The organism is Corynebacterium cystitidis (assembly GCF_900187295.1).
GTDB classification, from domain to species: Bacteria; Actinomycetota; Actinomycetes; order Mycobacteriales; family Mycobacteriaceae; genus Corynebacterium; species Corynebacterium cystitidis.
In genome coordinates this window covers 346027-402536 of record NZ_LT906473.1, presented here as the reverse complement: position 1 = coordinate 402536, position 56510 = coordinate 346027, and the positions used below count along the sequence as shown (strand labels likewise).

General features: G+C 56.2%; 56 protein-coding genes and 6 tRNA genes (2 of these 62 only partly in view). 30 read left to right on the top strand and 32 right to left on the bottom strand.

All coding sequences use genetic code 11. The features are described from left to right. The 4 genes from tig to CKV99_RS01900 form a co-directional block, all read right to left on the bottom strand. A protein-coding gene (gene tig / locus CKV99_RS01915; protein WP_092257627.1) for a trigger factor crosses the window boundary here: on the bottom strand, positions 1–944 show its 5' portion. It extends 475 nt beyond the left edge of the window; 944 of the gene's 1419 nt are visible here — the first part of the coding sequence; it begins with the start codon at positions 942–944; the stop codon falls past the left edge of the window. 57 nt (positions 945–1001) lie between these two features. Further along, positions 1002–1075 (bottom strand) — tRNA-Pro (locus tag CKV99_RS01910). Between the two features lie 208 nt (positions 1076–1283). After that, positions 1284–1357: transfer RNA gene (locus tag CKV99_RS01905), tRNA-Pro, on the bottom strand. 114 nt (positions 1358–1471) lie between these two features. Further along, positions 1472–1546 (bottom strand) — tRNA-Gly (locus tag CKV99_RS01900). A 169-nt stretch (positions 1547–1715) separates the two neighbouring features. Here CKV99_RS01900 and CKV99_RS01895 point away from each other — a divergent pair. From CKV99_RS01895 to CKV99_RS01885, 3 genes are all read left to right on the top strand, one after another. Further along, complete coding sequence (locus CKV99_RS01895; protein WP_092257624.1) at positions 1716–2501, top strand: hypothetical protein; 786 nt, start codon at positions 1716–1718, stop codon at positions 2499–2501. A gap of 204 nt (positions 2502–2705) precedes the next feature. Further along, a complete protein-coding gene (locus tag CKV99_RS01890) occupies positions 2706–3530 on the top strand; it encodes an aldo/keto reductase (RefSeq protein ID WP_092257621.1) in 825 nt (274 codons plus the stop codon). 97 nt (positions 3531–3627) lie between these two features. Further along, positions 3628–4392, top strand: a complete 765-nt coding sequence (locus tag CKV99_RS01885; RefSeq protein ID WP_092257618.1) for a hypothetical protein — start codon at positions 3628–3630, stop codon at positions 4390–4392. Positions 4393–5050: 658 nt separating this feature from the next. Here CKV99_RS01885 and CKV99_RS14200 read toward each other — a convergent pair. The 6 genes from CKV99_RS14200 to CKV99_RS01855 form a co-directional block, all read right to left on the bottom strand. Continuing rightward, positions 5051–5905 carry a pilin N-terminal domain-containing protein gene (locus CKV99_RS14200; RefSeq protein ID WP_143063415.1) on the bottom strand — a complete coding sequence of 285 codons (855 nt, stop codon included), beginning with the start codon at positions 5903–5905 and terminating at the stop codon, positions 5051–5053. Continuing rightward, positions 5895–6809 carry a class C sortase gene (locus tag CKV99_RS01875; protein WP_231910135.1) on the bottom strand — a complete coding sequence of 305 codons (915 nt, stop codon included), beginning with the start codon at positions 6807–6809 and terminating at the stop codon, positions 5895–5897. Before CKV99_RS01875 ends, CKV99_RS14200 begins: the two co-directional genes overlap by 11 nt. Positions 6810–6972: 163 nt before the next feature. Beyond that, the gene (locus tag CKV99_RS01870; RefSeq protein ID WP_157728339.1) at positions 6973–8544 is read right to left on the bottom strand and encodes a SpaH/EbpB family LPXTG-anchored major pilin; all 1572 of its coding nucleotides are present in this window, start codon (positions 8542–8544) and stop codon (positions 6973–6975) included. Between the two features lie 434 nt (positions 8545–8978). Further along, on the bottom strand, positions 8979–9452 hold the full coding sequence (locus tag CKV99_RS01865) for a ribose-5-phosphate isomerase (protein WP_092257612.1): 474 nt from the start codon (positions 9450–9452) through the stop codon (positions 8979–8981). A 62-nt stretch (positions 9453–9514) separates the two neighbouring features. After that, positions 9515–10798 (bottom strand): O-acetylhomoserine aminocarboxypropyltransferase/cysteine synthase family protein, encoded by a 1284-nt coding sequence (locus CKV99_RS01860; protein ID WP_197697203.1) that lies wholly within the window; start codon positions 10796–10798, stop codon positions 9515–9517. Positions 10799–11019: 221 nt separating this feature from the next. Further along, positions 11020–11646 (bottom strand): mycothiol-dependent nitroreductase Rv2466c family protein, encoded by a 627-nt coding sequence (locus CKV99_RS01855; protein ID WP_092257609.1) that lies wholly within the window; start codon positions 11644–11646, stop codon positions 11020–11022. A 107-nt stretch (positions 11647–11753) separates the two neighbouring features. Between CKV99_RS01855 and pepN the strand changes: the two genes are divergently transcribed. The 5 genes from pepN to CKV99_RS01835 all read left to right on the top strand — a co-directional run bounded on the left by pepN (position 11754) and on the right by CKV99_RS01835 (position 16848). Then, on the top strand, positions 11754–13424 hold the full coding sequence (gene pepN, locus CKV99_RS01850; RefSeq protein WP_331712841.1) for an aminopeptidase N: 1671 nt from the start codon (positions 11754–11756) through the stop codon (positions 13422–13424). Between the two features lie 18 nt (positions 13425–13442). Continuing rightward, positions 13443–14183 (top strand): ERAP1-like C-terminal domain-containing protein, encoded by a 741-nt coding sequence (locus tag CKV99_RS15005; RefSeq protein WP_331712840.1) that lies wholly within the window; start codon positions 13443–13445, stop codon positions 14181–14183. A 107-nt stretch (positions 14184–14290) separates the two neighbouring features. Further along, positions 14291–14761 (top strand): hypothetical protein, encoded by a 471-nt coding sequence (locus CKV99_RS01845; RefSeq protein WP_092257606.1) that lies wholly within the window; start codon positions 14291–14293, stop codon positions 14759–14761. 2 nt (positions 14762–14763) lie between these two features. Beyond that, a complete protein-coding gene (locus CKV99_RS01840; protein WP_092257603.1) occupies positions 14764–16179 on the top strand; it encodes a sensor histidine kinase in 1416 nt (471 codons plus the stop codon). Positions 16180–16191: 12 nt separating this feature from the next. After that, entirely contained in the window at positions 16192–16848 is a 657-nt protein-coding gene (locus CKV99_RS01835) for a response regulator transcription factor (RefSeq protein ID WP_092257600.1), read from the top strand. Here CKV99_RS01835 and CKV99_RS01830 read toward each other — a convergent pair. Beyond that, positions 16845–17561: a GntR family transcriptional regulator gene (locus tag CKV99_RS01830; RefSeq protein WP_092257597.1), complete on the bottom strand. Its 717-nt coding sequence runs from the start codon at positions 17559–17561 to the stop codon at positions 16845–16847. The genes CKV99_RS01835 and CKV99_RS01830 overlap by 4 nt on opposite strands. A 163-nt stretch (positions 17562–17724) precedes the next feature. Further along, a complete protein-coding gene (locus tag CKV99_RS01825; protein WP_092257594.1) occupies positions 17725–18873 on the bottom strand; it encodes a cystathionine gamma-synthase in 1149 nt (382 codons plus the stop codon). A gap of 89 nt (positions 18874–18962) precedes the next feature. Here CKV99_RS01825 and CKV99_RS01820 point away from each other — a divergent pair, with 89 nt between their 5' ends. Further along, on the top strand, positions 18963–19961 hold the full coding sequence (locus CKV99_RS01820; RefSeq protein ID WP_092257904.1) for a mechanosensitive ion channel family protein: 999 nt from the start codon (positions 18963–18965) through the stop codon (positions 19959–19961). A 20-nt stretch (positions 19962–19981) separates the two neighbouring features. Then, entirely contained in the window at positions 19982–20413 is a 432-nt protein-coding gene (locus tag CKV99_RS01815) for a globin domain-containing protein (RefSeq protein ID WP_092257591.1), read from the top strand. A 61-nt stretch (positions 20414–20474) separates the two neighbouring features. On the opposite strand, the gene CKV99_RS01810 is transcribed toward CKV99_RS01815, so the two are convergent. The 5 genes from CKV99_RS01810 to CKV99_RS01790 form a co-directional block, all read right to left on the bottom strand. Further along, positions 20475–21095 (bottom strand): hypothetical protein, encoded by a 621-nt coding sequence (locus CKV99_RS01810; RefSeq protein ID WP_092257588.1) that lies wholly within the window; start codon positions 21093–21095, stop codon positions 20475–20477. Further along, on the bottom strand, positions 21092–21529 hold the full coding sequence (locus CKV99_RS01805) for an acyl-CoA thioesterase (RefSeq protein ID WP_092257585.1): 438 nt from the start codon (positions 21527–21529) through the stop codon (positions 21092–21094). Before CKV99_RS01805 ends, CKV99_RS01810 begins: the two co-directional genes overlap by 4 nt. 26 nt (positions 21530–21555) lie before the next feature. Then, positions 21556–23226, bottom strand: coding sequence for an energy-dependent translational throttle protein EttA (gene ettA / locus CKV99_RS01800; RefSeq protein WP_092257582.1), 1671 nt, complete (start codon positions 23224–23226; stop codon positions 21556–21558). Positions 23227–23301: 75 nt separating this feature from the next. Further along, complete coding sequence (locus CKV99_RS01795) at positions 23302–23895, bottom strand: single-stranded DNA-binding protein (protein WP_092257579.1); 594 nt, start codon at positions 23893–23895, stop codon at positions 23302–23304. 140 nt (positions 23896–24035) lie between these two features. Next, positions 24036–26111 (bottom strand): cytochrome c oxidase assembly protein, encoded by a 2076-nt coding sequence (locus CKV99_RS01790; RefSeq protein ID WP_092257576.1) that lies wholly within the window; start codon positions 26109–26111, stop codon positions 24036–24038. Between the two features lie 129 nt (positions 26112–26240). Here CKV99_RS01790 and CKV99_RS01785 point away from each other — a divergent pair. Next, positions 26241–26314: transfer RNA gene (locus CKV99_RS01785), tRNA-Arg, on the top strand. A gap of 296 nt (positions 26315–26610) precedes the next feature. Here the strand turns inward: CKV99_RS01785 and CKV99_RS01780 are convergent. Next, on the bottom strand, positions 26611–26934 hold the full coding sequence (locus CKV99_RS01780; protein ID WP_092257573.1) for a hypothetical protein: 324 nt from the start codon (positions 26932–26934) through the stop codon (positions 26611–26613). A gap of 665 nt (positions 26935–27599) precedes the next feature. On the opposite strand from CKV99_RS01780, the gene CKV99_RS01770 reads away from it, so the two are divergent. From CKV99_RS01770 to CKV99_RS01745, 6 genes are all read left to right on the top strand, one after another. Then, a complete protein-coding gene (locus tag CKV99_RS01770) occupies positions 27600–28346 on the top strand; it encodes a class I SAM-dependent methyltransferase (protein ID WP_092257567.1) in 747 nt (248 codons plus the stop codon). A gap of 886 nt (positions 28347–29232) precedes the next feature. Next, positions 29233–29676 (top strand): hypothetical protein, encoded by a 444-nt coding sequence (locus CKV99_RS01765; protein ID WP_092257564.1) that lies wholly within the window; start codon positions 29233–29235, stop codon positions 29674–29676. After that, positions 29666–30076, top strand: a complete 411-nt coding sequence (locus tag CKV99_RS01760) for a hypothetical protein (protein ID WP_092257561.1) — start codon at positions 29666–29668, stop codon at positions 30074–30076. The genes CKV99_RS01765 and CKV99_RS01760 overlap by 11 nt, the downstream gene beginning before the upstream one ends. Continuing rightward, positions 30073–30393, top strand: a complete 321-nt coding sequence (locus CKV99_RS01755; RefSeq protein WP_092257558.1) for a transcriptional regulator — start codon at positions 30073–30075, stop codon at positions 30391–30393. Before CKV99_RS01760 ends, CKV99_RS01755 begins: the two co-directional genes overlap by 4 nt. A 10-nt stretch (positions 30394–30403) precedes the next feature. After that, entirely contained in the window at positions 30404–31204 is an 801-nt protein-coding gene (gene cmrA, locus CKV99_RS01750) for a mycolate reductase (protein ID WP_092257555.1), read from the top strand. Between the two features lie 141 nt (positions 31205–31345). Next, positions 31346–32398 (top strand): ATP-binding protein, encoded by a 1053-nt coding sequence (locus CKV99_RS01745; RefSeq protein WP_231910134.1) that lies wholly within the window; start codon positions 31346–31348, stop codon positions 32396–32398. Here the strand turns inward: CKV99_RS01745 and nrdG are convergent. Then, positions 32377–32988: an anaerobic ribonucleoside-triphosphate reductase activating protein gene (gene nrdG / locus CKV99_RS01740; RefSeq protein WP_231910133.1), complete on the bottom strand. Its 612-nt coding sequence runs from the start codon at positions 32986–32988 to the stop codon at positions 32377–32379. The genes CKV99_RS01745 and nrdG overlap by 22 nt on opposite strands. Further along, positions 32972–35104, bottom strand: coding sequence for an anaerobic ribonucleoside-triphosphate reductase (gene nrdD, locus CKV99_RS01735; RefSeq protein WP_092257549.1), 2133 nt, complete (start codon positions 35102–35104; stop codon positions 32972–32974). The genes nrdG and nrdD overlap by 17 nt, the downstream gene beginning before the upstream one ends. Positions 35105–35339: 235 nt before the next feature. Here nrdD and orn point away from each other — a divergent pair, with 235 nt between their 5' ends. The 3 genes from orn (at position 35340) to CKV99_RS01720 (ending at position 36748) form a co-directional block, all read left to right on the top strand. Continuing rightward, entirely contained in the window at positions 35340–36020 is a 681-nt protein-coding gene (gene orn / locus CKV99_RS01730; protein WP_092257546.1) for an oligoribonuclease, read from the top strand. Positions 36021–36071: 51 nt separating this feature from the next. Next, a tRNA-His gene (locus CKV99_RS01725) sits at positions 36072–36147 on the top strand. Between the two features lie 421 nt (positions 36148–36568). Then, positions 36569–36748 (top strand): hypothetical protein, encoded by a 180-nt coding sequence (locus CKV99_RS01720; protein WP_092257544.1) that lies wholly within the window; start codon positions 36569–36571, stop codon positions 36746–36748. A 157-nt stretch (positions 36749–36905) separates the two neighbouring features. On the opposite strand, the gene CKV99_RS01715 is transcribed toward CKV99_RS01720, so the two are convergent. The 8 genes from CKV99_RS01715 to CKV99_RS01680 all read right to left on the bottom strand — a co-directional run bounded on the left by CKV99_RS01715 (position 36906) and on the right by CKV99_RS01680 (position 44012). Continuing rightward, positions 36906–37127: a hypothetical protein gene (locus CKV99_RS01715; protein WP_143063414.1), complete on the bottom strand. Its 222-nt coding sequence runs from the start codon at positions 37125–37127 to the stop codon at positions 36906–36908. 121 nt (positions 37128–37248) lie between these two features. Continuing rightward, complete coding sequence (locus CKV99_RS01710) at positions 37249–38061, bottom strand: nucleotidyl transferase AbiEii/AbiGii toxin family protein (protein ID WP_092257538.1); 813 nt, start codon at positions 38059–38061, stop codon at positions 37249–37251. A gap of 119 nt (positions 38062–38180) precedes the next feature. Continuing rightward, positions 38181–39188 (bottom strand): type IV toxin-antitoxin system AbiEi family antitoxin domain-containing protein, encoded by a 1008-nt coding sequence (locus CKV99_RS14535; protein ID WP_092257535.1) that lies wholly within the window; start codon positions 39186–39188, stop codon positions 38181–38183. Between the two features lie 333 nt (positions 39189–39521). Beyond that, entirely contained in the window at positions 39522–39767 is a 246-nt protein-coding gene (locus CKV99_RS14650) for a restriction endonuclease (protein WP_231910132.1), read from the bottom strand. 63 nt (positions 39768–39830) lie between these two features. Further along, positions 39831–40139 carry an ADP-ribosylglycohydrolase family protein gene (locus CKV99_RS01695; protein ID WP_157728337.1) on the bottom strand — a complete coding sequence of 103 codons (309 nt, stop codon included), beginning with the start codon at positions 40137–40139 and terminating at the stop codon, positions 39831–39833. Beyond that, positions 40114–41808 (bottom strand): hypothetical protein, encoded by a 1695-nt coding sequence (locus CKV99_RS01690; protein ID WP_092257528.1) that lies wholly within the window; start codon positions 41806–41808, stop codon positions 40114–40116. Before CKV99_RS01690 ends, CKV99_RS01695 begins: the two co-directional genes overlap by 26 nt. 14 nt (positions 41809–41822) lie before the next feature. Then, positions 41823–42842 (bottom strand): MsnO8 family LLM class oxidoreductase, encoded by a 1020-nt coding sequence (locus CKV99_RS01685; RefSeq protein ID WP_092257525.1) that lies wholly within the window; start codon positions 42840–42842, stop codon positions 41823–41825. Continuing rightward, a complete protein-coding gene (locus CKV99_RS01680) occupies positions 42843–44012 on the bottom strand; it encodes a L,D-transpeptidase (protein ID WP_092257522.1) in 1170 nt (389 codons plus the stop codon). Between the two features lie 233 nt (positions 44013–44245). Between CKV99_RS01680 and CKV99_RS01675 the strand changes: the two genes are divergently transcribed. Beyond that, positions 44246–44321 (top strand) — tRNA-Lys (locus tag CKV99_RS01675). Between the two features lie 63 nt (positions 44322–44384). On the opposite strand, the gene CKV99_RS01670 is transcribed toward CKV99_RS01675, so the two are convergent. Beyond that, complete coding sequence (locus tag CKV99_RS01670; protein ID WP_092257519.1) at positions 44385–45041, bottom strand: hypothetical protein; 657 nt, start codon at positions 45039–45041, stop codon at positions 44385–44387. A gap of 132 nt (positions 45042–45173) precedes the next feature. Here CKV99_RS01670 and CKV99_RS01665 point away from each other — a divergent pair, with 132 nt between their 5' ends. From CKV99_RS01665 to CKV99_RS01640, 6 genes are all read left to right on the top strand, one after another. Then, positions 45174–46250, top strand: a complete 1077-nt coding sequence (locus CKV99_RS01665; protein WP_092257517.1) for a LacI family DNA-binding transcriptional regulator — start codon at positions 45174–45176, stop codon at positions 46248–46250. A gap of 94 nt (positions 46251–46344) precedes the next feature. After that, a complete protein-coding gene (uxaC, locus tag CKV99_RS01660) occupies positions 46345–47751 on the top strand; it encodes a glucuronate isomerase (protein ID WP_092257897.1) in 1407 nt (468 codons plus the stop codon). Then, a complete protein-coding gene (locus tag CKV99_RS01655) occupies positions 47748–49106 on the top strand; it encodes a mannitol dehydrogenase family protein (protein WP_092257514.1) in 1359 nt (452 codons plus the stop codon). The genes uxaC and CKV99_RS01655 overlap by 4 nt, the downstream gene beginning before the upstream one ends. A 173-nt stretch (positions 49107–49279) precedes the next feature. Beyond that, positions 49280–51445, top strand: coding sequence for a cytidylate kinase family protein (locus CKV99_RS01650; protein ID WP_092257510.1), 2166 nt, complete (start codon positions 49280–49282; stop codon positions 51443–51445). 172 nt (positions 51446–51617) lie between these two features. Continuing rightward, on the top strand, positions 51618–52112 hold the full coding sequence (locus tag CKV99_RS01645) for a gluconokinase (RefSeq protein WP_231910130.1): 495 nt from the start codon (positions 51618–51620) through the stop codon (positions 52110–52112). 38 nt (positions 52113–52150) lie between these two features. Next, positions 52151–52726: an isochorismatase family protein gene (locus CKV99_RS01640; RefSeq protein WP_092257507.1), complete on the top strand. Its 576-nt coding sequence runs from the start codon at positions 52151–52153 to the stop codon at positions 52724–52726. A gap of 6 nt (positions 52727–52732) precedes the next feature. Here the strand turns inward: CKV99_RS01640 and CKV99_RS01635 are convergent, their stop codons facing one another. Next, entirely contained in the window at positions 52733–53017 is a 285-nt protein-coding gene (locus CKV99_RS01635) for a DUF3618 domain-containing protein (RefSeq protein WP_092257504.1), read from the bottom strand. Between the two features lie 91 nt (positions 53018–53108). On the opposite strand from CKV99_RS01635, the gene bcp reads away from it, so the two are divergent. From bcp to CKV99_RS01620, 3 genes are all read left to right on the top strand, one after another. After that, positions 53109–53585, top strand: coding sequence for a thioredoxin-dependent thiol peroxidase (bcp, locus tag CKV99_RS01630; RefSeq protein WP_092257501.1), 477 nt, complete (start codon positions 53109–53111; stop codon positions 53583–53585). After that, positions 53585–54226: a TetR/AcrR family transcriptional regulator gene (locus tag CKV99_RS01625; protein ID WP_092257498.1), complete on the top strand. Its 642-nt coding sequence runs from the start codon at positions 53585–53587 to the stop codon at positions 54224–54226. Before bcp ends, CKV99_RS01625 begins: the two co-directional genes overlap by 1 nt. A gap of 126 nt (positions 54227–54352) precedes the next feature. Further along, positions 54353–55528, top strand: a complete 1176-nt coding sequence (locus CKV99_RS01620) for an HNH endonuclease signature motif containing protein (RefSeq protein WP_092257891.1) — start codon at positions 54353–54355, stop codon at positions 55526–55528. 21 nt (positions 55529–55549) lie between these two features. On the opposite strand, the gene acpS is transcribed toward CKV99_RS01620, so the two are convergent. Both acpS and CKV99_RS01610 read right to left on the bottom strand, forming a co-directional pair. After that, complete coding sequence (gene acpS, locus CKV99_RS01615; RefSeq protein ID WP_092257495.1) at positions 55550–55936, bottom strand: holo-ACP synthase AcpS; 387 nt, start codon at positions 55934–55936, stop codon at positions 55550–55552. Beyond that, positions 55936–56510, bottom strand: partial view of a type I polyketide synthase gene (locus CKV99_RS01610; protein ID WP_092257492.1) — the end only. Its footprint extends 8263 nt past the window's final position; only the last 575 of its 8838 coding nucleotides appear in the window; its start codon lies off the right edge, out of view; it ends in the stop codon at positions 55936–55938. The genes acpS and CKV99_RS01610 overlap by 1 nt, the downstream gene beginning before the upstream one ends.

Sequence of the window (56510 nt, the reverse complement as noted above, 5' to 3'; positions counted from 1 at the left end):
AGCAGCTGGTGCAGCTGGTTGTGGACCTGCTCCTCCACGACCGACTCCGGCAGAGCGAACTCGCACTGCTCCAGTGCCGCCTTAAGAACCTCGTCGCGGATATCTGCTGCCTGCTGCGCCTTCTTGGATTCTTCCAGCTGGGCCTTGGTGTTCTCGCGCAGTTCTTCTGCTGTGTCAAACTCGGATGCCATCTGTGCGAACTCGTCATCAAACTCAGGCAGCTTACGCTCCTTGGTCTGCTGGACATGCACCTTGACGGTGGCTTCTTTGCCCTTGTGCTCGCCGTGCTGCATCTCGGCGGTGAACTCGTTGTCCTCACCGGTTTTCATTCCGCGCAGCGCGGTGTCTAGGCCCTTGATCAGATCGTCGTCGCCGATCTGGTAGCTCAAGCCCTCAGCGGTTGCTTCGTCGATCTTTTCACCGTCAACCTCAGCTTCGATGTCGATGATGGCAAAATCGCCGGTCTTTAACTTGCGCTTGGTGTCCTTGAGCTCACCGAAGCGTTCGCGCAGCTTGTCAATTTCCTCGTCCAAAGCCTCATCGTCAACCTTGATCGCTGGAACCTCGACAGAGATCTTGGAGAAGTCAGGAACCTCGATTTCTGGGCGGACGTCAACCTCAGCGGTGAACTCGACGAATTCGTTATCCTCGATCTTGGTGATCTCGATCTGTGGCTGGTTGATGGCCTTGATATCGTTTTCAACACAGGCTTTTTCGTAACGGGTTGGCAGCATATCGTTGACAACCTGCTCCAGGATCGGGCCGCGACCGAAGCGTGCGTCGATCAGCTGGCGAGGTGCCTTGCCCTTACGGAAGCCGGGAATGGTGACCTGCTGGGCGATCGTTGCGTACGCTTGATCAATTTCTGGCTCGAGCTCCCCGAAGGGAACGTTGACTGTCAGCTTGATACGGGTGTCGCTGAGCTTATTGACGGTAGTCTGCACGAGTTACCCTCCTGGATACTTTGGATACGAATAAAACTTCTGAAGGCGTGCACCTTGTCGGGGCGACAGGATTTGAACCTGCGACCCCCTGCTCCCAAAGCAGGTGCGCTACCAAACTGCGCCACGCCCCGTACATATAAAACGTACTTCGCAGATTCTACCGAACCTCGCTTTCTCGCCATGCACTCGGGGTCGGTCAACACCAACTCACGCTCCGGACTGACTGCTCACTGCTGGTCGGTAGAATCCCAAGCAGCTCAGTGCGATCCCACTTCGTCCGTGGGCCCCAACAGAAAAGAAAGGTCTTGCCGATCGTCGGCAAGACCTTTCTTTCACACGTCGGGGCGACAGGATTTGAACCTGCGACCCCCTGCTCCCAAAGCAGGTGCGCTACCAAACTGCGCCACGCCCCGTGTCCTTGAAGTACCCTACACAAGGTTTGCTCATTTACCAATTCACCAGTTCAACCGGCACAAGCGACATTGAAAAAGCCCGGCTCTCAATCAAGCCGGGCTTTAGATCAATCGTGGAGGGAATGACGGGAATCGAACCCGCGTCTTCAGCTTGGAAGGCTGAGGTATTAGCCACTATACGACATTCCCACTGCATGGATTTAACACAACGTGCCGTTTCGATGCGCATGCCAGCATACCCTACTGCACCGGTGTGCGCCAAAACGGGAACTAGTTCGGATAGGTAGGAGTTGTAGTAAGTAGCAAGACATCAAGAGATACTGTAAGACACACTGTCCCCTTAATAAGGTAGAAAATGATGGAACTCCTCCTTCTCCTCGCCGTTGCCGGCGGCATTATTTGGTTCATTAGCTCACGCAACGACAAGAAGAAGCAGCAAGAATTAGAAGCTGTCCAGTTTGAAGACGCTGTGGCTGATGCGCGCCGCTGGGTCGACCGCCTCGGCTCCCAAGTGCTGAACATTTCTGGCGAAGACGCAGCATCCACTCAGGCGATGGCCGACGCGTCCGAGCGCTACAACGCAGCTGCATCGGCACTGTCCACCGCGTCGACGACGAAACAGGCTCAGCTAGCACGCGAGTCCGCGTTGGAGGGCATGCACTACGTCAATGCTGCCCGCGAGATCATGGGCATGACTCCTGGCCCGCAACTACCTGAGCTTGAGGGCCAGCGTCGCGCAGGAAAGGTGACGGAGCGTCGTACTATCCGTCAAGAAGACGGGACGACTTTGACCGCTTCCCCGGTTGCTTCCGACGAAACCCCAAACTACTACCCGGGCGGCAAGGTGGCTGGTCGCCCAGTCCCTGCTGGTTGGTACTCCGCTGCGTGGTGGGCACCTGCAATGATGACCGGTATGTGGACCGCATCTTCGATGATGATGTTCTCGGCGATGTTTGCGGGAATGGCGGGTACCCCGTCCGCCGAGGAATTTGCTGCCGGCGACATAGGAGGAGGCGACATGGATGACATGGGCGGTGCAGAAGGCGAGATGGGAGACGACCTAGGAGACAGCGACCTAGGAGACGGCGACTTCGGCGGAGGAGACTTTAGCGGCGGCTTCGATTTCGGCGGCTTTGACTTCTAAGGAGATGTGGAGGGACTTCTCAACAGCCCCTCTCCAATCCCCTGATCGAATTCGATAAATGCTTGTGATATCGAGAATCCCTCGCCCGTAGACATCGTAAAGGTTGGAAGGCCGACAGTATTTGCACCCCCGTTGAGTGCCCGATTCGGTTGGAGCGGATGTTTGCCGGGTGGTAGGTGGTGAATTTCAGTAGGATCTGAAACCATGATCCCTTCAATTACTCTCAATGATGGAAATACTATCCCACAGCTGGGTTTTGGCACTTTCTTGGTTGCACCCGAGGATGCCGAACGTGTTGTTTCAGACGCGCTTGAGGTGGGTTACCGCCACATCGACACTGCTGCTTTCTACGGCAATGAGGAAGGTGTTGGGCGTGCCATCGCTGGCTCCGGCATCCCCCGCGAAGAAATCTTTCTGACCACTAAATTGTGGCAAGACCGCCACGAAGACGCAGACCAGGCACTTGCAGAGTCGCTGGAGCGCCTCGGTACCGACTATGTCGACTTGTACCTGATCCACTGGCCTGCGCCGATGCGGGACAAGTACACCACCGCGTGGAAGACCATGGTTCAACAGCGCGATAAAGGCCTGACCAAGTCTATCGGCGTGTGCAATTTCCTACCCGAACACTTAGATAAGCTGGAAAGTTCGTCTGATGTCACTCCGGTGGTTAACCAGATTGAGCTGCACCCATTTTTCCAGCAGTGGAAGGATGTTGACGCAGCCAAAGTGCACTCCATCGCTGTTGAGGCATGGCACCCACTGGCCCAATTCAAGCGCGACTTCACCGAGATCCCTGAGATCGTGGAACCAGCCGAAGCCCACGGGAAGACCCCAGCCCAGGTTGTTTTGCGCTGGCATATCCAGAACGGCACCATCGTATTTCCAAAGACCAACCATGTTGAGCGCATGCGCGAAAATATGGATATCTTTGACTTTGAGCTGACTCAAAAGGAGATGGAAGGCATCATTTCCCTGGATGAAGGTGAAGATGGCCGCATCGGCTTCCACCCGAATGAGCGCGAGTAGAAGACCGCGGTCCACGAAAGTATTTTCATTAAACCCTTGACGCTGCGCGGCAGGTAGGTTAGGTTTACCTTACTTGAATTAAAGGAAAGGGTATGCCATGTGGAATCAGACTTCACCTGCACCGCACAATAATCAAGCCCGCCCCCAGGCCTTTGGCGCAGAAGATATCGCGCGTAGCATTGCGGCGCGCATCGTATCCGGTACCGGTGATATGCAGCTCGTGGACTACTCCAGCGGCTTCCAACGCGTAATCCCGGTAGCGGGGCACTGCCTTGACGAGCAAGATCGGTGGCTGATCTCGTGCTCACGGCATGACTTTGACCACTTTTTGCCGACGCAGGTGCGTCTCGACGTAACTATGTACGCCCCCCATTTTCAGCTGGTGGCCACCGCTGCAAGTGCCCACGCTTTAGGATTTGTGGAATGGGTCGATACAGATGGCCCATGGCTGACCGGGATTGTGGATGTTTCGAAGCTGCACGTGCACTATTTTTCCGGTGTTTGCTCTTTCGATTTTTCTCAACTGGCAGACCAAAGCCGCCATCTTCCCGCCATGGCTACCGATCGGCTAGGCGCCTACGATGTAGCCAGTTCCTTATCTCAGAGTGATCTGGCCAGAATTGTCCACGCCGTAGAAACCGGCGTGGCTCCAGGCACTGTCCTAGCCCCGCAATATCAACCAGTGTGTGAACATTTGCGCCACCGCGTGTTTGTCATTGATATCTGCGAGGTAGGAATCATGATGCTCAAAACCACGGAGAGTTCACGGATCCCCGTATCAGCTACCTTTCCCACTGTGGCGCGCACACTGACTGACTTGTCGAACCTTTTGATGGATTTGGTGAATCTTACATCTGAGTAAAACGTTTTTAACGTGAATGTAACAAAAATCGGGCACCCAGGTCCTGGGGCCCGATTTTTGCATTTCATTGCAACATAGCCGTCCATCGCAGCCAGTAGAGAAGTTTTACGTTGATGGGCTATCCAGGTACAGATAGCTGGATAGCCCACCACACCACTTCAAAACCCCGTTCCTAACACGCATAAGCATCCGTGCAATCAGCGTGGCCTTTGATAACAGTTATCAAAGAATCGTCTATCACTACGCTCAGGCTGGGACTGCTCTACGACAGAACAATTATCGCGTCGAAGGTTCTTATTGGTGGCGAGGTCGACCAGTGAATGAGGCCTTCTACAGTCGATGTGGCTTCCAAATGGCAATAGAAAGTAACCCATCCAAGAGCATTCGCCACTTGCACCTCAACTACTGCCACGCCATCCCCTGGATTAGGGTTGTACCCCACCCATTAAAAGCAATTGCCCGCTTACTGAAACTCAACACAGCTTTACTATAGGAATAGCCCAATGCACAGGCTGAGAACCTAGCTACATGCTTGGGATTTCCTAGCTCTGTTACATCGGGCTATGGCACTGGCCGAAGAAGTTTGTGCGGCCCCTTAGAACCAATGTCCAATCATTTTTACCTCGATTGCACGATTTCCTCTGCTCTGCTTCATTTCTTAAGAGCGTTCGCGCCGATTCCGGAGCATGAGCGCTCCACCGGTAGCGATCAATAGAAGTGCCGCCAGTGCAGTGATAATTACGTTCGCACCGGTTTCAGCCAGTCGTAAGCCTGGGGTCTCTCCTGGTGGGGTCTCTCCAGGTGGCGTGGATGGTGGACCCTCGGGCGGTGTGGTGACCGGCGGGGTTTCTCTTGGCGGGGTTTCTGGTGGAACCGGTGGACGGGTGGTTTTACCAGGGGGGACATTTGGTGGAGTTCCAGGAGGCGGAGTGGGTGTTGGGGTCGGTGTGCTCGGTGGTTTCGGTGGAGTCTGGCTTTTTACCAAAATTAAACCATCGTGCTCAAATTTTGTTCCATCAACAGACCCCAACGGAAGAAGCACCAAGAAAGGCTGTGCGTAGGCATACTTTTCTCTTTGGTCTTCGGGTAGCTTTTCGGTAACCAAGTAGAGACCCGGAGAAAGGTCTGCGAATACTGCTTCACCTTTACCGTTTGTAGCCCTGGAGATCGGGGAGCCTAAACCGATTTCTCGGGCCGAATCAACAGTCATATTCTCAGCTCTTTTACGGCCCGCCGTGGTGGTCACGTCAATATTTTCGACGCGTTGAAGATCGAACGTCACGCCTTCGATTGGTCCGGGTGGCTTGACACCAGCGGTGTCTTCATCATGAGGGTTACGCGGAGTCTTTTTAATCGTCAAGGTGATCGGTTCACTGGTATTGATCATTTCAGCGATCAATCCAGCATCATTACCAGTCACAACCTTCGAATCAGCGAAGGCGGGGAAGTTACCTAGAAGTGTGACTGTTAGCACGCCAGCGGCCAGGCCGCTCATTTGTCGTTTAAACATCATTGCTTTCTTCTTTAACGTTGACGATCTTCGCTGCCAAATACTGCCGATATAGCCATCGCGCGAGCAGCGCTAAAATTATTATGGCGGCAGCAATCAAAACCCACATCCACCACTGAATCACAGGGCCATTGTTTTCAAATGCCTCTTCCGCAGGGTCATAAGCAACCCTATGGGCATGCACCAAGATTCGATGCGTATTAATTCCGTACGGGGTACACGTAATTAAAGTGACTAGATCCTCACCAGGTACGACGTTTAAGGAGTCAGTCTCCGTCGGCAACACGACCTCTACGTCATGAACCTCGTACTTCATTTTCTGCCCAGCAGTATCGATGTAGATGGCGTCGCCTTCTTCAACCTGATCCAAGTTATCGAACAACGTCGCATGAGGTAGTCCGGTATGTGCGGTCAAAACCGAATGAGTATTTGGACCACCCACAGGCATCGAGGTTCCGTAGAGATGCCCCACACCTCTTTCCAAGGTGTGCGACTCCGTGCCGTGGTAAACAGGTAGATCGACTTTCGCTGCCGGTACTACGAGGCGAGCCATAGCTTCCTGATGATTAAGCTGTTCAAGATACCTTTGGTAATCATGATTATCTTTTGCCACTCGGGCCAGCCACGGATCCAAGATCGGTCCGCCAGTGCCTGGGTCTTCGTTATACGCAACAGCTTCGGCGAGTTCACGCTCTAGAGTATCTGGATTTAATGTTTCATTATAGTTCGTGTACTGCTCTGCCGCCTTTTGCTGCATGAAATTATTCCACTGTGAGGACACCACCGGATACAACAGGATGGCAATTCCGGCAAGCACGAGTATTGCTGGAATCAATACCCGACGCAGGAAACTAGCGGGTTTGGTGCTGCTACCGTGATTCGACGCGTTATGGATAGCTGTTGCCAATTGCTGCCTCCTGGGACTACTAACTCGTGGTGTCGCCACACTCGTGGATAAGTTTTGGCGGCGTCGGCCGACTGAATAATAGCAACAGCGGGCGACGCGGCGGCAGTTTCGTACAGATTAATACGTGGTACTGCCGGACCACATTCGCGGGAGATGCTATGGCTTATGCCTGAGCGGTGTTGCGGCGAGCGTATACAGCTCCGCCACCAATCAGCCCCAGAGCAGCCAAGACAAGGAGAGCGATACCCGTACCACCGGTCTGTGGCAGCAGCGGGGTGGTGTCAGCCTTGTTCACAACATTGCCGTCCCTGGTGAGTGTATTAATCTCGTAGACACGGTTTTCCTTGGTGTCAGCACCGGACGTAGCGACGAACTGGAATGGAATTGGCTTAGGCAGCAGCTCCTTACCTTCTGGGGCCTTAACCTCAACTAGGCAGTACCAATCTGCGTCAACCGTCTCGTTATTCGCGAAGTCGTTGACGTGCAGGCCTGCAACCTCTACCAAACCGTTGTCATCAGAGGTGAACTTCTTAGCCGCCTGGGTCTGGCCAGCCTGGATGCCCATTACAGCATTAGCGTTGATGGTAGCCTGATCGGTGACGTTAATGTCCTCGCATCGATCCTTAGAACGAACAATCTGGAACTCGGCACCTTTGAGACCCTTCTTGTCAGCAGAATCGTCAGTCTTGGTGAATTTGATCTTGCCCCAGTAGGTGTGCACCTTTGGAGTTGGCTTACCATCGTCATCTGTAAGCTGATCGACACCAGGACGGTTTTGGTAGACCTTAGCTTCGTTAGGTGCCTTGTAGAAGTTACCAGCATTCACGTCATTTTTGACGGTCGTCTCAACTGTCATGACAACCTTGGCACCGCTAGTGAGCTTGGCAAGTCCAGCCGGGGTGAAGTTCACGTCGATGTTCTGACCAGTACCATCCTGGGTGTAGTCAGTGCCCAACTCAAGGGACTGGCCACCCTTAATAGCAACAGTGATCTTTCCGATCTCTAGTGCCTTATCAATGGTATCTGTGATACGGAACGCCTTGAGTTTTTCGTTATCCACGAGGTTTCGCACAGTACCCGTGACCGTGTAGGTAACCTTTTCGGAAACGTTCTTGTCCTTGTCCGCAACTTCCTTGGTCGGCTTGGTCTCCGAGTAGTTCTTAGGATACGCGTGAACGTCGTAGAACCACTTGACACCCTGGCCTTTATTGTCGTTACCTTCTGTCATCGGCACGAAAGCGATGAATGGTGCTGCCGGGGTGTAACCCTCCTTCGGGGAGGTTTCTACAACCAAGTATGCGCCCAGTGCCAGGCCAGGAAATGTAGTCTGACCGTTAGTTTCAGTTTTACGTTCTTCACCAATCTTCGTTACCTTAGATAGATCAGCCGCACCGTTTTTGATGTAGTTTTCCGGTTTGATTCCAGCTGCGGCTGCAAGACCTTCATTCGTGGTCACATCAATGCCATTGATCTTGTAGATCGTGAAACCTACACCATCCAGAACCTTGCCGCCATCAACAGACTGACCGTCGAGACCAGTCGGATCAGACGTAGAATTTGGGTCCCCATACTTATGAATGGTCAAAGAACCTTGCTTAGTAGGGTTGACCACGGGAGAGTCGTCGCCGTAGGTAGGGGTAGCATCAGCAGTCACGCCAACCGCACCAAGGGAGACCGCCATACCCAAAGCGGCAGCGATGGCGGTAGAACGAACAAGGGTAGTGGCACGTGCCATTTTGAAAACCTTCCAGAGGACGGATATTTGCATTTTTACGGTTCGGAGAACCGCATAGCGACAAGGCCAGACGAATTACTCTCAGCTCACACACCGAACGTTTCAGCGCCGAGGAGGGCTCCTTGTGAAATGCTGGGATATCTCTCAGAGGAGCCCTACAGCCGAGTCACGCCTATAACTTACACCGTAAAGCGTTGATTCTGCAAGTAAAGCGGGGCAAAGGCATTAATTACCGAAATATACCGCCTTTGAACTGCATAAATGCTTTTGGTGCGGCGACCAAGCGGTGGCACTTTACGTGCACTACTCAATGCTTCACTTAACGATGTCCCTAATTCTTCGATCAGTGCCGTGACATCCCCTTATACAATAAGCACGCAGAAACACCCTCCTACACAAATTCGTGAAGAAGGGTGTTTCGTCGTTAAGCGTACCTACGCCCCGGGAACCTCAGGGGCTTCACCGGTACGCTCGTACTCGGCGAGGATGTCAATGCGGCGCTGATGGCGCTCGGCCTTACTCCACTCCTGGTTGAGGAAAGCATCCACAATCGCGAGCGTTTCTTCTTTGGTGTGCATACGCCCACCGATAGCAATCAGCTGGGCGTTATTATGTTCGCGAGCCAAGCGCGCCGTTTCTTCCGACCATGCCAGAGCGCACCGCGCGCCCTTCACCTTATTGGCTGCAATGTTTTCACCGTTGCCGGAACCACCAAGCACGATTCCCAGGGATCCTTCATCAGCAACAGTCTTAGCGGCGGCGTCGATACAGAATGCCGGGTAATCGTCCTCCGCATCATAAACAAAAGCACCGCAATCGATCGGCTCATGTCCATTGGCTTTCAGGTGTTCAGCAATCTCATTTTTCCGCTCGAACCCTGCGTGGTCTGCTCCTAAGTAAACGCGCATACCCAATATCGTACCTAGATATCTTCGTGTCGGTAACCGATTTCAGCCACTGATTCTCAGAGCTAGATCGCGTTGAGAGCCTGATCGATGTCGGCAATGATGTCGTCGACATGCTCCAAGCCCATAGAAAGGCGCACCAGACCCGGGGTAATTCCTACGGATGCGAGCTGATCGTCAGGCACCTGGCGGTGCGTAGTAGACGCTGGGTGCAGCACACAAGAACGCGAATCAGCAACGTGGACCTCGCGCGCGACCATCGTGAGCGCGTCCATGAACTTCACTCCTGCCTCGCGGCCACCCTTCAAGTCAACGGTGACCACGCCCGAAGCCCCTCCCGGCAGATATTTCTGGGCCAAGTCATAATACTTAGAGGACTTCAAACCCGGGTAGCGGACCTCATTAAACACGTCCGTACGCGATTCAAGGTGCTTGGCCACGGCCAACGCATTCTCGCAGTGGCGACGCACGCGAACGTCCAGCGACTCCAAGGACAAATTGAGCATGAAAGCCGAGTGTGCCGCCGGGTAAGCACCGAAATCGCGCATTAGCTGCATGCGCGCTTTAATAATAAACGGTGCCGCCGCATAGTCCTTCGTGTACACAACTCCGTGATAAGACTCATCGGGCTCTGTAAAGTCTGGAAAGTTGCCGTTAGTGTAGTCAAACTTCCCGGCGTCCACGATCATGCCGCCGATCTGTACCGCGTGGCCGTCCATGTACTTCGAAGTTGAGTGAATAACTACATCCGCACCGTGTTCGATGGGTTTACACAGGACGGGGGTGGCAAAGGTAGAGTCGACGATCAGGGGAACACCCTGGTCGTGGGCGATTCGCGCAAATTTCTCAATGTCAAGCACGCTCATCGCCGGATTAGCGATAGTCTCACCGAACAACGCCTTAGTGTTCGGCTTGAACGCTGCCCTAATCTCTTCCTCCGGTGCGTCCTGGTCCACATAGATAACCTCGATGCCGTATTTCGCCAGCGTGGTAGTAAACAGGTTCGAGGTTCCACCATAGATTTCCGAAGAAGACACGAAGCTATCGCCTTTAGAGCACAAGTTCATGATCGCGAACGCGGTGGCAGCCTGACCGGAGGTGGTCGCCATAGCGGCCGCGCCACCCTCAAGGTCCGCCACCTTCTCCTCTACGGCCATCACGGTGGGATTGGCGAAGCGCGAATAGATCAGGGCGTGAGTCGGCTCGTCGAACACCGCGGTGATGTCGTCGGAAGAATCGAAGGTGTAGGTAGTGGACTGCACGATTGGCAACTGCCGTGGCTCGGTGTTTCCGGGCGTGTAGCCGGAGTGGATGAGCTTAGACTCAGTGCGCAAAGGATTTTCAGACATGCTCGGGCGGGGCCTTTCAACCAAGAAGATGATGGATATTTATTCAATCACTGTACAGGGTTGGGGCTGTTTCGAGATGACTGATGAGTTGCTGGATGCAGGTTGAGTTACGCGACACGACTACGCAGGAGTATCCCAGAGACAGTGAGGCTTTAGCCTTGCGGAGGTGGCCCCTGCAACGGCCACCTTTGAACAACCTACGTAACTTGAGTTTTCCAGTATTATTTCCACCCATCCAGCTGCGGCATCTCGAAGCGGTTGCGTTTTAACTCAAAGAAGTAGGGGTAGGCGGCAAGTGTGCGGTAGGCGTCGAAAAGCTCGCCGGATTCTTCGCCTTCCGGGAAGCGGGTGATCACAGGGCCGAAGAATGCATTTTCCTCCACCTTCACAATCGGGGTGCCGGAATCGGAGCCCACCGCATCTTGGCCAGCTTGGTGGTAGGCGCGCAGGTCTTTGTCCATCTCTTCACTGTTTGCTACCTCGGCATACTCGGCTGGTAGGCCCACCTTTTCCAAGGCGCGCTTGATTACGCCGTCGTATGCGCCATAGTCCTGCTTCGAGTTTTCGCCCTCGTTGTGGACAATCTCACCCATGGCGGTGTAGAGCTCGCCGACTTTGTCCGGTTGCTCGTTTTTCACCTTGGCAAACACGCGGGCTGGACCCCAATTGGCCTTCATCTTTTCCGCATAGTCCTCTGGAATGTCCGCTCCTTCGTTCAGTACGGCCAGGGACATGGGGATCCATTCGACGTCAATGTCGCGGACTGTTTCAACTTCTTTCATCCAACGTGAGGTTTTCCACGCGAATGGGCAGGAAACGTCGAACCAGAACTTTACTGGGGTTGCCATTATCTCATCCTCCACAACTTACTTTAAACTTGTATCTTCTTGCGTGTTTTACACTACAGGAACACGGCCAAACGTCAACCAGAATACCGCAGCGCTAAAGTAAGACAATGGCATCAAATCACACAGAAACGCTTACCCGCACCCACGCCCGCCACCGCGCGAGCCTGATCAGCAACGTGCATTACCGCGTCCACCTCGACGTGACCAGCCCAGAGACCTTCACCTCCACAACCACGGCCACCTTTCAATCCGGCTCCGGCGACATCAGCATCGACTTGAATGTAATGTCCGGCTCGTGGGAAGCAACGCTTAACGACGAACCACTCGACTCCTTAACTTTCCGTGTCAGCAAGGGCGAACACACCCTGACCGTCAAGGCCACAATCCCCTACTCGTCTACCGGCGAAGGCCTGCACCGCTTTGTCGACCCGCTAGATAATAAGGTATACATCTACTCCCAGTTCGAACCAGCCGACGCCCAACGCGTGTTCGCCTGCTTTGACCAGCCCGATCTCAAAGCCACCTACCAGTTATCCATGACCACCCCGGAACACTTCACCGTGGTCATGAATGAAAACGTCGCCGTTGCAGACTCCAGCTGTGGGACAAAGACGCACACGAGCAGCATCGACTATCCGCTGTCCACCTATCTGGTGGCGTTTATCGCCGGGGACTACGCCCACGTGCATGACACCTACACCGAAATGAACGGTGACCAAGAGAGCACCATCGAGCTTGGCCTGTACGCACGCGCCTCCATCATGGAATACCTCGACGCAGACCGCCTATTTGCAGAAACCAAAGAAGGCTTCGCGTACTACCACGACAACTTCGCCCGGCCCTACCCGTTTACCAAGTATGACCAGATTTTCTGCCCCGAATTTAATATCGGTGCGATGGAACACGTCGGCGCAGTCACAATCCGTGACGAATACGTCTTCACCTCCGAAGCCAGCCCCTACATGTACGAACGCCGCAACGAAACCATCCTGCACGAGATGGCCCACATGTGGTTTGGCAACCTAGTCACAATGCAATGGTGGGATGACCTGTGGCTCAACGAATCCTTCGCAACCTGGGCGGCAGCAATCACCCAAGCCGAAGCCACCGCCTATGACACCGCGTGGGTCACCTTCGCTAACGTGGAAAAGGCGTGGGCATACAGCCAAGACCAGCTACCATCCACCCACCCCATCAGCACCGACGCCCCCGATGTAGCAACCGCAGAGCAAAACTTCGACGGCATCACATACGCCAAAGGCGCCAGCGTACTCAAACAGCTACAGGCCTTTGTGGGCCGCGACGCATTCTTCGCCGGGGTGCGCGCCCACTTTGACAACCACGCATTTGCAAACGCCACCTTCGACGACCTGCTCGGCGCGCTCGAAGCAGCCTCAGGCCGTGACCTCAGCGAGTGGTCACAACAGTGGCTGAAAACAACCGGCATCTCCACGCTCTACCCAGAAATCACCGAAAACTCCTTCGTTATCGTCCAGGAATCTGACGTGCAACGCACCCACCGTGTGGGCGTGGGCCTCTACTCCCACGACGGCAACGCGGTCACCCGCACCCACCACATCGAAGTAGACATCACAGGTGAACGCACCGAAGTCCCAGATTACGCGGGTGTCAAGCACGACCTGGCCTTAGTCAATGACGGTGACCTCACCTACTGCCTCATGGGCATCGCAGCAGAACAACAGGAGTTCGTCGTCAAGCACTTAGGCGATATCGCTGATCCGATGGCGCGCACACTCGCCTGGTCTGCAGCCTGGTAAGCCACCCGCGCCGGTGACATGCCAGCCCGCGCCTTCATCACACTGGTCGCCCGCCACTTAAACGCCGAAGACCAGACAGCCGTACTCGAGCGCCTCGCAGGCCAAGCCACAATGGCGGCCCGCTACTACGTGGCCGAAGACGCGCGAAACCACGCATACGCCACGCTGACCGCAGCTTTCACTGGGCGCGAACCCGCCACCATTTTCGACCGTGCGCTTGCGCGCCTGCCCCAAACCAACACCAGCGCCGCCTACCTCCAACAGCTACTGGAAACCTCCGACAACCAGGAAGTACGCTGGCTAGCAATCACAGCACTCATCGCATGTGGCGATCGTGGCCTAGAAATCCTTGAGCAGGAACACGACGACACCTCAGCCGGCCAACTAGCCCGGCTGCGGGCCCAGGCGGTCGTCGATAAGCAATGGGCTTTCGACGAAGTCATGTCCGGCCAACGCACCAACCTCGAAGCGCGCCACCTCATGGAAGGATTCAACTTCACCGATACCTGCGCCACCGAATTCACCGACGCCTACTTCGACAATGCCCAACGCGTCTGGCGCGAACAGACCCCCGAGATGGCGCAACGCACGCTCACAGGGCTCTACCCCTCGCGCGACATGTCAGATCATGCAATCAAGCGCGCCGATGAACTACTAAAATCCGATCTTCCACAAGGTTTACGTAGAATAATCTGTGAACAGCTCGATCAGGTGGAACGAGCTCGCCGCAATCGCGCGATTGACAAGAGCCGGAAATGAAAGAACTCTCACAGTCATCTCATTTTTAGTTCAGACCCACGAGGCACACTAAGGCTAGCAACACCAGAAATCTGGCCACACCCGGTCACAACATAAGGATCACTACCATGGCATCACTACGCAAGTTCGCGCCCATCATCGCGATCATTGCTCTACTCGTGTTGGTCGCCATCGGAGGAGCCGCACTCGCCAACAATAATCAGGCACCAAACGTGCCAGAAGAGGCAGCCCACATCACGCTCAACCCCGGGGCCTCCACCGACGGAGAGGAAAACACCACCAGCGAAACCTCCGAGCCCGATCACCCAGATGACTCATCTGACCCAGATGGCGCAGCTAACAAGGACGGGGGGAACTCGGGCGATGAGCAAGGCTTCCGTGACGAAAACCACGCGCCCGCTCCGCCACCGACACCGGCACCGGCGCCGACACCAGCGCATGCGCCTGTGCCCCAGCAGCAATACATCCCACCGGCTCCTGCTCCGGTCTATACTCAGCCATATATTCCAGCCCCCCAATATGATGACGATGACTGGGACGACTGGGACGATGACTGGGATGATTGGGACGATGACTAACGATGGCTAAAGACGGTCTACTAGCCACCTCCTTGAGGTGGCGAGTTGTTGCATGGACCACCGTCGTAGTCCTAGTCGCGCTGACAGCAGTTTTGATACTGACCCGGTCCTTTTATATGGGACAAATTACCGACAACGCCAACGTAGCTGTCGTCCAAGAAATCGACGAGTTCACCCAATTCGCCCAAGAAGGTGTAGACCCCGACACCGGAGAAGGTTTCAACGACCCACAAAGGCTCATTGAGGTCTACATCCAAAGACAAATCCCCGACAGCAGAGAAAACATGGTGGGATTCGTTGATGGGCGCATGGCTCAAATCGATTTCTCCAAAATATCCGGCACCCACCCCGAACCCATCAAATACGATGACCCCATAGTCCACGAAATCCTCAACAGCCCCTCCCACGGTGGCCGCCACAAAGATATCCACTGGGGCCGCGTAGAAATTGACCAAAACGCAATTTTCGCCTTGCTCTACAACTCCAGCTACGAACGCGATCAAGCCGGCAACAACATGATCTGGATCAGCCTGATCTCACTCGGTGGCCTCCTTGCCGCCATGCTGATGGCATGGTTAGTCTCGGGGCAAATCACCGCACCAATCAGGAAGCTACAAAAAGTAGCGTCGTCGATAAGCAACTCTGACCTCACCACACGCGTGCCCATCCAAACAAACGACGAAATCGGACAGCTGGCACACACCTTCAACGCCATGCTTGATCGCCTCGAAATGGCCTACCGCGACCAACGCCAATTCATCGACGACGCCGGCCACGAGCTACGCACACCCATCACCGTCGTGCGTGGCCAACTCGAGTTGCTGCCCTCCACCCAACCAGAACAGCGACAAAAATCCATCGAACTAGCCACCGCAGAGCTCGACCGCATGGCACGCATGGTTAATGACATGCTCACCCTCGCCGTCGCCGACTCGGGTGACTTCGTCAAACCAGAGATGACCGACCTCACTGAACTAACAATCACCATCGACGATAAAGCCTCCACAATCGACTCGCGTGCCCGCCTTGTCGATGTCGCAGAAGGCGAAACAGAACTAGACCCCGACCGGGTGACAGAGGCTGTCCTCGAACTATTCGGCAACGCCCTAAAGTACTCGCAAGACGAGGTAGAAATCGGCAGCACCCTCCACGGCGAAGGCCCCGACCGCACCGTGCGCTTTTGGGTACGCGACCGTGGAGAAGGAATCGCGGAAGACAAACTCGATCAACTCTTTAGCCGCTTTTCTCGTGGTGATACCCTCGGCTCCCGCCCTGAGGGTGCTGGATTAGGCCTGTCCATCGTCAAAGCAATCGGAGAAGCCCACGGTGGCAAAGCATACGTCGAATCCACCGTGGGCTTAGGAAGCATTTTCGGCCTGGAAATCCCGGCCCCGGAACACCTCCCGGCACAGAAATAATTGGAGAGTAAAATGAGCAGAATTTTAATCGCCGAAGATGACCACGGAATCGCAGATTTCATTGAGCGTGGCCTCACCGCAGCCGGTTACCCCTGCGACACCGTCGACACAGGACCGGCGGCATTCGCAATGGCACGAACCGGGGACTATGACTTGATGATCCTCGATCTTGGGCTGCCTCGCATGGACGGCGCCGACATTCTCAAGCAGATACGAGCCCTCCAAATCCCCCTCCCGATTATTGTTTTGACGGCGCGTACCAATCTCGAGGAGCGAGTACGCATGCTCGAAGGCGGTGCCGATGACTACATGCCCAAGCCGTTCCAGTTCGCCGAACTGCTTGCCCGAGTCCGGCTCCGATTAAGCGAGGCCCAAGCGACATCATCGGTGAAATTGTCCCGCAACGACATGGTGCTTGACCTGCGCTCCCAACGCGTCAACATAGACGGCAAATGGAAAGATTTATCGCGCCGCGAGCTCAGCCTGCTGGAAACCTTTTTGCGCCACCCCGGGCAGATACTGTCACGTGCACAGCTGCTCTCAATGGTGTGGGGCATGGACTTTGACCCAGGATCGAACGTGGTGGATGTCTATATTCGCACTTTGCGGAAGAAAATTGGTTCCGAAAGAATAGAAACCATCCGCGGCTCCGGCTACCGCCTCGTTTAGGAGCGCTTCTGCCTAGGGCGCTTCTGCCCCGGGCGCTCCGTGACCACTTTCACGTGAGCTAGATCAGGGCGAATGACCAAAAAGGACAGCGCGGCGACTGAACCATCCTCCAAGTACGTTGTGCGCGTTACTCGTAACACCTGGGTAGCGCTAGCGATACCCAGACGGATCCGTTCGTCCTCGGTGGCAACCCCTGGCGTAATCACATCCTCACGCTTTTCGACGTCCGCCTGAAGTTCGTTGGCGAGCGTCTCCTGCAACGACATCTCACTTCGGACATACGTAGTTTCCAGGATGGCTGGCACTCCCGAAATCAAGCGCACAATTTCCACCCGAAAAACATCGTCACCAGAATCGATGGAAAAAGCCGCAGCCACCGGGGGCTGTGCCGGGACTAAACCCTGGCTCACAATTTCGTGGGAATGCTCAACCTCCAAAGCGGTCAGTTGGGTGCCCACTTCGTCAAGTTTTGTCAACTCGAGCATGGGTGGAACAGCACGCACAAAAGTCCCACCAGTACGCCCACGTTTGCGATCAATGAGGCCTTCCAGCTGTAATAAGTCTAAAGCGTGGCGGATAGTCATGCGGGCAACCCCAAACTCGTCCACGAGTTCACGTTCCGCAGGCAGCCGATCACCGGGCTTGTAAGTGTGATCCTCGATCCGGTTGCGCAGCGACTCAGCAATGGCAACATACGCTGGTTTACGAGCCATGCCGCCTCCACTGGTTGGTGTATCTACCGATTACGGTGTACCGATTACGGTGTACCGATTATGGTACACATCCCCAACTGTGGCCGAGTGCTACTTGTGCATGATCTTTGCTACAGCTAAACAGCCTTTCTGTGCTTATAACTTGTCTAGCCCGGGCTAGTGTTTATAACTGTTCTAGTGCTTGCTCAATATCCGCGATGAGGTCATCCGCATCCTCGATGCCGATAGAAATGCGGACTAGTTCCCGTGGTACTGCAAGGGCAGAATCCTCAACTGAAACATGCGTCATCGTAGCGGGATGCTCCACCAAAGACTCCACACCGCCGAGCGATTCAGCTAAAGCAATCAGTTTGGTGGACGTGCAGAACTTCTTCGCCTGCTCCTCCGTTTTAAAGATCACCGACACCATGCCACCGAAGCGCTTCATTTGCTTCTTGGCCACCTCATGATTCGGGTGACCCGGCAGGCCCGGGTAGCACACGCGCTCAACCTCGTCGCGGCCCTGCAGAAATTCCGCTACCTTCTCCGCATTGTCGCAGTGGCGCTCCATGCGCACGCTTAAAGACTTAATGCCGCGCGCGGTGAGATACGTATCGAAGGGTGACGGGATAGCTCCAACCCAGCCGAAAAAGAATCGCAGCTGCTCTTCCAAGTCAGCGTCGCTTGCGCACACCAGCCCACCGATCACATCAGAGTGCCCGCCCAGGTATTTCGTCGTCGAGTGCAATACCACATCCGCACCGAACTCCAGTGGCTTTTGCAGGTACGGCGAGGCGAACGTGTTGTCTACAACGAGCGTGGCCGCGCCCTTGATGTCAGCAACCGCCTGGATATCCACGATGTCGAGGGCTGGGTTGGTGGGGGTCTCCACCCAGATCACCTTCGTGTTGCCCTGGATCGCAGCCTTCACTTGCTCAGGCTTGGTGGTATCGACCACGGTATTCTCGATTCCCCACTGGTTGAAGATCTGGTTAATCAGCCGGTATGTGCCACCGTAGGCATCGTTACCGATGACGATGTGATCGCCAGGCTTCATCAGGATCCGCAGCACTGTGTCAATAGCCGCCATCCCCGACGCATACGCCACAGCATATTCGGACCCTTCGAGAGCAGCGACCGTTTTTTCCAGCGCGGTGATCGTCGGATTGCCCACTCGCGTATATTCGTAGCCGTTGCGCAATTGCGCCAGTCCGTCCTGTTGGAAGGTAGTGGAGGCGTAAATGGGCACATTAATGGAGCCATACAGGCTGTCCGGCTGGTAGCCGGCGTGGATGGAGTCCGTGGAGAAACCAGAAGGTGTACCGCGGGTCATGGGGTTCCTTTCTAGAACGAGATTACGAATATATTAGACCAGCGGTTCAGAAGGCGTTGAATTATATGCATGGCTACACTGGCCGCGTGATGAAAGGAGACACACTAATCAAGTACTTGTCTAAAGAAGAAAGCACTCCGGTACCTACCTCGGTGGATGATGCCATTGAAAGCGTTGAATCATGGTGGCAAGATCCGGTGACACGGGAGTGGGTTGTTGAGCGCCCGCTGAAAATTTTGCTTATTCTGCTTGTCGCGGCGTTTGTCCATTGGATTCTGGTCCGCCTGATCAATCGTGCCGCGCGCCACAACATTGAAAATCAAGGCAAGGCATTTCCCACGCTCTTCCGTGGCACAGACGATGAGCTCACGGTGCAGGAGAAAGCACAGGAGGAGCGGCGAAAGCAGCGCGTGAAAACCCTTGCTAGCGTGGGGCGTTCAGCAGTAGCGATCATCGTGTGGGTGTGGGCGACTTTGGCGGTGCTCGATCAGATCGGTGTGAATATCGGCCCGTTGATTGCCTCTGCGGGTGTTGTGGGTGTGGCTATCGGTTTCGGTGCCCAGTCACTGGTGAAAGACTTCTTGTCTGGCATCTTCATGCTCCTGGAAGACCAGTACGGCGTGGGCGACAATATCGAGGTCAATGGCATATCCGGTGACGTCGAAGAGGTCACCTTGCGCATTACGACGGTTCGCGATATCGACGGCACACTGTGGTATGTCCGCAACGGCGAGATGCTCCAAGTGGGCAACTTCACCGCAACCTATTCAGTGGCCCGCGTGCAGATTCCCGTTGCTTTAAGCGCGGACCCTGACGAGGTCGCCGATATCATTCTCGCCTCTGCGCAACGCGCCGTCGACGATGATGATTGGAAAGGCCTTGTTTTAGACGCTCCGGTGCTTAATGGCGTCACCGAGTTTGCCGTTGACCACATGAGTTACCGCGTTTCAGTGAAAACGTTGCCAGGCAAGCAGTGGGCAGTGCAGCGCCAGTTGAACAGGCGAATCTTGGACGACCTGCAGGATGCGGATGTCCCGCTGCCCTACCCTAACGGACGGTTTCATCTCCCAGCCAGCAAAGAGGAGTAACTGCCCGTAAGGTGTAGGACATGTCCCAATCGTTCTATGACCAAGTAGGTGGCGACGCGTTCTTTTCCGCGCTCGTCGAGGGCTTTTATACGCAAGTGCGTGACGACGACCTCATTGGGCCGATGTACCCCCACGATGATTGGGAAGGCGCTGAACTGCGTTTGAAGTGGTTTCTGGCGCAGTATTGGGGTGGCCCACCCACGTTCAATGAACAGCGCGGGGCGCCTATGCTGCGGCGTCGCCACTTTGCGTTTGAAATCGGGGAACCGGAAGCGCAGCGCTGGCTGGAGTTAATGCACAACTCATTGGAAAGCCTCGAGGTTTCTACAGAACATCGCGCTGCGCTCTGGAACCATATGGTCCGCGTCGTCGCCATGATGATCAACCAGCCTGGTTTAGGTTCTCTGCGCCTAACGTGTGTCTCTGGGAGGAACCGCAGTTACAGAAAGTAGTGGCCTCCGAGATCTCCTACCCCCACACTCAGTGCGGGGATGATCACTCAGTGCGAGAAGGTCATACAAACAGGCCGAGGCTGGTGGAACGATAAACCGAGCCGAACGGTGCATCGAGACGGGTCCACCGACCCGCAGTAGCCACCCGAAGATGGCGCGGGATCTCAAGGGGTGTAGAAAAGCCGGGAATCAGTCCCAATGAGGTGCAGGCGAAGATCATCCGCATCGGGATTTCCACGTCATTATTAATGGTGATCACCGGTTGGTCGAGCAGAGACTTCGGAGGGCCCAGGGGCCCTGAAAACTGGCGGGCAAGACTTTGCCCCTGGTCGGCCAAATCACGCACCACCGAAACCGGCAACACTTCCCGTTCTTCAAAACCGTCTTTCGGTGGCAGCGCACCCAGCCAGTTTGGGTCGCGTGCAGCGCCGATCTCTGAGCGCTCGTCGGCTAGGGCATCCAATAAGTCCATCGCGGAGACCACCGCCCCATCGCGCGAGCAGGTGCCGAGGACACGGCGGGAGGCAATCACATCAAAGGGGGTGGTCACGAACACGTCGACGGTGTCGTCGTCACGCGCAGAGAAGCGTGCGGAAGCCGAAGCATCTAAACCGACGGCGCGCCCAACCAGGGCTCGAAGGCCGGCGGCGCCGTCGGTGATAGTCAGCGATTCCTGGATCACTCGTCTTCCTCGTCGGCGGGCACCTCTGGTTTCATCGTGAGGATACCCACCTCCTTTTGGGTCAGGGAGCGCGGACGTTCAATATCCACATCAATGGCCACTTGGACACATTCCACCACACAAGCGGTGCGCCCCTGGCGGTCCTTGATTTCCTGGCGCGTGGTGAAGGACGTGTTGCCAACATCAACAACCATGGTTTCCACCGTCACCGACTTTGTATCCGGCAGCACGGGGCGTAAGTAATCACACTCGATGCGACGCACAAACACGGCGAACTCATGCCCACGTTTTTCGAAGTATTCGTCAGCGAATTCAACGCGAGCTTCCTGGGCGAGTTCAACGTACCGGGCGTTCATGATGTGCCCGTAACGGTCAAAGTCACCCCAGCGCAGAGGAACCTCGTGGATATGGATATGTGAAGTTTGGTCCGACATAATGCCCAATCCTAACCAGATTCTTTCTAGCGTGTGAGCTTGCGGTGCGTCGAAGCCTTAGGCTTAGCTGCCTCTTCGCCGTAACGCTCAATCTTGTTTTGCTCGTAGTCGCCGAAGTTTCCTTCGAACCAGAACCACTTACCCTCCTCTTGGTCACCTTCCCACGCAAGGATGTGGGTACAGGTGCGATCTAAGAACCAACGGTCGTGCGAGATCACCACCGCACAGCCCGGGAAGTTCTGCAGCGCATTTTCCAAGGAACCGAGCGTTTCGACGTCGAGGTCGTTCGTCGGCTCATCAAGCAGGATCAGGTTGCCGCCCTGCTTCAGTGTCAGTGCCAAGTTCAGGCGGTTACGCTCACCACCGGAGAGCACCTTAGACGGCTTTTGCTGGTCAGCACCCTTGAAGCCGAACGCTGAGAGGTAAGCGCGCGATGGCATCTCGTTCTGGCCCACCACAATATAGTCCAGGCCGTCGGAAACAACCTCCCACACCGTCTTTTCCGGGTCGATGTTCTCACGGTTCTGGTCCACGTAGCTGATCTGCACGGTGTCGCCCACCTTCACGGTGCCCGCGTCCGGCTCTTCAAAGCCCACAATGGTCTTGAACAGGGTTGATTTACCCACACCGTTGGGGCCGATCACGCCCACGATGCCGTTACGCGGCAGAGTAAATGAGAGGTCCTTGATCAAAGTGCGGCCGTTGAAGCCCTTTTCCAGGTCTTCTACCTCCACAACCTGGTTACCCAGGCGTGGCGGGGTTGGAATCTGGATCTCTTCGAAGTCCAGCTTGCGGTACTGCTCCGCTTCAGCTGCCATTTCTTCGTAGCGCTCCAGACGTGCCTTGTTTTTCGCCTGGCGTGCCTTTGGTGAGGACTTGACCCACGCCAGCTCATCCTTCAAGCGCTTCTGCAGCTTCTTGTCTTTCTGGCCAGCAACCTCGAGGCGCTCTGCCTTCTTCTCCAGGTAGGTGGAGTAGTTTCCCTCGTATGGGTAAAGCTTGCCGCGGTCAACCTCACAGATCCATTCCGCAACGTTGTCGAGGAAGTAGCGGTCGTGTGTAATGGCCAAGACTGCACCTGGGTAGTCCTTCAAGTGCTTCTCCAACCACAGCACGGATTCTGCGTCCAGGTGGTTCGTGGGCTCGTCGAGAAGCAGTAGGTCAGGCTGGGTGAGCAGCAACTTCGCTAGTGCCACGCGACGACGTTCCCCACCAGAGAGGTGGACCACAGGCTCATCAGCTGGCGGGCAGCGCAGCGCGTTCAGGGCTTGGTCGATCTTGGAATCAACCTCCCACGCGTCAGCTGCGTCGAGCTCTTCCTGCAGCTTGCCCATTTCTTCCATGAGCTCATCGGTGTAGTTGGTCGCCATTTCTTCGGCGATCTCGTCGAAGCGCTGCTTCTTGTCCATGATGTCGCCGAGGCCTTCCTCGACGTTTTCACGAACAGTCTTGTCCTCGTTCAGAGGTGGTTCCTGCAGCAAGATACCCACGGTGGCGCCCGGGTCCAAAAATGCCTCGCCATTATTGGGCTGGTCAATGCCAGCCATGATCTTCAGCAGCGACGACTTGCCTGCGCCGTTCGGGCCCACAACACCAATCTTGGCGCCTGGGTAGAAGGCCATGGTGACGTCATCCAGAATGACTTTGTCACCGATGGCCCTGCGAACATTTTTCATCGTGTAGATGAATTCGGCCACGAAAAACCCCTTTGCAATTTACGTTGTATCAATCAACACAAAGGGTACATCACGTGCCCGACAACCGTACTTCGGCTAAACCGAGACAGCCTCAGCTTCCGCGAAGTAGTCGCTTGTCGACGCATCCCCCTGTGCTTCCTTGAGCTGTTTAGCGAGGAGGTCTTCTGCGCTTTGTATTTTCGGTGCCTCCATGCCCTCCGGCGCATGCGTGGTACCGGCCGTTTTCGCTGACGCAATTTGATGGCGTGACAGGTCAAACGCAACTTCGGTGGCCCGCATCTTAATTTTGGAGCGGGTGATGGTGTTGCCCTGGTCGTCGGTGACTTCCCACTGGTCTGTTACTAACTGGCCAGTCACTGTCACGGGAGCTCCGCGGAACAGGCAGGCTTTCACGTTGACGGCGAGTTCGCCCCAACATTCAACATCCAGATAGAGGGTATCTACGTCGGTCCAGGTATCTTCTTCCACCCACGTTTCTCCTTCATGCGTGAAGGTCTTCACCCCGTCCGGCGCCGTTTCGTTGTAGTTCAACTTGCGGGTTGACGTAGCGCGCACGCGACGCGAACTAGCCAGACGCAGCTTGCACAGATCGGCCTTCGTATTTCGGGTTTGTTCGAAGAAGGGGTCGTGCGTGAGGTTGCCAGAAATTGTGGTGATGTGCCTTGCCATGTTTGCTCCTTTGTTGAGTCTTGTCGCCTCGGTCGAGGCGACTACTGCTGATTGTTACTCAACTGTGCACTCGGCGTTTGCGCACTTTTGAAATCTGTGGATAACCCTGCGTTATCCACAGAAATAGGTCACATTCCTCGTCATGTATTGCGGTCGTTGGGATCTGTAGTATGATCTCGGCGCACAATCCCCGTCGTACGGCGTTGAGCAGCGCTTATCGACGGCCGCTCAGCTTCTTCGCGGGCCCTGTCCCGGGCGGCGGCGTCGGCAAGCATTTTGTTATAGGCCTCCCACTCATCGTCGCCCTCGGTGTCTAATTTCTTATCCACCTGGGTGGTTTCTTCCTTATCCTCACGCCGCCAAGAGACAAACAGCATGCCAAATACCAGGATCAGCGGGAAAGAGCCGGAAGCCCAAGCGATACCGCCACCATTTTTCTGGTCGCGCAGCAAGTCCGGGTTCCATGGCAAGTCAAGGGAGAGGTAGAACTCTTCTCCCATCACAGTGTTGAGCTGCATGAGGTACACACCCATAAAGAGGTGAGCCGGCATGGAAATCCACAACCACAGCAAACGAATCGGGGTGCGTTTGCGGCCCTTGATATAGTCAACCCCCACCAACTCCCAGAAATAGAAGTAGCCGGATACCAGGAAAGCGACGTTCATCAACACGTGCCCTGCATGCTCTGAAATAGCTAAAGAGTAAAAGTCCGGGAACATATACAACACGTAGAAGACGAAAATAAACTGCAGGGTGGAGACCGGCGGGTACGTGATGATCTGGATGAACTTAGAGTTCTGCAGCGCGATGGCCCACGCCCGAGGGTTAAAACCATCTTCGGGAAAAGCCTGACGTACCAATGTCAGTGGTGCGCCCAACACCAAGAACAGCGGCACCACCATGGATAAAATCATGTGGCCGACCATGTGCATTGCATACCCCGAAGGCATATACATACCAATGCCAGAGCTGGTAGTAATTGCCAGAGTGGCGCAACCCAGCAGCCACCAGAAAGTGTATTTGTGGTTCCAGTTTTCTACTCGGCGCAGCAGCCACAAGTAGTAGCCTGCCGCCAGAATAGCCAGCACCGTAAACAGGATCTCAAAACGCCAGGTGGTAAACACTACTCCGATTGACGGTGCTTCATACAGGTTGTAGCCCATCTGAATCTGCATCGCGGTCAGGTTGGGGTCTCTCGGAGGCGGTGGTGGTGTACGCCCCATTGTCACAGCAATACCAGCCACCGCAGCCATGATCAGCACTTCTACAACAGCAAGACGAACGAAGGCGGATTTATCGTCGTTAAGCTTTGGAATAGTCAGCTGACGGTGAGCAAAACCAAATAAGCCAAGCAAGAGCGTGCCGACGATTTTTGCCACGATGATCAGCCCATACCGTGTGCTAAAAAGGTCCTCGGGTTGGATGCGGATTACTGTTGCCACCACACCTGAGATCGCCACAGTGATAAACGAAAATAGTGCGATGCGCGAATAACGCGCGACCCCTTTTTCCATATGAGGCCCAAGGCGGCGCCCGTGGGCAGCCAGCGCTAGCAATCCACCGATCCACACCGCCATAAAAATCAAGTGCCACAGGTAAGCGTTGGTGCCGTAGTCATGGTCACCGCCGGTAGCGGCATGGCCTGCCATACCAAGCGGGACGATCATCACCACCGCACCGATCAATAAAGCCGGCTGCGCAGCCCACTGGCTGCGAATAAAACCGAAGAAAGCAACAAGAGCTGCGATGATCGTCACAATCAACCACACCACTGCCTCTGCCAGCAACTCTAATGCAGCAGCCCACGCGGTAGGCTGGAAAAATACCTGCCCAAGAGGTGTGCCTGACGTATCGGACATGACCATGGGGATCATCACCAGGCCAATGAGGCCCATCCCGGCCGCTGCGGAAGCACCCGTGCGTGCCGCGATGTGCCCGTCGACAGTCAGCTCGGCTTCATTGAGGTCCTTGCCATCCGGCGGGATCAGGAATGCGCTGAACAAAAATGAGCCGATCGACAGCGCCGCCAACAACCAACCGGCGCCGCGCAGTGCGGGCAGACCGAAGGTGGTGGCAGGGCCAGGATCAGGGATCCCCAACGCCGCCAAAGATTCGGCCAAAAAACTATAGGAAATAGAACCAGCGACTACTGCAGCCACCAGGATCGTGGCCAGATAGATCGGCCACGTTGAACGGACCGCCTGTTTTGTGGACATAGTTGTACACGATAGTGGCCACGCTTGGTTTGGCCGAACTAGGCACGACGGTGGACAATGGTGGCTGATGGTGGACAATGGTGGGGAAATGCGACTCGGAGCAAGCATGCGCTAAACTACTGTCTCACTGCCCCTATAGCTCAGTGGATGAGAGCAACCGGCTTCTACCCGGTGGGTCGCGGGTTCGAATCCTGCTGGGGGCGCTTCAGGCCACACCCCTACTACCACGTGTTTTAGGAGGTAGTGGGGGTTTTGTGTTTTAGGCAGCCGCGAGGCTGGACTGAAGGGACAAAATGGGCTTAAGGGACAAAATGTGTGCTTTCAGCCTGCTTAAGCAGGTCTGCACCTCCTCACGCTAAGCCGCAGGATCAGCGAAAATTGGGCCACTCACACTTCGTCCCGTTGAATACCCGTTAAGCTGAATAGGAATGCCAACCTGGTATTTCACTTCGATGTATTCCCGCCAGCCAACACCCGGAAGGCCCGGATCGTGATCTCACTAACCGTTTTCCGGGCTTTCAGGCTTTTCCTCTCCTTCTTCTTCCGAAGGATCAGGTAAGCCAGCCTTGTGGTTTCGATTCATCAAAGTAGGCAGGGTATTCATCAACATCAGGCTCAGCCCACCAACTCCGAACAGTGCTACAGCCCATCCGCGATCGAGGATAAGCGCCACTAGAGTTAACGCAAACAGACAGACAATAAGCATCGCAGAAAGCCACTGTCCTCGTGGCACGGCTTTCTCATCTATCCGCGAGTTTGTTGTGATAGCGTCGGCTTCCGCTTCGTGTCTGCGGACCAGTGCTTTGTTAGTACGATCTGCCATGCCCAGGATTATTTCCACAGCTTTGGGATGTACTTCGTTGTACTGGGCTAGCTCACGCGCGGGTGGCAGCGGACCCGAGTAACGCTCGGCAACAAGGTGAGCGATGGCTTCGACCTGCGCTCCTTCGTTCCCTGCGTCTAGTAGATCTCCAAGTATCGCTTCATCGCTGAGCTGAGACAGTCTCCTGTGAGCGTCCAGGTCTTCCCGATAACGTCGCTCGCCGTGGGGATGGGTGTCGCTATTTTTGTTGTCCGACGCGACGGCAGGTAGGTCATCGAGAGCTTTTCCGGGTTGGGATGCTGGGTGGTGTGATGGTCATCGCCCATTCACCTGATCCTTTCTTCCATTGTGCTCGAGTATGCCACTTTCACCAATTCTGGTCAATGCGAATTTTAAAACTCCGGCCCTGCTTACACTGCCCTGCTTACACCAATTAGCTAGGACCGGGGACTACCACCAGAAAGGAACGTGCAACGGCCCGCTTTGGTTATCGTCCGTGACTGCCTTCCGTTTCAAGGCGCCATGATCACCAACACGACCCAAAGATACACACCCTCCCCACATCATTAATCGAATGATCAATTGAATACGTGTTAGAGTGGCTGGAACTGAACAATATTCCTGACTAGGCACCTGACTTAAGTATCTGATTAAGGAGTAACCTCATGTCCACGGGGCAACCCACGGGGCAATCCCGGTGGGATCTCATCGCTGATTCTTTCTACAAGCGTTTAAAACACCGGCACAATGATGACCTTCTTGCAGCATTAGAAGAATTCGATGCCATCCCCCACGGCGGCACAGTCCTTGATGTGTGCTGCGGGCCGGGCTGGCACCTCAACACCATGGCAGACAAGATTGCGCATGGGGTGGGTGTGGATTCGTCGGCACGCATGATCGAGCTTGCGCGTAACGACGCCCCCGACAACCTCACCTTCATCCAGCATGACTGGACTACCGGAGTGCCGGAAGAGCTTGCCGACGGCTATGACCTGGTAATAGCCAACCGGTGCCCCGCAATCCGCGACGGTGCAGCCGTGGAAAAACTACACTCTTTAGCCCGCCAGACCGTCATTATGGCTTCCCCGGTGTACAAGCATGTGGATGTGATGGAAGAACTGGTGGCAGCCATCCCGGACGCACCAGAATATAACCCGAACCGCATGGGCGAGTCTTTTGGGATGAAACTGGGCGAGGCGTTTCGCATCGGCGCACAGCCCCAACTCAGGCACAGTGGGTTTAGTGATGAGCGCGAATTAGACCGCGATTCACTGAAAGCCGAGCTTTCAATGCATGTCGACGAGTACGGCCCAGGGTTATTTGATGCGATCGATAAAAAAGTTGGCCCAGAAGAAACCATCACTATCCGCGTGACCATGCGTTTCGTGTTGGCTATCTGGAAAGTGACTTAGCGGGTATTAGCCAAAGCAATAAAAAAGACCTCCTACCCGGTGTGGGCAGAGGCCGTGCAGCGGAGAACGCGAAGGTTTAGTTGCGTTTTCTACTACTCAGTCGCTTCTTCTTGTTTCTTAGTTCTTAGTTCTTAGTTCTTAGTCGTGCTTGTGAGCGTTCAGATTGCCTGCCGCGATTGCGAAGGAATCCTTGTGCTCGAGAGCCCTGGCGAAGATGTTCTTTGCGTAAGTCTTGACGATGTTCATTCTTGCTTTCCTTTCTTGATGTTTTGAACTTGCACCTTTGATGCTACTTAGCCCTTATTGGGGGGTGCAAATCCAGACCAGGTTCTTCAAACTTTTTCTCTCGCGCCTCGCCGACAGAAGCGATTCGTAGCCAAAACGAACTTCAAAATAAGTTTGTAATTGCCCGCTTGTTTTTGCTCTCAACTACGATCACCTCAGTCGATCAACTTTCTACACAGCAGCACGGACATTGATTGTTGCTAGAAGTTGCACAATTTAGCCAGATATAAAATGTGCATAAACATACTTCTACCTGGCTTTTCAGGACATTCAGCAGCCATGATCGACCGGTCCCGTTGCATGGTTACCCTTTCCCGGAAAGGGAGTTTTCCGCCCGAATTTTAGCTCCCCGAATGTCCGATCATGCCTGGTTTTTTGCGTTCAATTCAGCACTAATTTTTGTTCCACTTTTGCTGAATCTATATTTTTCAATTTGTCAAGTTTTGTGACATAGATCTCCACATTCTTTTCTGTGATTCCACCCACCGGGACTACTTTCGTCCGCATTGGGTTGAAAATCAGAACAACAGTCCCTTGTTTTCCATAGAGGAAAGTGAGATACTTTCTATATCGGAAAATAAAGACTATAAGGATGGAGTTGATGGAGACAACGGACGAACCGGTCACGGTGGCCGATGCACGCGAGGCACTGGCAACAATTAGCCACACCAAGCCACCAAAACCAAGCGCTCTGCATCGGATGAGCGCCTGGGCGATCGCACTGATCGGTGGCGCGATCGTAGCCACCACCAACTTAGAGTTAGGCAACTGGCCCCTCATCCTGGTCGTGACACTCTTGCTAGTGGCTCCTTTTCTCTTGATTGTCCAATTCAACGGGCCTGTGCGCCCATCACCTCGACAAGACCTGCAAGCAGGGCAGAAACCCACCCGCACCATCGTCACAGTAGTTGCTGTCTACGCGGTGGGGTCGGTGTTAATCAGGCTCATCCCGGAAGGCTCACTGCCCTGGTCAATAGGTGCAGGTATTGCTACCGCCATCACTCTAGGACTTATTTTTGAATGGAGTTTCCGCCGTGGACACTAATGCACACTCAGACCTTAATGCGGTAGCCGAGGTTGAACGCACAATCCAGTTTCAACCAACCCGGTGGGCAGATGCACTCTTTGGCCTACTAGTTGGCGGATTCGCCGCAGCACTGACGTGGCCTGTGTGGCTACTAGCACTCGGCATCCTCATCGTATTCGTCGCCTACGCTTTCCTCCTGCGCCACCGGCTTTTCGGCCCGCAGCGCACCAGGCTTCACCCGAATGAAGACCCTTTCGACGATCCGAAAATCCGTGGATCCTGGCCCGCCTTAATTGCCTCACTAGTGACCACGGCACTTGTTTTTGTTGGCCCCAATGAAACGGTGTGGGTGACGGTGGCGGCAGGCATCGTCGGCACGCTCGCCGGGATACTCTACCTGCGTGATAATCAACCATGATCGACCCTGTTATTCACCCCATTAATCGGCTCAAAATTTGTGCTGCGCTTAACGCTGCGGGCGCGGTAGAGGGGGATGTGCGCTATGAGATGCGTTTTTCCGCCCTGCGCGATGCCGTTGAGGTTTCTGATGCCACGCTTTCCAAACAGCTCGGTGCGTTGGAAGAAGCAGGCTATATCACCCGGTCCCGCGAGTACGGGGCAAGCCGCGCTAAAGACATTGTGTGGGTCACGCTCACCGCAAAAGGTAAGGAAGCGTTCGACGGTCACATCGCTGCCCTGCGCGAGATTGCTGGCCAGAGCACGCCCAACAGCTAGAATGGCGGCCATGACTTTTCCCTCCCCCACCATCGATTCCTACGCGCTAGTCACCGGCGCTTCCCAGGGCATTGGCCGTGCTATCGCCCGCGATCTCGCACTTGCCGGTTATAACCTCATCATCGTTGCCCGGCGCGAGAGCGTCTTGCAAGAACTTGCCGACGAACTCAGCTCCGCCCACGGGGTTGAGGTGATCGTGCACGCCGCCGACCTTGCTGACTCTGACGCAGTCAGCTCGCTTATCGACGAGATGTCGCGCTACACCATCAGCATCTGTATTAATAGCGCGGGCATTGCCTCTTTCGGGCCGTTTATTGAGCAAGACTGGGACTATGAGGTGGACCAGTACAACTTGAACGCAACTGCGGTGTTCCGGCTGACCAAGGCCGCGCTGGATCAGATGGTGCCGCGAGGCCACGGTGCGATCTGCAATGTTGGCTCTGCAGCAGGCAATATTCCCATTCCGAATAATGCCACCTATGTGCTGACCAAAGCTGGAGTGAACGCCTTTACTGAGGCGCTGCACTATGAGATGAAAAAACACGGCATCCATGTCACCCTCCTAGCTCCCGGGCCGGTGCGTGAGGCAGAAGTTCCAGAGGAAGAGCAGTCGATCGTGGATAAGGTCGTGCCCGATTTCTTGTGGACCACTTATGAGTCCTGCTCTCAAGACACTTTGGAGGCACTGGTGAACAACAAACGCCGCGTTGTGCCTGGGCCTTTATCGAAAGTGATGGACTGGGCGGGATCCTATCTGCCTCGCGGGTTGACGGCCCCGATCGTCGGCAAGTTCTACTCCCAGATGGGCTAGGCCAGGTTTCGCAAGCTCGGCCGAAATCGCACAAATCGTACAGAGTGATAGAATTCGTACAAATCGTACAAGGATTCGGGTTGTGGAGGTAGAGGATTGTTAAGGAACCCTTTTCGGCCAAGCTTTGGCACCACACCGATCGTGGTTGCTGGGCGAGAAGCAGTAGTGGCCCAGGTTGGCATTGCGCTACAGGAAGGGCCAGGCTCGCCGTACCGGTTCACGCTGATCAGCGGGGCTCGCGGGGCGGGCAAAACAGTGCTGCTGAACCTGATTGAAGATGAAGCTGCCCGCTTAGGCTGGCATGTTGTGCGAATCCCGGCCTCCCGCGACATGCTCGCGGATCTGCGAGACACCGAGCTTCCACTGCTGCTGAAGCAACTTGGTGAGAAAGATCAGCGCACGATTACTGCAGCGTCTATCGCGGGTGTTGGGTCCGTCAGCACGGAGGTAACGCCTGAGCATAGCCCCGCCCCCTCGCTTCGTCGGCTGCTGCGCCGAGCATGTGAACTAGCCGAACAAAGTGGTTCTGGTGTTTTTCTCACCAAGGATGAACTCCAGTCAGCTCGCCCCGAGGATTTACACACGCTTACTGATGCGATCCAAAATATCGTGCGTGATTCTTTACCTATTGCATTATCCGTTGCCGGACTGCCTTTTGAGATAGCTGAGTTGCTTGCCCTGCCGGGAACCACCTTTTTACGCCGCTCAGTGCCGATCGAGCTAGACCCCATTGCAGATGACGATGTTGCCCGCACGTTCCAAGAAACCGCCGCAGAGGGTGGCCGGGAGTTCAGCCCTGCAGCAATCCAAGCCGCTGTGGATGTCACCAGCGGATACGCTTATCTGATCCAGCTGATTGGTTCGATCTCTTTTACCCTGGCCGACACAACCACCATTTCCGAGTCAGATCTTGAACGAAGTATGCCTCTAGTCAAGGAGCGGATGGGGTTGCAAGTGCACCAACCAGCCTTGCGCGCCCTGCCTGAGCGGGAAGAAGCGTATCTTCACGCGATGGTCGAGATTGGAACCCCTGCACGCACATCTGAAATCGCTGAGCGCATGGGGATTCCCGCTAACCAGCAAACCACCTATCGGCGCAGGCTCATTGAACGTGGCCTGATCCGCGCCACCGGCCATGGCTTTGTCGATTTCGCCCTGCCTTTTCTTGGAGATTACTTATCGACGAGGGCGTAGTCATACTCGACTGCTTCTCCTGCCGCCAGTGAGGCCTGCACATCAATCAGCCGCTGGTTTGAGGAGCCCCGAAAAGGCAGCAGTGCACCCTCGTCGCGCAGTTCTTCGATGTATTGACCGTCGATCAGCACATCAAGTTCCGCAATGAAATCGCGGCGTTCATCGTCGAAAAGCTGCAACACTTCCCACCGGTAGCCGGAGTAGCACCACACGGTCTTCTCCGGTAGCTCGGCCCGGATGCGGCGCACCAACGGCAGGAGGTGTTTGGCGGACAACATGGGCTCGCCACCACACAAGGTCAGCCCAGCCACCCGAGGGTTGGCTAAGTCAGCCATGATGCGCTGCTCTAGCTCATCGGTGTAGGCAGTGCCGTACGTTTTCTTCTGCGCGACCTTGTTGTAGCAGTTCGCACAGTTAAACGGGCAGTAGCTCACATAAAGGGAACAGCGCAGCCCTTCCCCGTCGAGCACCTGAAATGGTTTGTAATCGGCGACGCGGAACTCGTCGGTTTGTGCCCAGGTGCGGGAGCGTTCGTCGGCACGCGCGATCACTGTGACGCGCTGCGGACTGAGCTCACATGTGCTTAACACGGCTGGCGATCTCCTCCTGTTTGCCCGCCACCACAGGCCGCTTCATCGGCGAGCCGAGGTAGCCGCACAAACGCCTGGTCACACTGGCTTTATTTTCGTCACGGTTGCCGCAGCTCGGGCAGACGTAGCCTTGCTCGTCGCAGTGGAACTCGCCTTCAAATTCACACTCGAAACACACATCTACCGGCGAGTTAATGCCGAAGTAGCCCACGTTTTCATAGGCCTCGTCCCAGATCGCTTCGAAGGCAGCCGGGTTTTCCGCCAGGTTCGGGGCTTCTACGTAGAACATGAAACCACCTGGGGTTAAGTCCTGGTAGCCGGCCTCGAAGTGGATTTTCTCAATCGGGTTGGTCTCCACATAGGACGGGAAGTGGAAGGAGTTTTCGTAGTAGCCACGATCATTAACACCCTCGATATCACCAAAGCGGGCACGGTCAAGATCATCAAAGCGGTCGCACAGAGATTCCGACGGCGTGGAGTAAATACTCATCTTTGCGTTAAAATCCGGCTGAGCAGCATCAACGCGGCGGTTCATCGCGCGCAGGATTTCGTAGGACAGCTCGCGGTGGGCGGCATCTGTGTGCCAGTGCTGGTCACCAGTCAGTGCCACCATTGCGTTGTGGATGCCGATATAGCCCATGCTTATCGACGACGCCTTGTACCGATCACCGGTGTAGAAATCGCGCACGCACGTCTTACCTGTAGGATCACCCATACCACCCTGGGTGTACATGATGGGGGAAGACTCCAACTCCGCATCGAGAATGCCATCCTCGCGGACTTTTAGCGCGCGGATAGTCAGATCCATGGCATCATCAAGCATGTCGAAGAAAGCTGTAATATCGCCCTCCGCCTGGATGGCAATGCGCGGCAAGTTGATGGACACCACGCCCAAATTATTGCGCCCCAGCTGCTGGTACTGGCCGTCAGCGTTTTTCCACGGGTGCAGGAAGGAACGGCACCCCATTGGGGTGATCAGCTGGCCTTCCTTGGCCTCGCGGATCTTCGGCGCGCTGACCAGGTCTGGGTAGATCCGTTTGCGGGAACAGCGCATCGCGGCCTGCTTGATGTCATAGTTCGGGTCACCAGGGCGGGCGTTGATGCCATCATCGACGAAGAACAAAATCTTCGGGAAGATCGCCGTCTCCCCACTCATCCCGTGCTCACGCACCGCAAGCACAGCCTTCTGGATTTCCCGGCCCAACCAGCTGGTGGTCTGCCCCAAAGAAATAGAGGTAAACGGAGTCTGAGCTGCCGAGGTAGTCAGGGTATTCACCTGGTATTCAAAGGCCTGCATCGCGTCATAAATATCCTTGACAGTTTTCTTCTTTGCCGCAGCTTCAATCAGGTCTTCGTCGTCAAGCACCTCTGCGAACATTGCGCGGTTCTTCTCATGGCTTTTGGCAGCATAAGGCTCAAGCAGGCGGTCAATCTCATGCACCGAAATACCACCGTACTGTTCGCCAGAGATCGCGCCGAGCAACTGCACCAGCAGTGTGGCGGCAACCCCGATGGACCGTGGGGACTCAATACGCGCGTTGCCCAGCGTGAAACCGTTAGCCAGCATGTACTCAAAGTCCGGCAGCGAGCAGTTGGGCATGCCTTGGAAGGGGCTGCGATCCAGGTCATGGATGTGGATCAAGCCTTTGATATGGGCGCGGCGGATATCCTCGGGGAACATCTGCAAGCCCTTGGCTTTTGTGATGGTGCCCGCCAGGATGTCGCGCTGCACAATGAAGGTGCGCGAGTCTTTGTTGCCGTTTTCATTGAGCACCTTCACGTCATTGAGGCGACCAAGCTGGTGCTGAATATTGGTGGAGTTGGCGATCTGCGTGTTCTGGATCTGCTTGTACTCCCGAAACGCTGCCAACACCGCAGGCGAGTCCGCGAGCTCATCTTGGACGATATCGAAGAGTTCAGTGCTGGTCAGCGAGCCCGCCTCGTGTGCCCTAGCGCTGATTGCCTCAACGATCTCGTGTGGGGTGCGGTGGAATTCTACGTCGAATACGCGTTGCGCGGACTTCAGGTCGTTCAAAATCTTGGACGGGTAAAAGCGGACGATGCGCCCATCCTTTTTAGTCACGGTGGTAGTCACAGCGGTCATGCTCGCGGTCATCGAGGTTCGGTCTCCATTGCTCGTAATTACATCAGTGTATTTCGGCTTATGTGGACTACCCTATTGGCTTTATCCAAATAAAGCATGATCCACATTCCGCCCAAAGCCATGGACGCACAACGAACTTTTTATTGATGCAGCTCACGCCATATAGTGCCTGTAGGCTGTGGGAAACACCACATCTAGTGGCTACCCCCTTTCAGGTTTCATCGGGGCCGCGCGCTAGGCTGGCACCATGAGCGAAGCACCAGAGGCAGAAGCAGCAGAGGTAACCGAAGCAGCACACGAGGCAGTCCCCGCGAAGAATGACCGCCTGGTCTGGATCGACTTGGAAATGACCGGGCTGGACGTGCACCGACACGTGATCGTTGAGATCGCGGCACTGGTTACTGATGCGAATTTGAATATCCTGCCTGGCTCTGTCGACCTTGTAATCCACGCCACGGACGAGGAACTTGCTGAAATGGATGACTACGTTTCCACCATGCACTGCGAGAACGGCTTGACCGAGCAGATCCGCACCTCAACCGTGACAATGGAGCAAGCCGAGCAGGCAGTTTTGAAGCTTATCGACGAGCACTGCGACTCGGCCCACCCTGCTCCTCTGGCCGGTAACTCGATTGCTACCGACCGTGCCTTTATCCGCGAGCAGATGCCCAAGTTGGATGAGGCACTGCATTACCGCATGATCGACGTGTCTTCCATTAAAGAACTGGCCCGCCGCTGGTTCCCTAGGGCCTATTTCAACCAGCCTGAAAAGGGCCTGGCGCACCGCGCCTTGGCGGATATTGTGGAGTCCATCCGTGAGCTAGATTATTACCGTCGCGCAGTGTTTGTGGAGCAACCAGGCCCGGAAAGTTCTGAGGCTGCCCAACACGCTCTCGAAGCAACAGCGTCCTACCAGGCGTTTTTGTAAATTTCTGCTTCTGGGTTAAGGTGGACTGCGCTGTTTAAAAAGGCAGCGATGGTGGCTGTAGTTCAGTTGGTAGAGCACCAGGTTGTGATCCTGGGTGTCGCGGGTTCGAGCCCCGTCAGCCACCCCAAAGTGTCAGGGAATGTCGTAGAACTCGCCTGAATAGTTCGCGAATTCCCGTGGAGAACCGCTGAGCCCGTCCAAGTGCCGGGTGTCAGCGGTTTTCACGTCTACAGCACGAAACCGGCTATGTCCTCGTCCTCGTCGGCGACCCGGCGTTCACAAAAGGCCGCAGAACGCTAGAAAGACCGTGACAGTGACGACGCTGATATGGCAGCGGCTCTGGGCGTCTCCGCAGGGACGCTTCAGCGCGCAGAAAAAGGGTGCCACACCGTAAGCAGTATCGACGTTTCCGGGTGGTGCGCCAGGCCTGCTCTTCACGGATCATTTTCCCGCCGCGATCCTAAGCCTACTCCTGTCTTGCCATTGACAAGATGCAACTTGAGCGTAATCTGCACACAGACGAAAAATACCTCCGCACCTAGCTGAAAGTGCTAGAGACCGCCGTCAGCGCTGTCGAAATTTCACTCGAGGATTATGGGGGCTTTTCCGGGCTTATCGCCTCCCACCTTCCCGAGGCCCACAAGACAGCTGACGCGAGCACTGACCAGAGCATTGATGCGCTTATCGACGTCCCCGTTCGGCCTCTCACCCCTAGCCCTGATAATTAACTTCGTGGTGTGGGGTGCTGTCTCAATGTCCGTCGAAGGTCTCTATTTCTGGCCGGTGCGGGTAGCGATCCCGGTAGTTGTTTTCGGGGCACTCAAACTCGCTCGGCGCACCCATTTCTAGCCCACCGCTCTCCGAAAACTCCGGACGCGTCAGTCATTACTGCACCGGGTTCAGCGCGCCATGCTTAGCCAACGTGATCTGCCATCCAGCGTCCTGGTTCTGGTAGTGGGCGTGGAATCCGTGGAGATTCCAGCACGCCAAGGCTCCGCCACCGTGTTCGATCCCCGCGGCTATCACTGCGTGGCACCCAGTAAACCCGGCTGCAACCGGGTGAACCTGTCGTTTTTCGGGTGTAATCGCTGACCGTTCTCTGGTCATCTGGTCCTGAAAACCCCGTCTCACCAGGAGGAAACCCCGACAAAAGAATCTTCTTGTGGGAAAACATCGCTGCATGCGGTAATCAGCCCTGGCGGAATATTTCCGGCGGGGCTTTCTTTTCCTATTTCCTCCCCTCAATTACATCTGGAGCGAACCACCATCGTCCGGTGCTCGGTGACCACGTGCCGGTCACGGTGTTCTCTGATGCTGCGAAGACGGGGTTGACCAGTGCGCCGGCGATGCGCAGCGCCTCGTTGACCTCCGTGATCTCTTCACGCGGATTCGGCACATTCTTGATCAGGTTGGCGTACCCGTCCACCCACGTCGAGCTGGGCAACCGGAGCTCCTGCGGCAAGGTAAGACTACGGACCTGTTCTTGAGTGCGCAGTGCGTTTGCCAGGTCGGCGGCATCGACGCCCAGTTCTAGAGCAATCAGGGCGATGTCGTAGAGATCGCGGTAGCGGGTCGACGGTTGTTTGCTATGCCCGTGGAGCTCATACATCGCGGCGACCTTGTCGGCGATCTGATTTTCGATCGGGTAGGACCGGATGGTGTACTCCCGGCCTACAAACTCCAGATCAATACGGTCGGATCGCTCGACGGTCAGCGTGTCTGTCACCGTCGGCACCTGCAGATCTCCGCTGACGTCAATGCCAAACACCAGGATCAGGCTGACGCCGTGGAAGACCTCGACGGTGAGGTTCATGCTCTCAATGACCCCGCTGACCGTCTCGTCTTTCGGCGCGGTGACGGTAAAGCGGTACGGGCCGATGCCAGTCCCGTGCATGGTCTCGACTAGGTCGTCGGCGGCCTGGCGGTAGGAGGTGGGATCGTCCTGCCGGTACAGGTCAAGGTCCCGGGTGTGCCGGGCACCGGGAATCCGGCAGTACAGGTTCGTTCCGCCTTTAAGCACCCATCCGTGGTCGCGGTTCATCAGCTCGGCGAGAAACAGCTCCCGGAAAAACCGGTTATAGGCGTCGTTGGGAGTGATCCCCTGCTCCCGGGCTTCTTTTTTTCAGGGCGTTACGGATCTGTCCGTCGGTGCGTTTCGGTTTACTCATCAGCATCCTCGTCCTGATTGCTTTCCCCGCCCAGGGGGTCCTGGCGGTCGACGTTCGGGAACAGATGTGCGGGCAGGCCGTCGAAGACCGAATCGTAGGCCTTGGCGGCGTCCACCACCTGACGAAGAGCCGGGCGGCTGGCACCGTCGTCTGCCGCTTGGGCCAGCAAGCACAGGACAGCGGGATGGGCGGTGATCGCATCAAGGACGCTTCCCAGTTGCTTCTGGAGGGGGGCAAGGACTTTTTCCATACTTTCCTGCATGATCCTCATCTGCTGGGGGGACGGCTCCGGGAGGGAAGCTTGGGCGTGTGCCATGGTCTCCTGCAGAATTCTCGCCGACTGCGGTGACGGGGCCGGGGTGGGAAACCGCTCTTCCAACCAGGCCTGGGCACCCTCTGCGGTGGCCGGGGTGATGGCGAGGATCTCGGCAATATCGACCAGCGCGTCGGTGATCTCGGTGTGGGTGGCCGTGCGCCGTCGGAAGATGTCACCGATCACGTCGGTGAGATGTTCTGGTTCGTGCCCGGCCCGGGCCAGATCGATCAACGTGCGCACGGCGGTGGTCACCGGCAGACCATCTACGACGGTCCAATCCGCATCGTCGAGCTCGGCGATACGGAAAATCACCTCGGGTTGGCGGGTTTGACGCCTACTGGGCACGGTGAAGCAGATATGGGGGCTGTCGAGATCGCCGATGCGGTGCAGTTCGGCGGCCGACTCGTGCGAGACCACCGCGATGGGGCCTGTCTGGAGGCGGTCGGCGGCCATGGTCGTCGGTTCCAGGGCCAGCCACTGCGCCCGAATCTCGGTGGCCGCTGACCAGCCGGCGGAGGTGGAGACATACACCCCGGAGCGCACCCGCTCGAGGACAGCTTTATCCACCAGGCGACCGAGCATGACGGCCGGCACCCCGGCCTTCTTGGCCTGGGCTGTGGTGACCATCCCCCACTGCTGGGAGGCGAGGTCAAGAACGATCTCCGTCGCCTCTGTGATCTTCATACTGCGAATATTACACTATGAGATATTTTTGAAGCACAATATCGAATGATCACCCTTCAAAAACATCTCATTTAGATATTTTTGCAGTTCTAAAACCGGCAAGTGTTACTGATCCGTACGAAAAGTTAATCGAACTTGTCGAACTGTTCTTCGTTGAAAGTCGGTTGGAGGCTGACTCCGACTTCCCTGCCTTCTCCGATCAACTCCGCCAGGCGGCTACCATTGATGAGATCGATCATTGGGGGTGACCGTGGCGGCCTTGCGGGCAGTGTCAGTGAATCTGCTGAGCGTCACCAAAATTGGGTGCTCGGCCCCTTTGGTTTGGCCGTCTCGCTAGAGCAGGACTACGGTGTCACGCCCGATGGGTTTGCCGTTGGGGTCGTAGCGTTTGATTTGGACCGCCACCCGCAAAGAGAGCACCGGGCCCAGTGGGGCGGTGCCGATGCCGTCGATGCCTTCGTTCCCGCTTCCGCCGATATGGATCAGCTGAAGGCCGTAGCGGCGCAGGAAGTAGAGGAGAAATTTTTCAAACCCCTCCGGCGACCGTCGGTGAAGTCGGTCTAGGAGCCGGCTTTCCACCCCGATGCCTCAGTGTCATCGTCGGCTTCTGACGCTGCCCGGACCAAGTGCCCTACCTACCGTTTAGCCCAACCCAAATGGCCGGTCGATTGCGCAGTATTTTCCCTGTTCCAGCCACGCTACGAATTGATTCATTAGGTCGGTGAAGTTTAGCTCACCACCAGTGCGAATGATGGATTCCATTGTTGCTACAGCCATTGAGGTGTCATCACTCCAGGTGCCTGCTGGCATCACGGCACCCCAGTGGGACATGACCGTGTTTTCTTGGTCGGCTCCGTGCATGATGCCTAGTGAATACTGCACCACAGTCTCAGAGTAGAGAAACTCGAAAGGTCCCCCAAAGGCATCACCGGTGGCAGCCCCGAGAAGCATCGCGGTTACCTGCTGTGTAGTGATCTCCGTCAGTACTTTCATTAGCGATAGGGGGACGAAGAATTCGATTGATCGACTGTTCGTGAAACACCTCACTAGTCAATTCCTGTATAGTTTTCTGTGGATCCTCAGTATTTGCCAAAAATTCGTCCCTGAACTGCTGTGAATTTCGTTTTACTTTCGCTTCGCCAAGCCGTTCGTAATTTTTTGCGAGACTTTCATACCGACCCAGTACTTCTCTCAACATCAACAATGACAGGCAGGGGTGTTGGAAAAACCAGATCCAGTGGATGGTTCTCTGGCCAACAGAATTATCGGGCTTGTCTTGCTCATATACGACCCTCAGAGCAGGTTTTTCGCCGGTGAAAAGATGGCTTTTTCTGCGGGCATCACACGTTTTCACTTCGGTTAGGACAGGTTTTACCGATTTGTGGTCCACTGCGCTTTCCTCTTGGCTGGGCTGTCCGAACCTTTCCTTCAGGATGCAGTTAAATGCGTTCCTGTCTACCGGCTGGTCGAAATGGATTCTCGATTCTAATCCCGTGTACAAAGCTTCCGTCCCTTCGACACGTGCGGGAACCATTGCTCGCGTGAGAATCAAGTAGACCAGAGGAAGAACTAGGGAGAGAGAGCACACCAAAGCGATCCAGAATACATCCTCTACCTCCTCGAGATAGCTGAAGCTGAGGATTACCAACCCACCTAACCCCAGGAGAAAAAGCAACAGACCAAGGAAGGCAGCCGCAAACCGGTAAATGGGAGGCCAACGAAGATATTTCGACAAATCCCAAGCCCACTTCGAGAGATACAGCCCAAATCCGAAAAAGAATGGCACGGATGATAGCGAATTCAAGCCTGCACTGACTTTTAAGGCCGAGAAAAGAAACTGAGCACACCTCGTTGCGATTACAACCCAGCAGCTCAAAATAAAGACCTCAGCAACGGATGCCCCCAGAATCAACCGATCTAGTCGTCCACAACTGGGTAGCGTTTTAAATCTTAAAGCGCACGATACAATTTTCTTCCTCTGCTTGTCTGTTTCGAAGAGACGCCTGAGGGATTCACGGTCCTGATAGATATAGTCTCCATACAGTGCTATTTTCTCATCAATGTCGTTGATAGATTCTGCTCCCCATCGCTCCAAGCTGTCATGAAGCACAATCGCTACAAAGACAAGGAGCAAGAGATAAATTATCCCCGTTGAAAGAGCTAATCCCAACACGTAGCAGAAGTCTTGAAATAAAAGGATATTGATGTTTTTACCTGTATCGTCGACACCCTTCAACGTCGCTTTCATCGTTTCAGGATCGACTTCATAGAGAAACTGCGAAATTAAGGCAAGGAGGACGATCCAGAAAAGCGCTTGAGATGCCCAGTTTTTCAGACGAATGCGCGCTAGAGGTGAGAAACGCTTCAGCGCTGACGGACTGCCGAGATAATTCTCCGCACCTATTAAAAGAGGGAGGATAACTAATAGCTCCGCGATACTCAGGAGGGGCTTTTCCAAGAATGGGTCGCCAAAGTTGAAGGCTAAATTTAATGCGGCTAAACCAGTAACAACTACAGCGGATATACCTATAGAAATCAAACACGAAAAAACAGCAGGCCACCAATTAATCGGTGGAAGTCGCTCCACAGGCACCTTTAACCCAGGTTTATTATCGTCCATGTACAAACAATAACTTAGTCCATCATCTCGGCCAGTAGTTTTTCGCTGTGGCGCTGGCCAGCTATATCTGCCATCCCGCCGGTGACCAGCACCTCGTCTACCCCACAAAATTCACACAGTTGGCCAAGTTCATCGCGCACCTGCTCCGGGCTGCCAAAAATGCTCATGGCCAGGCTCTCGTCGACACGCGCACGCTGCGTAGCTGTCAAACGCACACGCGAAGCCCGTGGGTCCAACGCATCAAAAGAGCCCGTGGTGCGTGACAGAACACCGGCGACGATCTGCGGCATCAGCAACTCCCGGGCGGCTTCCCTAGTCTCAGCCACCGCGATATCTACAGACACGATGGCCTGGCCAGCGGGGTGAATCTCGCGGTAGCACTCAAGATACGGGTGGCGCTGCGCGCCACCGGAAGCACAATCACCGCGCTGCGCGCCACCGGAAGCGCAATCACCGCGCTGCGCGCCACGGTCAAAAAGGCTCGGCCCGCCTACAATCACATTCACGCCCAGCTGGGCAGCCGTGAGCACCGATTTAAAACCAGCCAACAGCCACACAGGCGTAGCACCGGCGTTGGCAGGCCGGGCAGTAATCTCGGCCTCGCCACGCAAATACGCCAACAACTCCGCAACATCAGCGGGAAACGCGGCCTTCAATTCGGTCGGGTCGCCCTGGCGCAACGCGTCACGCACCGGCTGAGTAAATCCCACCGAATTCCCAACCCCAGCATCAATCCGCCCCGGGAACAACGCCTCCAACACCGCGATCTGCTCCGCAGCCACCACAGGCTGGTGCGCAGGCAGCATGATCCCGGCAGTCCCTACGCGTATCGACGACGTCTGCGCCGCCACAGCAGCAGCCAACACAGTCGGAGCAGACCCTGCAATCCCCGGCACCCCATGATGCTCAGCTACAAAGAAACGGCTAAACCCCAAATCCTCAACATAGCGGGCGTGGTCAAGTGTTCGTTTTAAAGCGTCTGCGTCACTGTCGCCGACGATGGCCTGGGCCCGGTCAAGAACGGAGAAACGCATTTAATATGCCGAACCGGTGTCGGTGTTGCCTTTCTTCCATGTCTCCCAATCAATATTCCAGTAGCCCAAACCGTCCGTACCTGGCAGGGTACCGGCGGTAGTGTTTTGCACCGTGATTGGGTCACCACGTTTCAACATCTGCTGGATCCACGCGGCATCATCAATAGTCATATTGATACAGCCATGGGACTGGTTGTAACTGCCCAATGCGCCCACCGCCCATGGCGCACCGTGAATATAGATGCCGGAATAACTCATCTGGGTCGCATGACTTACCGGGGTGACATAGCCGCCATCCTCCACCGCGTAGCCGAAGGTGGAGGAATCCATTACTAGCGACTCATGCTCATCACCCACCACATAAATACCATTCGGGGTCGCCCATCGCGTACCGTCACGGCCCAGCGAAATCGGGATTTCACGAACCACCGCACCGTTTTCATATACCGTCATCGTCTTCGTCGCGTCGTCGACAACACCGCGAACATCCTTGCCGATGGTAAAGCTCGTCGCGTTGTCCTCCGCACCGTACAAGCCCTCCCCCATGTTCAGACCATAGATATCGGCGTTGACGGTGACTTTCGTACCGGGCTCCCAAAATTCAGCCGGACGCCAGCGCAGCTCGTGCGGGTCAATCCAGTAGAAACCGCCCTCGGTGTCATTAGACGTCTTGACCTCGATGGCCTCTTCTACCGCCTCTCGGTCTTTCGGTGCCGAGGGGAAGCGGAACGTGATAGCCTGCCCAACACCCACCGTTGACCCTTCCAACGGGCCTAGCGCCACACCCGTGGTGTAACTCGGAGTGGGGGTAGAAAAGGTAATCGTCTCCGTTTGCCCCTCAGTGTCCGTGGCCTCAATGGTGTACGTGCGGTTATATCCCAACACTTCCGCAGTGGACCACTTCTTGCCGTCTGCGCTCAGCTTATCCTCAACTACTTTGCCGTTTTCGTTTGTCATCTCCACCGATTCGAGGCCCACATCAGAGACCACAGTCACAGGAGCTGACGGGTCTACATCTTCGGCACCATCTTTGACTGAGAAGGTTGGTGGTTCAGGTGGGACGGCAGTTTCTTGAGCACCATCGGCTGCTGCTGCGGTCGCATCGGCGGGACTAGATTGGGGATCAGTAGTGCACGCTGTGGTTGATACCACCACGAAGAAAACGAGCATTGTAGCAACGAAATTCTGTGGACAGAATACTTTTTTCACGTAAACCCTTAGCAAGTGCGGACAACCCAACTAGTGTGCGTTCTTTTCATCATAGGACCTTACACCAGCGGAAGCCACCCGAAACACAAGTTTATGCATTGTTCACTTTCCCACGAAAACCATTGATGATCAGGCGATTTTACCTTAGGCGAGCTTGGGTGTTATATTTTTCTACGTTGCTTCCGCAGCAGCATGCGCCATTAGCTCAGATGGTAGAGCAACTGACTCTTAATCAGTGGGTCCGGGGTTCGATCCCCTGATGGCGCACCACAAGGCTGGGTCCGAGACATTGTTTCGGGCCCAGTCGCATTTCTGCATGAGGCCGGTAAAAGCTTAACCTTCGAGTTTTTCCACCTGTGCTTTAAAAACGCTCGCCACTGTGGGCTCTGTGAATCCGGTGGAGCCTACGGCCACGGCATGGTGGCCCATCATGCGGTGCATCACCACCAACGTTGTCAGTTCTCCCCGGCGCGACCGCGACTCCACCACCATGCCCGTCACGTCAGGGCCTGGGTCAGTGAGGTGACGCACTGTGTATTCCACGCCGGTTCCTTCGTGCAGGATCGGCTCGCTGCAGTAGGTCAAGATGTCGCTGTACAGTCGCCCTACAGACACCGCTTCGGGGTCTTCCACCGAGTAGATACCGGCGGCGATCTTGTTGTTGTCGTGGCTAAAAGTGCGTGCGGCTGCGCCCACAGTCTGAATCCGGGTAGCCACACCCGTCTGGATCGCTGTGGCACAGTTATCGTCGCCAACCACGGGCAACAGTGCCATGCCGGGTTGAATCTCCTCGCCATCTACTGCTGCCTCATTGGCATGGGTGACACCTGTGACGTTGACGTCGTCGACGCTGACCAGTAATCCCGCAAGCTCGTCTCCGCGTTTCGGCGGACCGTCTGCTTCCGATGAGCACGCAACAGGGCCCGCAACCCCAACCACAAAAAGAATGGCCAAGCTGCGAAGCAGTACGTCTTTTCCTGTTGCCAGCATGTGTGGTGTCCTTTCTTCCTTACCGCTTGGTAGTGAACACGCTTTGAAAATACAGTAGCGCGTCGGGCAGACGCGTTGGAAACAAGTCCAACTAGAAGTCCAACTAGAAGATTCCGACTAGTGTTAGAAAGTATGGGCATTGAGGCGACGGGGTCCGTCACTATTTACGATATCGCCGAGGCGGCGGGTGTGAGCCCGTCGACGGTGTCGCGCGCTTTTTCGCGCCCTGATCGCGTCAGTTTCTCCACAGCCGAAAAGATCCGCCGGATCGCAGAAGAGCTGGGCTACCGCACCAAACTTGAGACGCGAAATTCGGTGCGGACCACAAAAGATACCGTAGGGTTCATCGCGGCAGATTTGAGCAACCCCTTTTTCGTCGAGGTGTTGCGTGGCGCCGCGCACGCGGGGTGGGTCGAAGATGTGTGGATTCACGCCAGTGATGTCCAAGAATCGCCGGAACGTTCACGGTCGGCCGTCGATAAGCTCATCGACCATGTCGATGGCCTGTTGTTGGCATCAGCGCGCCTGTCCAACTCGGAGATCCAAAAGATTGCGCGCACCGTGCCCACCGTAGTGATTAACCGCCCTGTTAACGGGGTGCCCAGCGTGCTCGTCGATAGCTACGATGGCTCCATCCGGCTGGCTGCGCATCTGGCCGACCAGGGCGCGCAAAGCATCACCTACCTGTCGTGGCCGGAAGAATCCTGGATGGATTCGATGCGGTGGCGCGGCTTGCGCGAGGCCACTGGCGGTGGCGCGGGCGACGACTCACCGCTTTTTACCAGGCATATTCCGCTTTCCGACGATCGCCTGGCTGCTGTTTCGAAGATGACGGCCTCAAAGATCACGCTCGCGGCCCCAACGGCGAGCGGCGGGCGCCGTGCTTTCATCGACTGGAAGTCTCACCCTACGGATGCGGTGGCATGTTTTAACGACATGGTTGCGGTCGGATTTCTCCACCAGGCGGCACTAGACGGCGTGCACGTTCCAGGCGATGTGTTAGTGGCTGGTTTCGATAACAATGAGGCCGCTCAGCTGTCCACTCCGAGCTTAACGACGGTTGCCGGGCCACTGCGATCTGTGGGGCGTGTGGCGGCGGCAAACCTGATTGCTTTAGTCCAGGGCGTGAAAAAGCCGATGGCAAAGCCACGCGTGCTGCCTACACGGTTGATTGTGCGGGAATCCACTGCGATCAAGAAATCCCACTAATTCTTTCTCCGTCTCAACCCTTCTCCGCCGAAAGTTGGATGCAACTTTCGGCAACTGCTTGCTTTGTGATCTGGCCCTAACCGACAATATTGTTATGAGTACATCACATGCATCCCACCCAGACCGCCTCCTACCGGCCGATCCGGGCACCCGCGACATCGCGCGCCGCCTCCTGGCCCACGTGGAGGACCTCCCCATCATCTCCCCGCACGGACACCTGGAAGCCCAGATGTTCGTCGACGACGAGCCGTTCACCAACCCCACCGAACTGCTGATTTCCCCTGACCACTACCTCACCCGCGTGCTCCACTCCGTCGGCTATGAGCTCTCCGAACTCGGCGTCGGTGGCCACGAGTGCGACCCGCGTGAGGCATGGCGCATCTTCTGCACCAACTGGCCGCTCTACACCGGAACCGCCACCGGCTACTGGGTTGAGCAGGAATTCGAGCACGTCTTCGGCATCAACCCGGACCGCATCTCCGGCGAAAACGCTGACGAGCTCTACGACGAACTCGATGAGATCCTGAAGCGCCCCGACTTCCGCCCACGAGCGCTGGCTGACACCTTCAACTTGGAAGTTCTCGCCACCACCGACGACCCGTTGGATGACCTCCAGGCGCACAAAGCACTTGCCGACGATGCCTCCTTCACCCCACGGGTCCTGCCCACCTTCCGGCCTGATGCGTACACGAAGTTCTATAACGCACACTTTGCGGACAACGTCGAAAAGCTCATTGACCTCCACGGTGGGGGCAAAACCGGATACGAAGGCTACCTTGAGGCACTGCGAGACCGTCGTCAGTTCTTCAAGGAAGCCGGCGGCACGTCCACCGACCACGGCACCCACGATGCGGAAACCACTCCGCTGGACGCAGCCGAAGCAGCAGCACTGTTCGACAAGGGCCGCAATGGTACCTGGACCCGTGAGGAAGCCCAAGCTTTCGAGGCGAACATGACCTTCCGCATGGCGGAGATGGCCCAAGACGACGGCCTGGTCATGACACTGCATCCAGGCTCCTACCGCAACCACTCCACCTCCACCTTTGAAAAGTACGGCGCGGACGTGGGCCACGACATCCCATTCCAGATGGAATACACCAATGCCCTACAGCCGCTGCTGAGCACCTTCGGTGAGAACAAGGACTTCAACTTCGTCATCTTCACCATGGACGAGACCACATTCTCCCGTGAGATCGCCCCACTGGCCGGCTACTACCCTGCTGTGTACGCGGGCGCACCATGGTGGTTCATTGACGAAATCGATGCGATGAACCGTTTCCGCCAGTACACCACCGGCACCACCGGGTTTAGCCGCTACTCCGGGTTCATCGACGACACCCGCGCATACTGTTCCATCCCTGCGCGCCACAACACCTCACGCCGCGTGGAAGCCAACTACCTAGCCCGGCTGGTAGCAGAGCACCGCATCACCGAGGACCGCGCCGCCGAAATCATCGTTGACCTGATCGACGCTTCCCCAAGGAGGGTTTTCAAGCTATGACCCAGAAACTCAACCGCACCAACTACGACGCACCAGCAGCACCAGTTCGCCTCGTGCACCTCGGCCTTGGCGCATTCCACCGCGCCCACCAGGTCTGGTACACCCAAAAGGCTGACCCAAGCTGGGGTTACTGCTCATTCACCGGCCGGTCCGCCCGCATGTCGGATACCCTCCAGCCGCAGGATGGACTATTCACCCTGGTCACCCGTTCCGGCGACGGCGACTCCCCTGAGGTGATTACCTCACTGGTGGAGGCGCAGCCCGCGTTCAACCTGGCCCGCCTGAAAGAATTGCTTGCAGATGAGAACGTGGCCGTCGTTACGCTCACCATTACCGAGGCCGGCTACCATCTGGCAGAAGACGGCAGCCTGGACACCTCGAACGCCGATGTTGCCCACGACGTAGAAGCATTGCGCGCCGGCAACCCTGAGGAGCTCAAAACCGCGACCGGACGTATCGTTGAGGGATTGAAGGCACGAAAAGAAGCCGGCAACGGTGGCATGGCCATCATGAGCTGTGACAACGTAGCCGATAACGGTCCGCTGACCAAGGCTGCTGTGATCGGCATGGCAAAAGCCGCCGACGAGGAGCTGGCGGACTGGATTGAACAAAACGTGACCTTCCCATCCACCTCGATCGACCGCATCACCCCGGCAACCACCGACGATTTGATCAAGGACGTTGCCGAAGCTACCGGCTACGAAGACGCTTCCCCTGTAGTGACTGAGCCGTTCGCTTCCTGGGTCATCGAGGGTGAATTCCCGGCAGGGCGTCCTGCATGGGAGAAAGCTGGCGTTATCTTTGTCGACGATATCGAGCAGTTCGAGCGCCGCAAACTATGGCTGCTCAATGGCTCACACTCGCTGATGGCTTACTACGCACAGTTGAAGGGCCACGAAACTGTCGCCGACGCCATCAATGATCCGGATGTACGCGAGAAGGTGGAAGCACTGTGGGATGAGGCTGCGAACCACCTCACCGCAGACGGCCTGGACATTCCCGGCTACCGCAAAGATTTGATCGAGCGTTTCGAAAACCCGCGCATCCGCCACAACCTGGCTCAGATCGCGATCGACGGTGGTACGAAGCAGCGGATGCGTGCCGTGCCGATCATGAAGTCTGAGCTAGAAGATGGTCGCGACGGCTCCGCAGCCGCCCTCTCGATTGCTGCGTGGATCGAGTACGTCCTGCGCGCCGACGACATCCAGGACGCGCGTGCCGACGAGCTCGACACCGCACGCAAGGCCGATGACCCTGTCAAGGCACTTGTTGCCGCTCTCGACGAGGAGCTAGCAGCCAACAACGAGGCCGTTGAACGGATCCGCGAGCTTCACGACGAGGTGAAAAGCCTATAACCACACCCCGATAGCTCTGAACATGTTGGCGCAAGCGTGAAATCACGCTTTTCACCCTCGGTGTTATTCATCGGAGGTGGCGCGCCAACGTGTGAAGCGCGTCCCCCAGATTTGGACCGCGCCCTTAATTATTATTTTCATTTTGAAATTTGGTCATTGACAGGAGTAAACCCATGACCACCAAAACCGAGCAATCTGCGCCCCCCGCCACGGGGAAGCTGCCGAATCACCGTGTGCTGACATACACATTCGGTGACGTTGCTAACAACCTCACTTTTATGATGACCTCGATGTTCCTCATGGTGTACATGACGGATATCGCGGGTCTGTCCGCCGGCGTGGCCGGCATGATTTACGGTATTACCAAGATTTGGGCCGGTGTATCCGACCTGATCGCAGGCCAAACAGTTGACCGTGCTGATACCCGCTGGGGACGCCTGCGCCCCTGGATTCTGTGGATCTCGCCAGTCTTAGTCATCGTCTTCGTTTTACTGTTTTCCACCCCTGCTGGCTTGCCGATGGCGGGCACAATCGCCTGGATTTTCCTCTTTGACGCGGCCTACCAGCTGGCCTACTCGTTTGTGAACATCCCGTATGGTTCGTTGTCTGCGGCGATGACTCAGGACCCGGTCGACCGTTCTAAATTGTCGGGTGCGCGTTCTATTGCGTCGTCGCTGACCACGGTTGCCCTGTCCGCTGTTGTTGCACCACAGTTTGAGGACACCACTGCCGATAATATCCGTCTGACCTTCACACTGACCTGTGTGGGACTCGCGGTTCTGGCCCTGGTTTTGTACATGATCTGCTTCGCTAACGCCCGCGAAGTTGTTCCTCGTGGTCAGGCGGAAATCTCACTGAAGAACACCTTCCGCATGCTCAAGCAGAACAAGCCCCTCATCATCCTGTGTTTCGGTGCGTTCTTCTTGCTAACCGGCATGTTCGTCATTAACGCGATCGGCATGTACTGGGCACGTGATGTGCTGGGCAATGCGTCGTGGTACGTGTTCCTGACCTTGGCGCAAACCGGCGGTACCATTTTGGCGGCGTCGTTCGTGCCAACCATTACCAAGCGTTTCGGTAAGCGCTACGGCTACATGGGCTTCGGTGTTGTCGTTGCGTGCGGTTTCGCACTGCTGTACTTCGTCCCGGCTGGCTCCCTGACCATCGCTATCGTCGCATGGTTCCTGTACGGCATCGGCTCCGGAGGAACCAACGCCATGATGTTCTCCATGCAGGCGGACACAGTGGACTACGGCGAGTGGAAATCTGGCATCCGCTCAGAAGGTGGCTCTTACTCCATCTTGTCGTTTGTTCGTAAGGTCGGCCAGGGTGTTGGTGGCTGGCTCGGCGGCGCCTTGATCGGTTACTTCGGTTACGCCTCTGGTGAGGCCACCCAGTCTGCCGAAGCCCTAGAAGGTATTCGCATCACCATCGGCTTTGTCACCGCAGCATTTGCTTTGGCGGCTGTGCTGGTGATGTTCTTCTACCCGTTGACCGCTGAGAATCACGGGGAGATTGTCGACGACCTAAACCAGCGCCGCACCCAATCCGCGATTGGTAAGGCAAAGGGCGTCGATGCCGAGCGCACAATTAATAAGGCTTACGCAGGTGACGGCCGTTCGACCCTGATGCGCCACCAGGACGCAAACCATCCACCAATTGTCACCCTGTTTGGCCTGCGTGGTTCCGGCGCAACCGATATTGGACCAATCCTTGCCAAAGAACTTGGTGTTGAATACATAGGCCAAGCCTTCAGTTCGACTGAGCTGGCGCAGGTGGATGAGAAGGACCTGATCTCTGACAACACGTTCGACCGCTGGATGCGTGCAATTTCCTCCGGTGGCCTGGATGATGGTTCTTTGGCTACTGCTACTGAACAGTCCGCGAACCGCCGGATCGCGGAGGAGAACACTTCGTACGTGTTGAATGCCGTCGAGAACGGTGGCGTGCTGCTGGGCCGCAACGGTGCCCTCGTCTTGGGCGATGTTGTCGGTGCCTTCCACGTTCGACTTGTCGCTCCGCTGGAAAAGCGCATCGAGCGTGTCCAGGCTCAGACCGGCCTGAGCTATGTCGAGGCGCGCGAGCAGTGCCTGACCGAGGACCGGATTCGTGCCGAGATGGCGGATCGCTTGTACTCCTGGGATCCGAACCACGATTCCGATTACGACATGGTGATTAACACCGCGTCGGTGACTTATGAACAGGTCGCAGAGTTCATTGCGTACTCGTTCCGTTCGAAGTATCCAGAGTCGAAGCCTAATGAGGCATCGCTGGAGGCTGCTCCGAGCGCTGCTGAACTTCCTGATAAGGACAACCCGACGGAGCCTTCGAAGAAGTAAAAACCCCGTCGCCTTCCGAGAACACGGACCCACCCGCGCTTGCCGAGTGGGTCCGTTTTTCGCTTCCACGGGTAAAATCGTATCTTTCAGGGTGGGTGTCGGGTAGCCTGAAGGAATAGACAGTTATCCATTTCTTCCATTAATCCCACATGCAGTTAGGATCGTGATAGCCATGGGAAAAAATATCGTCGTCATGGGGGTCTCTGGCTCCGGAAAGTCAACCATTGGCCACATGCTGGGTGAGCAGTTGGGCTTGCCTTATAAAGACGGCGACGAGCTCCACCCGCAGCGCAACATCGACAAGATGGCTGAGGGAATTCCGCTTACCGACGATGACCGCTGGCCTTGGCTGCAACTGATCGGAGAGTGGCTGGCCGATCACCCAGAAGGTGGTTTGATCGGCTGTAGTTCTTTGAAGCGTTCTTACCGCGATAAGATCCGCGAGTTCGCCCCCGACGCCATCTTTGTTCATGTGCATGGTCAACGCGATCTGCTGTTTTCACGTATGTCGGTGCGTCCGGGTCATTTCATGCCGGCTTCCCTGCTGGATACACAGTTGGAGATTCTCGAGCCGCTTGGCGATGACGAGGTCGGCAAGGTCTTCGATATTGAAAACCCTCCTGCGGAAATCGTGGCACAGGCTGCTGCTTGGGTTGAAGAGCAGTAAAGCGCCCGCCCCGTTGTGCCCGGCTACACTTGGATTCCATGAGTACTCGCGCACTAATTCTTGTTGATGCCCAGAATGATTTTTGCACCGGCTCCCTCGCCACTGCGCGAGGCCCGGAGGTTGCCAGCAAGATCGCAGGCTATTTAACGTCTGATGTGGCTCGCGAACAGGACTATGTCGCGGTTGTGGCCACCCAGGATTGGCATATCGATCCGGGCCCCCATTTTTCGCAGGACCCGGATTTTGTCGATTCGTGGCCGGTGCATTGTGTCGCCGGGTCCCCTGGTGCAGCGCTGCATCCCGCGATCGACCCCGGGGCCATCGATGCCTTCTTCCGCAAGGGTGAGTATGAGGCCGCCTACTCCGGTTTTGAGGGCACGTTAGCGCTTCACGACGATGCGCCTGGCCTGGCCACGTGGTTGCGTGAGCGGGGCGTCGATACGCTCGATATCTGCGGGATCGCAACCGATCACTGCGTCCGTGCCACCGCGCTCGACGCCCTGAATGCGGGATTTAACGTCCGCATTCTTTCCGGTATGTGCGCGGCGGTCAATGGTGAACGCGGTGATGCGGCCCTCCACGAGCTCCACGCCGCCGGTGCTGAACTTGCTTAAGAGCGTTTATGGGCGCGCGTTTCCGGACAAGAGGCGCTGCAGTTCCTTCAACTCGTTTTTCTTTTTCCGGCTATTAGCCACAGCCAGGCCGATGAGAGCTACGACGGCGACACCGGCACCAATCAGGACCTTTTGCACCGTCGGATCATTGAGCTTGTCGGTTGCCTGTGCCTTGGCATCGTCGACCAGGTTCTGGGGCTTGGTGCGATTAGCCAGTTCATCAAGCGTGCGTGCCAGCTTTTCGCGGGTGTGCTGAATGTCGCGCTCGATATCGTTGATGTCTCGTGCCATCGTTGGATACTCCCGTACGTTTCAAAGATTATTAATGCTTGCTTCCACAGTAGTGTAGTCACCGTTTTTATGTCGCGGTAAGGTAGAAGACATGTCTGAATCCTCACGTCTTTTAGTCGGCGATTCTGCCCCAGCTTTTACGTTGCTTAACGACGAAGGCACGTCCGTGTCTCTGTCTGACTTTTCGGGACAGCGCGTCCTAGTCTACTTCTACCCGCGCGCCAACACCCCGGGGTGCACCACCGAGGCCTGCGACTTTCGCGACAACCTGACCCAATTCAATGAGGCGGATGTCACGGTGATTGGGATCAGCCCGGACTCCCCTGAGAAATCGGCAAAGTTTCGCGCCGACCACGATCTCACGTTTGTCTTGCTTTCGGATCCAGACAAAAAGGTCATGGCTGCCTGGGGTGCGTTTGGGGAGAAGAAAAACTACGGCAAGGTTGTCCACGGCGTGATTCGTTCCACGTTCCTCGTCGGCGCCGACGGTGCCATTGAGTCGGCGCAGTACAACGTGAAGGCCACCGGCCATGTCGGCCGCTTACTGCGTGATCTGCCCCTGTCGTAATGGCCGAGGACCAAGAACTACTCGTTCCTCGTCGGCGGCCTGCCCAGGCCCGCTCGCGGGAACGGTTTGACCGGATCTTGTCGTCGGCACGCGCGGTGCTAGTCGACGTTGGTTTTGAATCCTTCACCTTCGACGAGGTGGCTCGTCGCGCTGAGGTACCCATTGGCACCTTATACCAATTCTTCGCCAATAAATATGTGTTGATCTGCGAACTCGACCGGGTTGACACCGCCGAAACCGTCGCGGAGCTGAAGAAGTTCTCCGAGCAGGTACCCGCCTTGCAGTGGCCCGATATTTTGGATGAATTCATTGACCACTTGGCGCGCATGTGGCACGACGACCCGTCGCGGCGCGCGGTGTGGCACGCGATCCAGTCCACGCCGGCCACCCGCTACACAGCCAGTGTGACCGAACGCGAGATGCTCGAGCTGATTGCCGACATCATGAAGCCGCTGGCCGCACATGCGCCCTACGAGGTGCGCTACAACCTGGCAGGACTTCTGGCGCATACAGCACAGTCACTTCTTAACTACGCGGTGCGCGACCTCGACCAGGACGGGGGCGAAGAGTCTTTTGCTGGCGTGGTGCCAGAAATCAAGCGGATGGTGATCGCGTACCTCTTCGCGGTCGCCCAAGCATAACTATTTGGCCCCTGTCTGTGGATAAACCCCCCGATTATTGTTGGCAGTATCAACGAAACCGGCGAGTTATCCACAGGCCGGCAGGTGTCGGTTGCGCGGCTGGGGGCGTCGATTAGCGTTGATGGCATGACCGATCTACAGACTTTCGCCGACAGCTGGTCCAGCGCAATTACCTTGCTGGGCCAGGCCGCAGGCAAGTCTGTGTATGATCTGTGCACCATGGGCTTCGATGCGACAATCGCCCGACAGATTGTCAAACTCGCGGACATCTATCACGGGCCAGCCTCTGCGCCACGCCAACAGGAACAAGCCCGCAACCATGCAACTGCCATGCGGCACACCTTCCACACCCTGAATGCGATCGAGAAAATCGTTCGCAAAGCGGACACAGCACACTCCTGGCGGATCCGCTTCGAACTAACCCAGTGCGCCGCCACCATCCGCGTCATCGAAGATGCTGGCGCAGAATTGTTGGCCGAGTTGCGTAACGACGACGCCGAAGCCGGCACTGACGCCGGCACCGACGGGCCCAGCATGAGTGTCTCTGCCCGCCGCGTCGGTGATTCCACCCTGGCCGACCTCTCCGTGCGCGGCCCGTCCCACCTGATCAAGGCCGCCCGCGACCGCGCCGCCGCTTATGCCGCCGAAAACGACATACACGAAGCCGAAGCACTGCTGCGCCTGGCCTCATCGACCGGTGGTTCAGACGGGGACGGCGAGGCAGCAGGCCCCGAAATCACTCCGGCGGTGATCATCCCAATCGACGCGTCCGTTGCCGCGTGGGAGAAAACCAGCCCCAACCAGTTCCGCCTCTCGCTGACTAACGGCACCACCATGACGGGCGCCGACTACACCCAGGCTCGCCTCAGCCAGTACGGCCACGCCTTGCTTGTCGACGCAGTGACCGGCCAAGACTTAGGCCTGTATAAGCTCACCGAAAACCCGAACGCCCGGTTTGCCAACCAGCTCCACCGGCTGATTCAACGGCTGAAAACCCCGGTCTGTGCCGCCCCGGGCTGTGGGAAACCCGCCGACGAATGCCAAATGCACCACATCAAAGCCTATAAGCACGGTGGGAAATCAGAACCTGATAACTACACCATGCTGTGCGACTTCGATAATGGGCGTAACGACGATGACCCTGACAAACCCAGATATGGGCGAATAGAGAAGGTCGCCGGCCTGGACTACTGGGTCCCAGCATTCGGCGGCCAACCTCGGCTCAATGACCACCCCGTAGCACGCGGTGGTGCCATCCGGGTAGCCCGGCGTATTCTCGAGCGCGAAGAAGCGCGCGCCTAATCGTGCGCTTCATCCTCGCGCCTACTCTTCGCCCGCCACCAAGCACACAGCCATGGCGTAGTCACCGTCGTGGCTGATCGACAGGGACTGTGCTGCTGGAGCCATCGACGCGACCTCACCTGTCAGCGCGATCGCCACGCGCCCAAACCGGTCGGCCACTACTTCGATTTCGGCGAAGTTCACCCGGTCGGGATCAATCAGTGGCGGCTGGCCGTAAATAGATTGGCTCCACGCTTTAATGAAGGCCTCTTTAGCAGCCCACCGCCCGGCCAGGTGTTCAGCCCGGTCGGGTTTGGTGGCGGCCAGCCGCAGCTCCCGCGCCGTGAACACGGACTCGAAGGTGGAGCCCGGCACGCCTAACTGTTCCCGGAACGCGGAGATGTGCACCACGTCGACACCAATGTGCATTATGTGTCTGCCCCCAGGGTGAGCACCCCGTCAACGAGCCGGGCGGAGTCGTCGAGAAGCACCGCCGCCTCCAGCTCCTTGCCGCCACCACCTAAGTTACGGTCGACGGGGCGTTCGTACAGCGCAGGCCCGCCGTGGATGGCTGCGGCGATCCGTGCAAGACCTTTTACTTCACGACGATCGGCTCGCGCCTTCCACCCATCTGCATCAAGACCGGCGTTACGCAGCGCCGACAGGAATGCGGCCGGGTGCACCACCGCCACCAGGGCAGAGACATGACCGAAACCAAGCGAGGTCACAAGACCTGCCTTGGCAACCAGCTCGAGTGGTTCACGCAGCCACACCATATGCTCGTCCTTACGCAGTACCGGGTCGACACAGTCCAGCGAATGGTTGGCCGGTACCACCCCGGAACGCAACACCTGGGTCAAGCCCACCAGCTGGAAAGCGGCGGCACCGCCCTTGGCGTGCCCCGTAAGTGTTTTCTGCGAGATGACAAACAGCGGGTTTCCGTCCCTGCGCCCCAATGAGGTAGCAATGCGCTCGTGCAGGTCGGACTCGTTCGGGTCGTTGG

Bases quoted from the DNA above. Each gene is read 5' to 3' on its own strand.
- bcp (WP_092257501.1), top strand. From the start codon at position 53,109: ATGTCTGAATCCTCACGTCTTTTAGTCGGCGATTCTGCCCCAGCTTTT.
- CKV99_RS01830 (WP_092257597.1), bottom strand. From the start codon at position 17,561: ATGGCTCGTAAACCAGCGTATGTTGCCATTGCTGAGTCGCTGCGCAAC.
- CKV99_RS01755 (WP_092257558.1), top strand. From the start codon at position 30,073: ATGATCGACCCTGTTATTCACCCCATTAATCGGCTCAAAATTTGTGCT.
- CKV99_RS15005 (WP_331712840.1), top strand. From the start codon at position 13,443: ATGCCAGCCCGCGCCTTCATCACACTGGTCGCCCGCCACTTAAACGCC.
- CKV99_RS01825 (WP_092257594.1), bottom strand. From the start codon at position 18,873: ATGACCCGCGGTACACCTTCTGGTTTCTCCACGGACTCCATCCACGCC.
- CKV99_RS01770 (WP_092257567.1), top strand. From the start codon at position 27,600: ATGTCCACGGGGCAACCCACGGGGCAATCCCGGTGGGATCTCATCGCT.
- CKV99_RS01690 (WP_092257528.1), bottom strand. From the start codon at position 41,808: ATGGACGATAATAAACCTGGGTTAAAGGTGCCTGTGGAGCGACTTCCA.
- acpS (WP_092257495.1), bottom strand. From the start codon at position 55,936: ATGCACATTGGTGTCGACGTGGTGCACATCTCCGCGTTCCGGGAACAG.
- CKV99_RS01795 (WP_092257579.1), bottom strand. From the start codon at position 23,895: ATGGCAAGGCACATCACCACAATTTCTGGCAACCTCACGCACGACCCC.
- CKV99_RS01650 (WP_092257510.1), top strand. From the start codon at position 49,280: ATGACCACCAAAACCGAGCAATCTGCGCCCCCCGCCACGGGGAAGCTG.
- CKV99_RS01840 (WP_092257603.1), top strand. From the start codon at position 14,764: ATGGCTAAAGACGGTCTACTAGCCACCTCCTTGAGGTGGCGAGTTGTT.
- CKV99_RS01620 (WP_092257891.1), top strand. From the start codon at position 54,353: ATGACCGATCTACAGACTTTCGCCGACAGCTGGTCCAGCGCAATTACC.
- CKV99_RS01665 (WP_092257517.1), top strand. From the start codon at position 45,174: ATGGGCATTGAGGCGACGGGGTCCGTCACTATTTACGATATCGCCGAG.
- CKV99_RS14200 (WP_143063415.1), bottom strand. From the start codon at position 5,905: ATGATGTTTAAACGACAAATGAGCGGCCTGGCCGCTGGCGTGCTAACA.
- CKV99_RS01695 (WP_157728337.1), bottom strand. From the start codon at position 40,139: ATGCTTCTCGGGGCTGCCACCGGTGATGCCTTTGGGGGACCTTTCGAG.
- CKV99_RS01870 (WP_157728339.1), bottom strand. From the start codon at position 8,544: ATGGCACGTGCCACTACCCTTGTTCGTTCTACCGCCATCGCTGCCGCT.
- pepN (WP_331712841.1), top strand. From the start codon at position 11,754: ATGGCATCAAATCACACAGAAACGCTTACCCGCACCCACGCCCGCCAC.
- CKV99_RS01655 (WP_092257514.1), top strand. From the start codon at position 47,748: ATGACCCAGAAACTCAACCGCACCAACTACGACGCACCAGCAGCACCA.
- CKV99_RS01685 (WP_092257525.1), bottom strand. From the start codon at position 42,842: ATGCGTTTCTCCGTTCTTGACCGGGCCCAGGCCATCGTCGGCGACAGT.
- CKV99_RS01670 (WP_092257519.1), bottom strand. From the start codon at position 45,041: ATGCTGGCAACAGGAAAAGACGTACTGCTTCGCAGCTTGGCCATTCTT.
- CKV99_RS01645 (WP_231910130.1), top strand. From the start codon at position 51,618: ATGGGAAAAAATATCGTCGTCATGGGGGTCTCTGGCTCCGGAAAGTCA.
- CKV99_RS14535 (WP_092257535.1), bottom strand. From the start codon at position 39,188: ATGAAGATCACAGAGGCGACGGAGATCGTTCTTGACCTCGCCTCCCAG.
- CKV99_RS01865 (WP_092257612.1), bottom strand. From the start codon at position 9,452: ATGCGCGTTTACTTAGGAGCAGACCACGCAGGGTTCGAGCGGAAAAAT.
- CKV99_RS01805 (WP_092257585.1), bottom strand. From the start codon at position 21,529: ATGTCGGACCAAACTTCACATATCCATATCCACGAGGTTCCTCTGCGC.
- CKV99_RS01895 (WP_092257624.1), top strand. From the start codon at position 1,716: ATGGAACTCCTCCTTCTCCTCGCCGTTGCCGGCGGCATTATTTGGTTC.
- CKV99_RS01815 (WP_092257591.1), top strand. From the start codon at position 19,982: ATGTCCCAATCGTTCTATGACCAAGTAGGTGGCGACGCGTTCTTTTCC.
- uxaC (WP_092257897.1), top strand. From the start codon at position 46,345: ATGAGTACATCACATGCATCCCACCCAGACCGCCTCCTACCGGCCGAT.
- CKV99_RS01765 (WP_092257564.1), top strand. From the start codon at position 29,233: ATGGAGACAACGGACGAACCGGTCACGGTGGCCGATGCACGCGAGGCA.
- CKV99_RS01790 (WP_092257576.1), bottom strand. From the start codon at position 26,111: ATGTCCACAAAACAGGCGGTCCGTTCAACGTGGCCGATCTATCTGGCC.
- CKV99_RS01820 (WP_092257904.1), top strand. From the start codon at position 18,963: ATGAAAGGAGACACACTAATCAAGTACTTGTCTAAAGAAGAAAGCACT.
- CKV99_RS01780 (WP_092257573.1), bottom strand. From the start codon at position 26,934: ATGGCAGATCGTACTAACAAAGCACTGGTCCGCAGACACGAAGCGGAA.
- CKV99_RS01890 (WP_092257621.1), top strand. From the start codon at position 2,706: ATGATCCCTTCAATTACTCTCAATGATGGAAATACTATCCCACAGCTG.
- CKV99_RS01640 (WP_092257507.1), top strand. From the start codon at position 52,151: ATGAGTACTCGCGCACTAATTCTTGTTGATGCCCAGAATGATTTTTGC.
- CKV99_RS01860 (WP_197697203.1), bottom strand. From the start codon at position 10,798: ATGTCTGAAAATCCTTTGCGCACTGAGTCTAAGCTCATCCACTCCGGC.
- CKV99_RS01625 (WP_092257498.1), top strand. From the start codon at position 53,585: ATGGCCGAGGACCAAGAACTACTCGTTCCTCGTCGGCGGCCTGCCCAG.
- CKV99_RS01710 (WP_092257538.1), bottom strand. From the start codon at position 38,061: ATGAACCGCGACCACGGATGGGTGCTTAAAGGCGGAACGAACCTGTAC.
- orn (WP_092257546.1), top strand. From the start codon at position 35,340: ATGAGCGAAGCACCAGAGGCAGAAGCAGCAGAGGTAACCGAAGCAGCA.
- CKV99_RS01835 (WP_092257600.1), top strand. From the start codon at position 16,192: ATGAGCAGAATTTTAATCGCCGAAGATGACCACGGAATCGCAGATTTC.
- CKV99_RS01635 (WP_092257504.1), bottom strand. From the start codon at position 53,017: ATGGCACGAGACATCAACGATATCGAGCGCGACATTCAGCACACCCGC.
- CKV99_RS01845 (WP_092257606.1), top strand. From the start codon at position 14,291: ATGGCATCACTACGCAAGTTCGCGCCCATCATCGCGATCATTGCTCTA.
- CKV99_RS01885 (WP_092257618.1), top strand. From the start codon at position 3,628: ATGTGGAATCAGACTTCACCTGCACCGCACAATAATCAAGCCCGCCCC.
- cmrA (WP_092257555.1), top strand. From the start codon at position 30,404: ATGACTTTTCCCTCCCCCACCATCGATTCCTACGCGCTAGTCACCGGC.
- nrdD (WP_092257549.1), bottom strand. From the start codon at position 35,104: ATGACCGCGAGCATGACCGCTGTGACTACCACCGTGACTAAAAAGGAT.
- CKV99_RS01715 (WP_143063414.1), bottom strand. From the start codon at position 37,127: ATGACCAGAGAACGGTCAGCGATTACACCCGAAAAACGACAGGTTCAC.
- CKV99_RS01680 (WP_092257522.1), bottom strand. From the start codon at position 44,012: ATGCTCGTTTTCTTCGTGGTGGTATCAACCACAGCGTGCACTACTGAT.
- CKV99_RS01855 (WP_092257609.1), bottom strand. From the start codon at position 11,646: ATGGCAACCCCAGTAAAGTTCTGGTTCGACGTTTCCTGCCCATTCGCG.